At 54.5% G+C, this 51,495-nt stretch carries 29 protein-coding genes; 14 read left to right on the top strand and 15 right to left on the bottom strand.

The window, feature by feature from the left end:
- The first annotated feature begins 172 nt into the window (after positions 1-172).
- Positions 173-991: a transposase gene (locus tag HQL52_09900; GenBank protein ID MBF0369757.1), complete on the top strand. Its 819-nt coding sequence runs from the start codon at positions 173-175 to the stop codon at positions 989-991.
- A 42-nt stretch (positions 992-1,033) separates the two neighbouring features.
- On the opposite strand, the gene HQL52_09905 is transcribed toward HQL52_09900, so the two are convergent.
- The 3 genes from HQL52_09905 to HQL52_09915 all read right to left on the bottom strand — a co-directional run bounded on the left by HQL52_09905 (position 1,034) and on the right by HQL52_09915 (position 4,791).
- Entirely contained in the window at positions 1,034-2,074 is a 1,041-nt protein-coding gene (locus HQL52_09905) for a hypothetical protein (protein ID MBF0369758.1), read from the bottom strand.
- A gap of 76 nt (positions 2,075-2,150) precedes the next feature.
- Positions 2,151-3,692, bottom strand: a complete 1,542-nt coding sequence (locus HQL52_09910; protein ID MBF0369759.1) for a glycosyltransferase family 39 protein — start codon at positions 3,690-3,692, stop codon at positions 2,151-2,153.
- Positions 3,693-3,705: 13 nt separating this feature from the next.
- Positions 3,706-4,791 carry a radical SAM protein gene (locus HQL52_09915; protein MBF0369760.1) on the bottom strand — a complete coding sequence of 362 codons (1,086 nt, stop codon included), beginning with the start codon at positions 4,789-4,791 and terminating at the stop codon, positions 3,706-3,708.
- A gap of 544 nt (positions 4,792-5,335) precedes the next feature.
- Between HQL52_09915 and HQL52_09920 the strand changes: the two genes are divergently transcribed.
- The 3 genes from HQL52_09920 to HQL52_09930 all read left to right on the top strand — a co-directional run bounded on the left by HQL52_09920 (position 5,336) and on the right by HQL52_09930 (position 8,438).
- Positions 5,336-6,187: a hypothetical protein gene (locus HQL52_09920; GenBank protein ID MBF0369761.1), complete on the top strand. Its 852-nt coding sequence runs from the start codon at positions 5,336-5,338 to the stop codon at positions 6,185-6,187.
- A 663-nt stretch (positions 6,188-6,850) separates the two neighbouring features.
- The gene (locus tag HQL52_09925) at positions 6,851-7,072 is read left to right on the top strand and encodes a hypothetical protein (GenBank protein MBF0369762.1); all 222 of its coding nucleotides are present in this window, start codon (positions 6,851-6,853) and stop codon (positions 7,070-7,072) included.
- A 577-nt stretch (positions 7,073-7,649) separates the two neighbouring features.
- Complete coding sequence (locus HQL52_09930; protein ID MBF0369763.1) at positions 7,650-8,438, top strand: FHA domain-containing protein; 789 nt, start codon at positions 7,650-7,652, stop codon at positions 8,436-8,438.
- Positions 8,439-8,498: 60 nt separating this feature from the next.
- Here HQL52_09930 and HQL52_09935 read toward each other — a convergent pair whose 3' ends face one another.
- Complete coding sequence (locus tag HQL52_09935; GenBank protein ID MBF0369764.1) at positions 8,499-8,921, bottom strand: rhodanese-like domain-containing protein; 423 nt, start codon at positions 8,919-8,921, stop codon at positions 8,499-8,501.
- Between the two features lie 417 nt (positions 8,922-9,338).
- Between HQL52_09935 and HQL52_09940 the strand changes: the two genes are divergently transcribed.
- Positions 9,339-9,953, top strand: a complete 615-nt coding sequence (locus tag HQL52_09940; protein ID MBF0369765.1) for a hypothetical protein — start codon at positions 9,339-9,341, stop codon at positions 9,951-9,953.
- 448 nt (positions 9,954-10,401) lie between these two features.
- The gene (locus tag HQL52_09945) at positions 10,402-12,423 is read left to right on the top strand and encodes an SUMF1/EgtB/PvdO family nonheme iron enzyme (protein ID MBF0369766.1); all 2,022 of its coding nucleotides are present in this window, start codon (positions 10,402-10,404) and stop codon (positions 12,421-12,423) included.
- Positions 12,424-12,787: 364 nt separating this feature from the next.
- Here HQL52_09945 and HQL52_09950 read toward each other — a convergent pair whose 3' ends face one another.
- The 6 genes from HQL52_09950 to HQL52_09975 all read right to left on the bottom strand — a co-directional run bounded on the left by HQL52_09950 (position 12,788) and on the right by HQL52_09975 (position 26,353).
- Positions 12,788-13,177 carry a PilZ domain-containing protein gene (locus HQL52_09950; GenBank protein ID MBF0369767.1) on the bottom strand — a complete coding sequence of 130 codons (390 nt, stop codon included), beginning with the start codon at positions 13,175-13,177 and terminating at the stop codon, positions 12,788-12,790.
- A gap of 202 nt (positions 13,178-13,379) precedes the next feature.
- The gene (gene pepN, locus HQL52_09955; protein ID MBF0369768.1) at positions 13,380-16,019 is read right to left on the bottom strand and encodes an aminopeptidase N; all 2,640 of its coding nucleotides are present in this window, start codon (positions 16,017-16,019) and stop codon (positions 13,380-13,382) included.
- A gap of 145 nt (positions 16,020-16,164) precedes the next feature.
- Positions 16,165-17,334, bottom strand: a complete 1,170-nt coding sequence (locus tag HQL52_09960; GenBank protein MBF0369769.1) for a response regulator — start codon at positions 17,332-17,334, stop codon at positions 16,165-16,167.
- A gap of 706 nt (positions 17,335-18,040) precedes the next feature.
- Positions 18,041-19,450 carry a sigma-54-dependent Fis family transcriptional regulator gene (locus HQL52_09965; GenBank protein ID MBF0369770.1) on the bottom strand — a complete coding sequence of 470 codons (1,410 nt, stop codon included), beginning with the start codon at positions 19,448-19,450 and terminating at the stop codon, positions 18,041-18,043.
- Positions 19,451-19,459: 9 nt separating this feature from the next.
- Complete coding sequence (locus HQL52_09970; protein ID MBF0369771.1) at positions 19,460-21,976, bottom strand: PAS domain S-box protein; 2,517 nt, start codon at positions 21,974-21,976, stop codon at positions 19,460-19,462.
- 429 nt (positions 21,977-22,405) lie between these two features.
- Positions 22,406-26,353, bottom strand: coding sequence for a DUF3683 domain-containing protein (locus HQL52_09975; GenBank protein ID MBF0369772.1), 3,948 nt, complete (start codon positions 26,351-26,353; stop codon positions 22,406-22,408).
- Between the two features lie 1,251 nt (positions 26,354-27,604).
- On the opposite strand from HQL52_09975, the gene HQL52_09980 reads away from it, so the two are divergent.
- The 6 genes from HQL52_09980 (at position 27,605) to HQL52_10005 (ending at position 35,087) form a co-directional block, all read left to right on the top strand.
- Positions 27,605-27,880 carry a hypothetical protein gene (locus tag HQL52_09980; GenBank protein MBF0369773.1) on the top strand — a complete coding sequence of 92 codons (276 nt, stop codon included), beginning with the start codon at positions 27,605-27,607 and terminating at the stop codon, positions 27,878-27,880.
- A gap of 90 nt (positions 27,881-27,970) precedes the next feature.
- On the top strand, positions 27,971-29,908 hold the full coding sequence (gene acs, locus HQL52_09985) for an acetate--CoA ligase (protein MBF0369774.1): 1,938 nt from the start codon (positions 27,971-27,973) through the stop codon (positions 29,906-29,908).
- Between the two features lie 213 nt (positions 29,909-30,121).
- Complete coding sequence (locus HQL52_09990; GenBank protein ID MBF0369775.1) at positions 30,122-30,388, top strand: DUF4212 domain-containing protein; 267 nt, start codon at positions 30,122-30,124, stop codon at positions 30,386-30,388.
- Positions 30,389-30,404: 16 nt separating this feature from the next.
- On the top strand, positions 30,405-32,171 hold the full coding sequence (locus HQL52_09995) for a cation acetate symporter (protein ID MBF0369776.1): 1,767 nt from the start codon (positions 30,405-30,407) through the stop codon (positions 32,169-32,171).
- A 335-nt stretch (positions 32,172-32,506) separates the two neighbouring features.
- Positions 32,507-34,375 carry a cyclic nucleotide-binding/CBS domain-containing protein gene (locus HQL52_10000; GenBank protein MBF0369777.1) on the top strand — a complete coding sequence of 623 codons (1,869 nt, stop codon included), beginning with the start codon at positions 32,507-32,509 and terminating at the stop codon, positions 34,373-34,375.
- Positions 34,376-34,394: 19 nt separating this feature from the next.
- A complete protein-coding gene (locus tag HQL52_10005) occupies positions 34,395-35,087 on the top strand; it encodes a 3'-5' exonuclease (GenBank protein MBF0369778.1) in 693 nt (230 codons plus the stop codon).
- 17 nt (positions 35,088-35,104) lie between these two features.
- On the opposite strand, the gene HQL52_10010 is transcribed toward HQL52_10005, so the two are convergent.
- Entirely contained in the window at positions 35,105-37,678 is a 2,574-nt protein-coding gene (locus HQL52_10010) for a diguanylate cyclase (GenBank protein MBF0369779.1), read from the bottom strand.
- 643 nt (positions 37,679-38,321) lie between these two features.
- Between HQL52_10010 and HQL52_10015 the strand changes: the two genes are divergently transcribed.
- Entirely contained in the window at positions 38,322-39,059 is a 738-nt protein-coding gene (locus HQL52_10015; protein MBF0369780.1) for a transporter substrate-binding domain-containing protein, read from the top strand.
- Between the two features lie 36 nt (positions 39,060-39,095).
- Entirely contained in the window at positions 39,096-41,876 is a 2,781-nt protein-coding gene (locus HQL52_10020) for a response regulator (protein ID MBF0369781.1), read from the top strand.
- A gap of 80 nt (positions 41,877-41,956) precedes the next feature.
- On the opposite strand, the gene HQL52_10025 is transcribed toward HQL52_10020, so the two are convergent.
- The 4 genes from HQL52_10025 to HQL52_10040 all read right to left on the bottom strand — a co-directional run.
- Positions 41,957-43,987 (bottom strand): CZB domain-containing protein, encoded by a 2,031-nt coding sequence (locus HQL52_10025; protein MBF0369782.1) that lies wholly within the window; start codon positions 43,985-43,987, stop codon positions 41,957-41,959.
- A 291-nt stretch (positions 43,988-44,278) separates the two neighbouring features.
- Complete coding sequence (locus HQL52_10030) at positions 44,279-46,069, bottom strand: DUF3365 domain-containing protein (protein MBF0369783.1); 1,791 nt, start codon at positions 46,067-46,069, stop codon at positions 44,279-44,281.
- A 325-nt stretch (positions 46,070-46,394) separates the two neighbouring features.
- The gene (locus HQL52_10035; protein MBF0369784.1) at positions 46,395-47,384 is read right to left on the bottom strand and encodes a hypothetical protein; all 990 of its coding nucleotides are present in this window, start codon (positions 47,382-47,384) and stop codon (positions 46,395-46,397) included.
- Positions 47,385-47,390: 6 nt separating this feature from the next.
- Positions 47,391-51,495, bottom strand: a 4,105-nt coding sequence (locus HQL52_10040; GenBank protein MBF0369785.1) for a hypothetical protein, incomplete at its 5' end; no start/stop codon positions are given.

Consider the following 51,495-nt stretch of genomic DNA (forward strand, 5'->3'; position numbering starts at 1 on the left):
GGGCCTACCCATGCTGGCATGGTACAAATCCGCAAACTGACTCTCCGGTATCATCCTCAATACCTGGGTGCGAAAAATGTGCGCCCAACTCCGCTCCAACTCTCCCAGGTGTTTCTCCGGCATCCAAAAGTGCGCCTCATCCATACTGATCTGCGGATCCATCGGTCGAAACATGGCATTCTATCCATTTGATATGATTAGAAAATTTCTGAAAAATCATACCATAAATCCAGGATCCAGGCACGGCATCACGTTTCCAAAAGAGCGACTTTTTGCGGGAGACTCATTCCGGGTCAACAAGAAAAACCACTGGATACATGTCTATTCCGCTGGCGGATTTACGTTGAAGCGATTACATCGAAAACGAGGATTGGAAGCCATCGAAGCGATCAATATCATTCCTCGCTATCAGGGTGCCATTGTCCATGATTGCTGGGCCTCCTATCTTTCGTATGACCATTGTGACCATGGTTTATGCGGTTCGCACCTGCTGAGGGAGCTGACCTTCATCATCGAGTCCAACAACTACCGCTGGGCCAAAAACATGAAACGCTTGCTCAAAGAGATCAGCCGGAAAGTGGCGAAACGTGACGCAAAACGTCTGAACGACGACGAACTGGCCAATCTGCAAAAGCGCTACCGCAACATCATGACACGCGGAGAAAAAGAGCTGCCCCCAATCCCCCAAAAACCCAAAGGAAAACGGGGGAAAATGGCCAAATCGGATGCCCATAACCTCTGGGAGCGCATGAAAAAGAATGAAGCGGCCGTCTTGCTCTTTGCGCGCGACCCCCATGTGGCATTCACAAATAATCGCGCCGAACGTGACCTCAGAATGGCCAAAGTGAAACAGAAAATCTCAGGCTGCTTCCGAACAGAGCAATATGCTCATGCCTATTGTCGGATCTCAAGTTACCTGCAAACCATGAGTCAACAGGGAGTCAACCCATTGATCGCCATTCAAATCGCTTTGGCTGGCAAAATCAAATAGGGGGAGAGCAGTTACCTTTTTTTGAAAGCTTGCCTGGAGGGGTTACTCTCCTTGAATTTTCGGGGAAAGAGAAACTGGAATTTCACTGACACGATTCCCCCCCACAGGCACGCTATCGTAGGCCTCCCGAGCCAGCTCAAACTCCGGATCAAAGTGGATCGCCTTGAAAAAAGCTTCCCTGGCCTCCTCGAAACGATCTTTGCTCAGATATTCCAACCCCAAAGCAAACGCCGCATAGGCGTCCCAATTTTTGGTGTGGATTTTTTTGACCGATTTGGGGAAGGTTTTGATCTCCAGATCGGCCAATATTTCGTAGACAATCTCCTTTTCCAGCTCATAAAATTTAAGCAACCCTCCCACCGCTTCCTGCACCCCACGCACCTCTTCTGCGATGACATCCGCCACCACCGTGTTGATGGCATATTCGCTATCGGTATAGTCGCTGCCGGAAACAAACGTACTCACCTGACCCGTCACCACATGGCCCGCTCCCATGATCCGCCCCACTCTCAAACGGGTGGCCGGATCCGTCAGGCCTGAGCTGGAGAGGGCTAGCTCATCCAGCAAAAATTGCATCTTATCCCGCTCAACGATCTGCAACTCCGGCACCCGGGAAAGATCCGCCATCACGAACGCAGCCAGCGCCTGGTTGAATGGCTTCGGCTTGCTTGCCCCCCCGAACGCAGCAGAAGTAAAAATGTTGCTGAAGGGTAATACGGCAATGACCCGGGCATTGGGTGGGGTGTTGCTGAGGTTTTTTTCCGAGGCGGCGGCTTCCCGGGCGTAGCGTTTGGCCTCTTCCCTTCTGAGGAGGGTCAGCCAACCCCGCAGATGAGGGGCGATGGGGTGGTTGGTGAGTTGTGGCAGTATCTCTTGCCAGGCAGCAATTGTTCCGGGCAAATCCCCTTTGGCAAGCTGCTTTTCCCCTTGTTGATATCGCTCTGAAACCGATGCTGGCAGCGGTGGAATTTTTTCAAGGGGGAGGGGGGGTGGTGCTTCGACGCTTTTGCACGCAACCAGTATGATCGTCAGCAATCCGATCACGCCAACCTGAACGATGGTTTTCATCACGATGGCTTTCATAAAGAGTGCCCTCTATCGGGTTTTGCCGGGTTGGATGAATTTACCCGGAATCATCTTTTCATCCCCTCTCTCCATTTCATTTCTTCCGCCAAACTCTCCTCACCAGACGATATCCCTCATAAAGGGCGACCATCGCCAGAATATGGAGAAGGGGCTTCAAGGGGATGGCGTAGCGGGGCAGGGGGAGGGTCACCATGTGCAGGGCAGTAACATACATCAGTAGCAGGCTCATCAAGCGGGGGGCGATCAACCTTTCTGCCACGTTTTGCTTTTGAACTTCAGTTCCTGCTTGATGCTGATCCTGCATTCCTGCCGGATCCTGAGCTTCTCTCCAAACCATGAAACCCGACGGCAGCCAGACAATCAGGAGCCCCACCCCTCCCAAAATCACCAGGGGCCAATGGAGGAGGTGCATCAGCTGATGGCTGGCCTTGAAAAAAGGCTCGGTAGCATAGGGGGTGCGGGTGACGGGATAGATGAGGGCATCCCCAGCCCCTTGCACCATGTTCCACGACCAGAGCTGAATAGGCTTGCCGATAAAAAACCAGTAACCATGCCGTGCCGGTTCGTTTGAAAAGCGCCGTTGGATCTCCCCAAGCACCGCCCCCATATCCCCTTCCAGGCGGGGATAGTCTGGATCAAAGTGATAGGGATAGCCAAAGGTTTGAGGGTTTTCCTGATACATCATGCCAGGATAGATGCCGTGGGCCATGTGTCGGGTGAGGGCAGCTGCCCGGGAGTGGCCCAAATCATGATATTTATTGCGGGCGATCCAAGGTGCAAAAAGCAAAACAATACCCAACAGCAGGATCAAGCCTCGGCGCTTTCTGGTGCCTGCATCAAAGAGCAACCACACCATACCAACCACAGGAACGCCATAAAGAAGCATCTCCGGGCGCACCAGGGTGGTGAAGCCCAAAAGAAGGCCACTTAAAAAAAACCACCCCCAACCACGGCTGGATTTCAGGCGACTGGCGACCCAAAAAAAGAGCACCAATAAAAAAGTAAACAGCGATTCTGTCAAAAGATAGTGATTGCCGGTCACCAGATGGGGGGAGAGGGCGGTGAGGAGAGCGGCGGCCAGAGCGGGCAGCGGGGGAGTGAAACGCAAGCAGGTAAAATAGACCAGCACCACGGCCAGGGCAGAGAGGAGCGCCTGGGCGAAGGTGATGTGTAAAAGTTGAGAGTTGATGGTGGGCAGGTCCAGAAAGGGATAGAGAAAAAGAGGGTATCCCGGTGAGCGGTGGGCGTCGGGTGGAGGTGGGGAGGCCGGATCGATCACCTCTCCTTCACCAGGGGGTGGAATGCCCAGACGGCGCAGATTGTGACCAGCCAGATATCGACCCAGGGGATCGGCAAAAAATTGATTTAAAAAGGCCTCGCCGCTCTCTGCACTTTTGGGTCGCTGCCCCACCCGACTCGAATAGATATCATGGTATTTGAGATTATAGGCGGAGAGATAATATTGCAGGGCATCCTTACGCAGAGGTGCAGAAACATCGGTTTTGAACACCGCGCCCAGACGCAGATGCAGGCCGATGGCGGTGATGGCAACGAGGGCCAGAATGAGCAACAAGCGGGTTGGGCAGTTTGACCTGGAGGGTGTGGGGTGACTCATGGTGGGCCTCCACTCATTTGGGGCTGTCGCCTTGGGCCTTGAGTTTGAGATAGCGTTTCAGGCCATCCAGGTTGGAGCGAAAACCGAGCCGGGGGGAGAAGCGGATGTTTTCTTCTCCAAAACAATTAAGCCAGCAGCCGGGGCACTCTCCAGCCACCATCTGTTGTCGGGTGTTGCGGGCTGCTTTGGAAAACCAGATCTCATCGATGGATTGTTGAAACACATTACCGTAGGGCTTGGTGTGGTGACAAAAAAAAGTATCGCCGTTGATGGCGATGTTGGCCCGTAAAAATCCCACCCGACAGGGGAGAGGAAAATATTTATCGGTGAGATAATAGTCCGGAATCCGCTTGAGATATTCCACCGAGCTTTTAATGTGGGCATGGCTCTTCTTGAGCTGAATTATCTCCCCGATGCGTTCTTGAAGGATTCCTTCCCGGGCCAGGCGTTGCAATTCGTTTTGAATGGCCTCCTCTTCCTGAAAAAAGGCCTCATAGGCGGTAAAACGGACTTCGACGCCCTGTTCCCGGGTGAAGTGGACCATTTCGGTCAGCTGATCGAGATTGGCTGGCAGGATCACCGCGCCGAGACCGATATTATGGTATCCCGCCTCTTGAAGGTGGGAGATCGCCTTTTTGATTTTGCTGGCCCCTTTGGGCACGCCTCGGATCTCCTGATAGGTTTCGTCCCGGATGGAGTCGATGCCGATGGAGATGGAGAGAGGTTGGATCTCTTGGGCCACGAAGGTGGCCCAGCTGGGATTCGACAGGGCCAAGGCGTTGGTGTTGAGGATGATCTCAAAGCCTTTTTTCTTGGTATAACTCAGGATTTCCCGAATTTCCGGATGGGTGAAGATTTCTCCTGCTGCCACATAGTTGATCAGAGTAACGTTCCAGTTGACCAGATCGTCCAGCAGAGGGCGCAGGCGCTCAAAGGAAAAACGTTCGCCACTGGTTCGCCAGCAGTCACACATGTTGCATTGCGAATTGCAATTTTCGGTCAGATCAATGGAAATCGATACGGGTTTGAAGGGAGACCATCCGGAAGGCCCCAGAAGGGGAACGGAGAGGGTTCGGATGATTTCTTTTAAAATATTCATGGCTTTATAAAAAAACACCCGGGTTTGCGAAAGGGGGGCGATTGTTGGAGGATCCTGGGGTTTTGCATTTTGCCACCTCAGGGTCACGCCACTTTAAATCAACATGCACCATTTCCCGGAGGGAGGCAATCCCGGAGGCGAGAGGGTTTCGGGGTGATTGTGTTGCAATTTATTACAAAATAATCCTTTATGGAAACATCTCTGAAACGTCAGTTCCTTATATTTTTCAGTAACATTTCTCTCTTGATCCCAAGGGGGTTCAATCCCAAGACCCCCGGCGCCAGCGGCTAGCCAACTCTCATCCCCCCCGATGGGCAGCCGCTGGCGTTTTTTTTGCACTTTTCCAGAAAATATGTTGGATTGAATGGCAGGGTCTTGATCCCTGGCAGTTGCGTTGCCCAGACACAATCCGTGCCTCAGCTGGTTGGACCGTTCTCTGGGCAGAGACGGGCCTGGAGGGTATCGTTGGGCTGTTTTCAGCAGGCATGGGTCTGGCCCTGTTGGTTGACAGTGTGTTGAAAAAACTGAAGAAAGATGGATTGATATGAATTTTTTGCGTGGCTGGGAAGAAAAACGCCGCTTGCGCTCTTTGAGTGCCTTTCTCAACATGCCCCTCAAGGAGACCACCTTTGAGGAAGTGTGGATCGACCAACTCGACGGCCCTCGGGTCTATGCCCATCTCCATCGTCCCAAGGAGGCCGGAAACTATCCCGGGGTGATCATGATTCCCGGTGGTGGCAGCGCTGGTACGGATTATGACCGGGGAGCCTTTATCCGGGCCAGTGAGTTGGCGGCTCTTGGGTTTCTCACCCTTCACTATGACCCGTCCGGCCGGGGTCTGACCGGTGGCGAGGAGGGCCATTGGGGGGTTGCCCACCAGCGAGAGTTGAGTCGGATGATTGACCATCTCAGCACTCATCCAGAGCTTTCCCGGGCCGGCATCTCTCTCTTTTCCATCTCCATCGGCATCACCATCGCCACTGGCTGCCTCTCCCGGTTTCCCAACCCTCTGGTAAAATGTCTCTTCGACTGGGAAGGCCCCTCCAACCGCACTATCACCACCAAAAACGACAGTCACCCGCCATTGCAAGATTATCCCTGCAAAAACAATGAATTTTGGGGTGAACGGGAGGCTGTGCGTTATATTGGTGACCTCTCCTGTGGCTATTTCCGCTATCAGGCTGAGCTGGATCATGTGCAGGGGGAATCCAAAGAGCATGCCGTAGAGTTGATCAATGGTGCCCTCGATGGAAAAGCCCTCTGGACCCGCTGCAACGACAACCCCGAAGGGATTCGGTTGGACTCTTCCCGATTGAGCGATTATCGCTGGGTATCCCGGAAAGACAATCATAACGGAATGATTCTTAAGTATTTTCTTGAAGCTCAGGCCAGATGAATGAGGAGGGGAGATTCCTGAGGGGCTTGCAACGGGCGCTTTAGGGATCAAGAGCGCTTAGGTGTTTTACCAAAAAAAACTGTGAGCTGGCCTGCGAATCTGGTCCACGAAAGAGCGTGTTCCACCTATACTCATCAAACGCCTGTTCCGGGCACCTTCCCTGTTTTCCGCCGTATCCCTTCTTTTTTTTCGATAAATCATCACATTTATCCAGTCCGCCTCAGCCAGAGAACGGGGCATCTAGGGGATGGAGCCGCCAAAAGGTCTGTCGTTATCCTCTCTTGTCCAAAAATCCGGCAGGGACCTTCCACAGAGTCAAAAAAAAGGCCATTTTTTCCCGGTTCTGTCAAAAATGGCGGCACCTGACTGATAGGGGGGTAGCTCTGGATGGACCTCTGCTTGACTTCGGTAAAGTTTTTTCTAACGATTGGAAAGTCATGATATCTGTTTGTTTTATAGTGAAAAATTTATAATAAATTCGTTTATTCCGGTCTGCTGAAAAGGAGTTTGGAGTTGTCGTTTTGGTTTTTGGTATGAAACGTGCATTAACTTTAGGCAAGACATTATCGTTGCTTCAAAACAGTGTCCCAACCGGAACCCGAGACTCTCTCTAAGCGAGCGGACAACCGGATCAGGGAAAAAAACGAACTAAGGAGAAACGAGATGGAAGCTCTACATATCGATTTGCTGGAAAACGGTTATAGCCTGTATGACCAGGAAGAAAACGACTACGTTTTTGAGGGCATCAAGGATTTTGATTTGGCCTGGGAGCTCTATGAACTCCTTCTTGGCGAAAAAGAGGCGGACGAACCCATTCATCCTGCTGTGATGTCGCTGGGTGGATTTGGGCAAGGGGTTGAGGTTGCCACGGCCCAGGCCGCCTGATAGCGGATTTGTCATTTATCTCGAACGAACAGGCATTCGGCGACTCCTCCCACGTCTCTCCCTAGCCGAATGCCCCAAGCGCCTCCCCGTGATGGGGAGGCCATGAACACCTCCCTCTGCCCACCGGGTGCTGCATTGGCCTGGATGGGCTTTTTTTTTGGGAGATCGGTGGGAGGGTCATTTTGTTGAATATACGCCGATTGGTAGACCTTTTTTTGGCGAGATGAAAAGAGGGAATTTTGCTCTGACTGGCCCAAAGTGGGTCATTTTTGGTTTTGGCTGTATGAAGTATCAAAAAATCAGTCTATTATAGCGTTTCCGGAAGAAATTATTTTTGGCTTTCGATGGTTTTTGCTGGGGTTGAGGAGAGCTTGACGGGGAGGAGCCGGTATTTTGGAATTGACGGTTTTTCCCGACTGTTATAAATCTTTCCTGTTGACCGCTCCCTCCAGGGTGATGAAACATCTACCCCTTCAGGGTGCGTTCCTCAAGCTTGCAACACAAACTCTCCGAGAAGGGGGGCTTGAGTCCAAGGTTCAACCCTTGTTGACCGATCGAACGAGTAGGGGGGGGGTGGATGGCCAAGGTAATCATCAAATTCAAAGGGGTGATTCGGGGGGAAGTGACCCTCTCGAAAACCGCCACTGCCATTGGACGTACCCAGGAGAACGAAATCACCCTGGAAAATTTGGCAGTTTCCCGCTCCCATGCCATCATCATGCGCAAGGGAGAGCAGTTTGTGTTGGAGGATCTGGAAAGCCGTAACGGCACCTACGTCAACGGCAAACGCATCCATAACCATCCGCTTAATGATGGTGACTCCATCCTGGTCGGCAAACATAATTTGCTGTTTGTCGATAAAAGCCAGGAGGAGTTGGCGAATAGTGATACCACTCCGGCCTCCAACATTCACATCAACACCGCCGACGATGATGTGACCTTCCGGCGGGATATGCCTGAAGATTTTGAGCCCGAGGTCGTCGAGAAATCTCCGGCACCAGCCATGCCGGAATCACCCGAGGAAGATATATCAGCCACCAGCCCCACCCTCATGACCCAAATCGATACCCCTGAAATAGAGGCCTATCTCGCTGTGGTTAAAGGGGATCTCAGTCGTACCAAATATCACCTCACCAACTCGGTCACCTCCATCGGCAAGGACGACAATGCCGAAATTCGATTGACCGGGCTTTTTACGCCTCGACTTGTCGGAGTGATTCATCGGCGCAAAGAGGGATATTTTTTGGCCCCCGTAGGCAGAGGGATCAAACTCAACGACGTGACCATCGCTGGCAAGCAAAAGCTGATGGATGGCAACGTCATCAAGTATAAGGATTTTACGTTCCGTTTTAAGATCAAAGCCTGACAGGGGATCATTCAGGGAGCCTGACAGGCGGAAAATTCAGGCCCACAAGCCTGTGTCAGGTTAACACTGTACCCAGGGTAAGCCCCGAAATCGCCAACCATTGATGCTGGATCGGTGGTGATGTTGGTCCCGGTCTCCTTCAAACCCTTCCAGGACGTTGTACACCTTCTGGAAACCGGCTTCGAGCAAAAAGTTGCCTGCATCAATGGAGCGGTGGCCCGAGCGGCAGATGAGCACAACCGGCTGATCCTTGCGGGCGGCCAGGGAGACCTCCTTGAGAAAATCGGGGTTGAGTTCAAAATCCGGGGCATCCTGCCAGGGAATATTGATAACCCCTGGGGGGTTGCCGACAAAAAAGTGTTCGATCTCAGAACGGATGTCCACAAACACCACATCTTCCCTCTGGACCAGTTTCCATGTCTCTTCAGGGTTGATTTGATGTAGATTGGGATGAATCTGGCTATGGGGGGCCGAGGAGACCATGGAGGTGCCTTTGTTTGGGGTTGAATTAAACCTGGATCCGGCAGTTGGGCATGCACATGATCTGCATTCTCTTGATCCGTCAGGTAAATTTGGGAAAAACCTCACGACCAATCAGGTCGCCACGATTTTCCCCAATTCACGATACGAACCCATATGCGACAGCCGCTGCACAGGCCCAACCCCCGGATCCAGGTTAAACCGAGTGGCTGAATGGTACCCCTGCCAAGAGTGGAGGCCAAGTTTAATTACAGCCTTTGACAAGTGGTTGGCTGGACTTGGAGAAGTGGCTCGTTGTAATAATGGTGGGTGGTGGAGAGGGCAGACGCAATCGGCTGCCTGGTATCCACTGAAAATTCATTCAGGAACAAACCCTCTTCCTGTTTTCCTGCGATGATATTGAAGAAGTCAAAAAAAGGTGTGCGTGCAGTCTCGGGTCCCAAGGTTGGTGAGGGGCGACGCCGTAGCGTCAAGTCTGGCCTCCTGGAAAATCAGAAGATTGCCAAGCGGGTCCGCAAAACACCTCTGGCAACGGCCAAAGCCCCCCGGACCACCACCAACACCAAGGAAGCTCCCCCCGCCGCCAGGCGGGCTGCAGCCCCACGCCCCACAACAGCCCCGACCTCCCGGTTCCCCTGGAACAGAGTGCTGGAAGGGGGCTTTTTCGTGGTGGCCGGGCTTGCCATGGGCGTGCAAAAAATTTTTTCGATTCTGGGGGGCTGGCTACGGGGCGGATATGAAGAGATTGAGGATCTCTGGAAGTCCCGGGGGAACACCTCCATAGAGGAATCCGGGGAACGCATGGAGCCGGAACTGGAGATGGCAGAAGCTGAACGCCTGGAGCCGGATCTGGGGATGGAAGAGGAGGAAGAGTGGGAAGGGGGATTCGAGCCGTTGAAAGAGGATATCGAATCCGCCAAAATGGCTGTTCTGGATGAAGAGGAAGTCGGCCTGCCTCAAGAGGAGCTGGAAGATCAGGCAGCACGGCTGAGGGCCATGCTGACGGATTCACCCGATTCGGATACCCACTCCTGACCCGATTCGGATACCCACTCCTGTAAGGTAGTCAGCCTGACTCCTGAAGGCCTAGGTATGTGATCCAAACTGGGGTGCCAGGGGTTGTGATCCATTGGAGCACTCGGGGTTGTGAGGTGAAACAATGTCAGGACAGGCGTTTCATTGGCCGCGTTACGAGTTGTGTTACGGGGTAGTATCTGCCGGTATACCACCCAAAATTGCCGCCAGGGTATGCTTGTGGATATCAGTAGGCTGTCAAGTAGCGTTGTTTTTTCTGTGCTGACAACGATTATCCGCCCTCCAGCGGTATTTTCCAGGTTGGCATAAAATGTGTTTCTTTTTTTGATATCAGACAAAGGGTATGGCATGGGGTGTTGGGATCTCCTGCCATCTTTTTTTTCCCCAACGAATACTTTGGCGTGGCTGCCTTCTCAGGCAATGGGCGGTACGTAGTTGATGGGATTTCATGGGTTCGAATAAATATCATGAGGCCCTCCCGGCCGGATCCACACTCCTCTGGTACGAGATCCTTGACGTACTGGGAAAAGGGGGGTTTGGTATCACCTACCTGGGCCGGGACACCAACCTGAACCAAAAGGTGGCCATCAAGGAGTATCTTCCTTCCGGAATCGCCAACCGGCAGGGCGGCGCTACCGTGCGCCCAAACTCTCCCTCCAACGCCAAAATGTTCGAATGGGGTCTGGACCGCTTCCTCAAGGAAGCCCAGATTCTGGCCCGCTTCAAACACTCCAGCATCGTCCGGGTACAAAGCTTTTTCCGGGATTCCAATACCGCCTACATGGTGATGGAATATGAAGAGGGAGAAGCGCTGGATACGGTCTTGAAACGACGCAAGACCATGCCCGAAGAGGAAATCAAAAAAATCCTCCCCCAGCTTCTTGACGGCTTGGAAATTCTCCACAATTCCGATTATATCCACCGGGATTTGAAGCCACCGAATATTTTGATCCGTCGTAACGGCAGCGCGGTCATTCTTGATTTTGGCTCTGCCCGGCAAGCGGTGGCTGGTGCTGCTGACCAGATGACCAGTCTTTTGAGTCTCGGCTACTCTCCCTTCGAGCAATATGACTCCTCTGGCAATCGTCAGGGGCCCTGGTCGGACATCTATGCCCTGGGTGGCGTACTCTATCGGGCGGTGACCGGTCAAAAGCCGATGGATGCCGCCATTCGCATTGCCAGCCGACTGCGCAACGAACCAGACCCCATGAAAAGCGCCGAGTCTCTCAGAGAGGGGCGCTATTCCATCGGTTTTTTGCGAGCCATCGACAGAGCCCTCATGGTGTTGGAGACCGAACGGCCCCAATCGGTTGCGGCCTGGCGACCCATGCTTGGGGGAATGGTGAGCATATCACCGTCCAAGCCCAAAGAGAAAAAAGCTCCCCCACCGGCAGAAAAGCAGCCAGAAAAGCCAGCTGAAAAACCGGCAGAAAAACCGGCCAAACCGGTCGCCAGGAAGGCCAAACCAGCAGCCAAAAAGAAGAGCCCTCGGGACAAAAAGAGCAGCTGGCGCAGCTTTATCGCCTCCATCGGAGACTTTGGGCCCCAAGGGGCACCCCCCAAAAAAGCCCAGAAGAGCAAACCCAAGCCACCGCCGAAAAAAGTCCCGGAACCCGAAAAAATACCCGAGGCCAAAGCGGTCGAACCGGCTGCTATCCCGTCAGAGACCAGCCGAAAGCGCTCCCTTCACAAGCAGGCTTCCTCCAAGGATATCCTCAACCCCAAGCTTCTGGACGCTTGGCAGGAGGGTCTGACCAAGATGGAGTTTGTCTGGGTTCCCGGGGGAACCTTCATGATGGGCAGCCCCAAAGGGGAGCCCGGGCGCAAAGCAGACGAAGGCCCCCTTCACGAAGTAACCATAGACGGCTTTTGGATGGGCCGCTATCCCGTTACCTGGAAACAGTGGCGCCGGGTGATGGGAGACTATCCCCCGGGACTCTATGATCCCGCCAAGGATCACCACCCGGTGGAGCGGGTGCTGTGGGATGATACCCAAAAATTTTTACGGCAATATATGCGCCTCCTGGGGCCAAAATATTATTTCCGGCTCCCCACTGAGGCGGAGTGGGAATTTGCGGCACGGGCAGGCTCCAGGGCGGCATTCTTTTTTGGCTCCAGCCTGGAAGAGCTGCCTGATTATGCCTGGGTAAAGGAAAATTCTGATGGCCAAAGCCATCCCGTCGGCATGAAAGAGCCCAACGATTGGGGGCTCTATGATATGATCGGGAACGTTTGGGAGTGGACTGAGGATTGGTATTGTGAGGATTATTATACCCGCAGCCCCAAGGAAAACCCCCGGGGAGCGGCTTACGGAGATGTGAAGGTACGCCGTGGGGGAAGTTGGCGCAGCTATCCGGCTGCCTGCCGTTTGGCCCATCGTAACCGGGTCTCAGCTTCTTCAAACAGTAATGCTCTGGGGTTTCGATTGGTGCGTGCTGTGGAAAAAACCGAAGAAGAGGGCGACGAATAGCGAGTAGATTCAACCAGCTGAAGGAGGTGAGTGTGGATAGTGTCATTCCAATTTAGAAGGGCACACACTCTCTCTGCGATATACCATTTCCCCAGTGAACACGCGTAGAATATGGTGGGATGTGCGAATCGCATCAATCAAGACTTGTTGGGCTGTTTTAATCTGGAACGACTATAGATCCAGCAGCGTAGGGCTTTTTGTAGCGTGGAGGTGATCCAATCCGTTGCAATCAGACTGAACCGAATTTTTAATAAAGTCGACTTTTTGGTGGAGATCTCTGCCTCCCAGCGGTTTATGAGCGTGCAAGCAACTATAAAATTGGCAGATATTCCGGCCCCTACAGGGTCAAGAACTGCCAGCAGCACTACGCCTCCTCATCCAACTCTTCTTCCTCTTCCTCTTCCTCTTCCTCACCCTCATCCATCTCCTCCAAATCAAAATTGAGCCCCAAGCCCGCATCGGTTACCCGTGCGACAAAACAGGGGAAGGAGACGTCAAACTCCTCCTCTTGCTCTTTTTTCTTCAGTTTGATTTGGGCAACCCCCCCATCCCCGGACTGCAGGTTTTGAGGGCGACCGTCGGTGTGGAGAAAAGCTCCCCCCAAACTGACATCCGTGGTGTGACCCTGGTAGATGGTGCCGTTATCCGCGTGGAACTCCAATGCGGTGATATAGGGCATCCGGTCTTCGCTTCGGGTGACATTGAGTTCCGGCTTGGCCATCGTGTTGGAGTCGGAACCGCTCTCCTCGGTCATGGTCCGCTACCTCTGGGTGGTGGGAAGGTGGCTGCACCATCCTCCCGGAAAAAGAAAATTGACGAGATATCTGGAACTCTAAATCTTTTTTGAGTCACCGGCAACTCTGAGAAGGGCCTGTTTGAACGGGTTTTCTTCGAAAGCGGATTTTTTTGAGAAGATTCCGCTTTGCCGGAAGATTTTACCGGATCAGGGGGGCCGCTTACGCCAAGCTTTTTTGGATGATTTCCACGACCCCACGAGAGAGATTCGGCCTTTCAGAAAGCTGTTGCAACGCGGCCCTCATTCCTCGTTGACGTTGGGGTTCAAATTGTCGCCAGTTGCTGATGCTTTTGCACAGAGAGGCCGCTACCTGGGGGTTCAGGGGATCGATGGTGAGTATCTGCTCGGTGAGAAAACGATAGCCGCTACCCGAAGGGGTATGGAAACGTACCGGATTGCCCCCACAAAAGGCCCCGATCAAGGCCCGAACCCGGTTGGGGTTTTTCAGGGTGAAGGCCGGATGGGAAAACAACGCCTGAACCCGTTGCAACGTCCCGGCCTGAGGAGAGGTCGCCTGAATGGTAAACCATTTGTCGAGCACCAGGGGATCTGCTTGCCAGCGGTCGTGGAATACGGCAAGCCCCGCTTCCCCTTCCTGGGTGCCGTGATGCACCAGAGGGGTGAGAGCCCCCAGAGCATCGGTCATGTTATCGGCCTGTTGAAATTGGGTCATGGCCAGTTGACGAAAGGATTCATGCTCCAAAACCAGTAAAAGATCCAGACAGAGATTTTTCAGGCTGCGTTGACCGGTCAAACTGGCATCATAGCGGTAGGGTTGGGGGGTGGTGTTGGCGTGATAGCTTGCCAGCAGAGGATCGGTCAGCTGTTGGGCCAGCTGGCGGCGCACATGGTTGCGGGCCCGATGAATCGCTTCTGGATGGCCGCTACCCTCCGGCATCAGGGAGAGTAGATATTTTTCTGCTGGCAGGGTCAGTGCCAGGGCGATCAGGCTTTTGTCGAGTTGGTCATCGGTCAGGGTTCGGCCAAAGGCTTCGATGAACGCCGAAGGGATGGGGGGGAATGCCTCCCTTTCATGGTCAGAGGCCAACCCCAGCACCATCCGGGTCATGAGTTCCTGTCCCACCTCCCAGCGGTTGAAGGGGTCCGGATCCCGGGACCACAGAAAGGTCAGCTCCTCTTCGCTCAGATCGCTTTTGAGGCGTACCGGTGCGGAAAAGCCCCGTAACAGAGAGGGAACCACCGGGGTGGGAATCCCTTGGAAGGTGAAGGTTTCCCGCTCTTTGCGAAGCTCCAAAACCCGGCTGGTACCGGTCGGTTGCGCCTCTCCTTGCAGCTGTAGGGGCATGGGGGTTCCCTGGCGGTCGAGGAGCCCCATGGCCAGGGGGATGTGAAAGGAGGCCTTCTCTGGCTGGCCCGGGGTGGGGGGGCAGCTTTGATCCACTGTCAGAGTGAGGGTTTGGCTCTTGGCATCGTGCTTGGAAGAGATCTCCAGCTCCGGCGTACCTGCCTGAGAATACCAGCGGCTGAATTGATCGAGATCCCGCCCGGTGGCATCAGCCATCGCTTGCAAAAAGGCCTCCACCGTCACTGCCTGGCCGTCGTGGCGCTCAAAATAGAGATCCATCCCCTTCCGAAATCCCTCCCAACCCAGGAGAGTCCGCACCATCCCCACCACCTCGGCCCCCTTGTTGTAGACGGTCACGGTGTAAAAATTATTGATCTCCATGTAGGCGTCCGGGCGTACCGGATGAGCGGTGGGACCGGCATCTTCGGGAAACTGATGGCTGCGCAGAAGGCGGACATCCTCAATGCGGCCAGCGGGACCGGACGAGAGCTCCTGGGAAAAAATCTGATCCCGAAAGACGGTGAGTCCCTCCTTGAGGCTCAACTGGAACCAATCCCGGCAAGTGATGCGGTTGCCGGTCCAGTTGTGGAGATATTCGTGGGCGATGACGCTTTCGATATATTCATAATCCTTGTCGGTGGCGGTTTGGGGGTGGGCCAGGACATATTTGGCGTTAAAAACATTGAGTCCCTTGTTTTCCATCGCCCCCATGTTGAAATCATTGACCGCCACGATCATGTAGATATCAAGATCATACTCCCGACCAAACCGCTCCTCCTCCCAGGTCATCGATTTTTTCAGGCTTTCCAGGGCGTGGTCACATTTTTGATGGTTTTCAGGATCCACATAGAGGCGCAGATCCACTTGCCGTCCAGAGCGGGTGGTAAATTGATCCCGGGCACAGAAGAGATCCCCGGCTACCAGGGCAAAGAGATAGGCGGGTTTGGGGAAAGGATCTTCCCAGGTGACAAAATGGCGCTCCCCATTCAGCTCACCCTCTTCGATGGGGTTGCCGTTGGAGAGCAGAATGGGGGCGCTTTTTTTGGGAGCGATGACGGTGGTGGTGAAACGGGCCAGTACGTCTGGCCGGTCGGGATAGTAGGTGATTTTGCGAAACCCTTCCGCTTCACACTGGGTGCAGAAGAGGCCGTTGACATAATAGAGCCCCTCCAGGGAGCTGTTGCCGGCTGGGTCAATGCGGGTTTCCAATTCCAGCTCGAAAGCCTCCGGAACCCGTTGGAGGGTGAGTTGATCGGGGGTGGCGGTATAGTCTGATGGTGAAAGCGCCCGGCCATCCATGTGAACGCTTTTCAGGTTCAGCCCACCACCGACCAGCTCCAAGGATTCGCCATCAACCCCATCCGGATTTCGCCTGAGCTTCATGCGTGCCAAAACCCGGGTTTGGCTCGGGTCCAGGTGAAAGGTGAGCGCCACCTCATCCACCAGAAAGGGAGGGGGGGTGTAATCCTTCAGATAGGTGACGGGATGGCCCATTGTCGGCTCCGATCATAAAAAAGGTGATTCCATGGCTATGGGGGTAGGTCATGGTGGCCATGGGATACATGGCGCCTCTGTGAAAATAGGGTATAGCTCAAGAAATACAAGGCTTGCAGAGGGGAATGGTCGTGGGAAAGGCGAGTCAGGTGGCCGGATGGTTGGATTTGCCCAGGAGATTTATAAAGTGGCTGATCCCTTCCACCGGCAGGCTCAAGGCTTGGGGGTGGGCGGTGAGAGCGGCTTTGGGCATGTCGTTGACAAGAGAGGTGGTGGGGGTTTGCACCAGCAGAGGAAAGCCGTTGGCATGAAAGGAGCGGGCAGCATGGGTGCCATCGGAGCCGGAACCGGAGAGCATCACCCCCACTGGGCAACAGGCCTCCATCACCGCAGATTGAAAAAGGGCATCCACTGAAGGGTGGGGGCCGAATCCGGGTTGATATTGAATGTGAAGAGCCAGATGACCACCGATGTTGCGCCGTACGATACCGCTCAGATTATCTGGAATAAAGGTGACTGTGCCCGGTTCCAGCATCATCCCCGGTTCACCCAATCTGATGGATTGGTGGGTCTGTTTTCGGAGATAGTGGACTAAATTTCCAATCCCGCCACCCGTCAGTTTTTGCGCCACAACGATGGGGAAAGGCAATCCTTCAAGCTTTCGGAGCAGCTGGGGCAAAATGCCGAGACCACCATTTTCAGCACCGATGACCACCAGATCCACCGATTCCTCAATGGTATCGATGGCTTTGATCACAGAGTCTGAGGGGTGGGAAGAGCGGTTTTTTGCCAAGTAGGCCTGGGGGTGGGTCAGGCCGCCATTTCCGTGTTTTTTTTCCCCACTGCCAGGAAGTCCCCGCTCAGCCCAAAAGCGGACTTTACCCGCCAACTCTGCATGCATCCCATCGGCGTCCATGGTTTTTTGTGAAAAAGGCCAAGCCAGATAATCTACGGCACCCACCTCCAGGGCTTTCATGGGATCGGTCATATCGTTGCCTGGGAGGCTGTTGATCAACAAAATGGGGCGGGGATACATTTCGAGCAATTCACGGGTGATTCGGACGCCATCCATCTGGGGGGTGTCTATCCCCAAGGCGATGACATCGGGTTCCAACCGGGAAATCTCTTCCAGGGGAATCCTGCCATTGGCTTTCAGACTACTCACCTGGATGTCGGTTTCGAACTTGAGGAGATTGTGGGTAAAGACCCGCATATAACCAGGTCGATCAATGATCAAAAGCTTGATCATGGTTATTGAGAGAGAGGCCGCTTGGAATGTGTGGAGGGGTGTCTCTGCTTGGGGTTCATGGGCCACTCTCCTTCAGGTGATGGGCATTCCCACCGAAATCACCCAGCTTTCCGGGAGGAGAGTTGAGAGAGGGTGTCCGATTCAACCTGTGGTGTTTCCGGCGATAACCCGTCGTGTCGGCAGTTTGAAGTTACGGGCCGGGAGAGAAGGAAGAGGATGGGGGGAGGGGGGGACCATCCCCTTAAGCCATCTGCTCCCAGCCCGGGGCAAATGAATGCCCCGTCAGATAAAATGTAACAACTGCTGTTCGTATCAAACATGCTCCGGTAGGAAGGTATTGGCCAGTCAAAAACCGTTATCTTCACACCGGTTTGGATTTAAGGTACCAAGGGCTGGATGGTAAAAGGGGGGGGGTGCCATGCCAGCCCTTGGTGGGGACCGTAAGGATCTTACGGTCGTCCTTTGGAATATCCTTGAATGTTGTGTTTCTTCCTTGAGACATCCTTGTGTGTTGTTGCTTCAACTCATCCGTGACTTGCCATAACCTATTCCAGGATTCGTGCCAAGTTTGAAGTTGCAAACAAAACCATTTAAATTCAAATAGATGTGGCTTGACAAGGAGAGCGAAGGCTTGGGAAGGGGGTGAAAAAAAATAGTCCGATTTCCCTGGGAAGGAAAGTTTTTTTTACGGAACCATCTGGAAAAACAAATGGATGTATGGGGGGTGGAGAAAATTTTTACACGAATGAAAAATCACCCCCCCCCTCAGGCACTATTTTTCCATTTTGCGCAATTTATAGTTGAGAGCCTGGCGGGATATCCCCAGCAGGGCGGCGGCTACGCTCTTGTTTCCTTTGGAGCGTTTGATCGCTTCTTCCACCAGGAGCCCTTCAGCTTCTTTCAAGGTGGGGAGACGCCCTTGGGAAAAATGGCACAGGGGGGCTTCGGGTTGACTGGGCAGGGATCTTTGGGCGGTGGGTTCGAGAATGGCCTCCCGAAAGGTTTTCAGGGAGAGGCTGCCGGTTTGATGCTGGGCCAGGGCATCGAAGACCAAAGCCCTCAGCTCCCGAATGTTGCCGGGAAAATCATAAACGTTCAAAAGCTGAAACAGCTCTTCAGGGAGGGGCGGGATGGTTTTTTCCATGGTTTGGGCGGCTTCCTGGAAAAAATGATTGACCAGCAGGGGAATATCCTCCTTGCGATCCCGTAGGGGCGGGAGACGAATTTGATGGGCTGAGAGACGAAAAAAGAGATCGGGCCGAAATTGCCCTTCGTTCATCATTTTTTTTAAATCACGATTGGTGGCACAGAGGATCCGGGCATCGGTCTTTAGATAGCCATCGGCCCCAAGGGGGAAATATTTTCGTTCCTGTAAAAGCCGCAGAAGTTTTACCTGGGAGGATTGTTTGAGATCGCCGATCTCATCCAGGAACAGGGAGCCCCCAGCCGCCTGAGCGATCAACCCCTCCCGATTTTCCGTGGCCCCGGTAAAGGCCCCTTTCCGATGGCCGAAGAGGGTGTCGGAAAACATGGTGTCGTCGAGACCAGCGACGTTGAGGGCTACCAGTTTGCCGGAGCGGCCACTCAAGGTGTGGAGGGCTTCCACCATCGACTCCTTGCCCACCCCGGTTTCCCCAAAAACCAATACCGGCTCGTTGGAACCGGCAACCGCTTCAGTATAGCGGAAGAGGGTCTTCATCCCTTGGCTCTGGGTGAGAATATTGGCAAAAGCCTCTTCATGCTCCAAGCGGTCTGAAAAGAGGCAGTCGGTGAGGGCGCCGACCTTTTTTCGCAGGGTGCGCACTTCAAGCCCCCGGGAGATGGCCGAGATAAAACGATTCTCTTCTACCGGTTTGACCAGATAGTCAAAAGCCCCGTCTTTCATGCAGCTGACAGCCATTTCCACTTCATAGGTGGCGGTCATCACGATGACCGGCACTTCCGGAAACCGTTCCACAATCCGGGGCAGGAGTTCCGCACCGTTGATGTGGGGCATCACCAGATCGAGTACGATGGCTCCAACCTCCTTATTTTCCATCATCTCAATCAGATTGCGACCATCCTCCAACGTGATCACCGGCCCGATACCGTTGGCCCGCAATAAGAGTGCGGAGCTGAAAAGCACCTCGGCTTCATCATCTACCAAAATGACCGGGAGAGGTTTGGGTGAGCGGGACGCCATGAAACTCTCCTAGGCCTCTTTGATCATCCGGGGAAGCCGGATGGTGACCGTTGTGCCACGGTTGGGCTCGGATTCAAATTTCATGGTTCCCTCATGATTACGGACAATGGTGTGGGAGATGGAAAGGCCCAGGCCGGTGCCATCGACATCGGCCTTGGTGGTGAAAAATGGATCGGTCACCTTGCGTAAATTTTCCTGGCTGATGCCTTCTCCCTGATCCTGGATGGTGACCAGAGCCATCTCGTGGGAATCATCCATGCTGGCCGTCACCAACACCTGTCGGCTTCTATCGGGCAGGGCTTGCAGGGCATTTAAAATAACATTAATGAAAAGTTGTTCCAGCTGTAGGGCATTCCCCCGTACTTTGATGGGGCTTTCCGGGACAGTCATGACAAATTGATCAGTCCATTTGGTGATTTGATTTTGCAGAATGGAAATCGCTCCCCGGAGAACTTCCGGCAAATCCACCTCCTGATTGAGTTCCCCCTTGTCCTGGCGGCTCATATGCTTGAGGTTGCCGACGATGTGTTTGATCCGTTGGCAGCTTTTGCGGCTGCCGTCATAGAGCCTGGGGATGGTGGTGAGTGCCTCATCAGCCGGGATCCCACCCAGATAAAACATTCCCTCCTCGATCAGGGCTTTTTTCAAGAAGGGGATGACATCGTTCCACATGTCAGACAGCAGGGTCAGATTAAACTGGATGGCGTTGTTGGGGTTGTTGATTTCGTGGGCCACCCCGGCTGCCAGAACGCCCAGGGAGGCCAGGCGGGCGTTGCGCAGGGCTTGGGCCTGAAGGATGCGTTTTTCAGTGACGTTGGTGCAGACCATCATCACTGAATCCACCTCTCCCTGATGGCTGAAGGGCACCAGCCGGGCTTCCCACCAGGCATTCTCTCCAGTGGAAAATTGGAAGGCATCCGGCTGGCCGTTGTCAAAGGCCTTTTGCACCCCCCGTTGGTAACGGCTTTGATGGACCTGTGGAAGCTCTTCCAGGGGGCATTTTTCCGGTGAGCGGTTGCGAAACAGCACCTTACCGGCCCGGTTGACGGTGGTGATGATATCCGGGGAGTGTTCAAAGAGGGTGCGTAGTTTGGCTTCGGAGGCTTTCAGGCCCAATTCGGCCTGTTTGCGTTGGGTGACGTCGTCGTAGATGGCGACGATTTCACCGCTGGGCAGTTTGTAGACGACATTTTCCACCCACATGGCCAGACGTCCGTCCTGATAGTGGGAGGCGGGATGATAGGCGGTGGTACCGGTTTGATAAACTTGTTGAAAGACAGCCAGCAGCCCCAGTTCCCGAATCCCTGGAAAGGCCTCGGTTACCAACCGGCCCACCACCTCATCTTTGGATGTTTGGGTGATTTTCCCCGCAGCGGCGTTAAAATCGATAAAACGAAAGTCAGCACCATCCCCGACTGATTCATAGACCGCCACGCCACTGTTGAGCGCATCGAACAGAGCCCGGTAGCGCCGTTCGTTTTCTATGATCGCCTTTTCAGTTTTTTTCCGTTGGGTGATATCCCGGAAAATGCCCTGAATAAGCACCTGCCCCTGGAAATGGATGGCGCGGCCCTTGATATCTACGGCAATTTGATGGCCATCCTTGTGAATGACAACCCCATCCTGAAGAAACCCCTGACCGGCTTCACAGATGTTTTGAAATTCCGCAGCGGCCCGCTCCAGCTCTTCCCCTTCGGGATGGAGGTGGTGAAAGGTGAGGCTGCTAAATTCTTCCTGGCTGTAGCCCAGGAGTTTTTCAGCCTGATTGTTCGCCTCCAGCAGGTAACCGGATGGATCCGCAAGCAGAATGGCATCGGCGGAGTCGTTCATCAGGATACGATATTTTTTTTCGGACTGTTGCAGCGCCTCTTCTGATTTGAGACGTTCATCCATCTGTCCTTCCAAAATCCGATTGGTTTCGTTCAGGGTCAGGTTGGCTTTTTCGAGAATCGCCCGATTTTCCCGTTCCTGCTGGACCAACATGGGATCCAGGGCCAACTTTTTCACCGTAAACCAGACTGCGGATCCCAAAAGGATGATGAAGATGGCAAAGATCTCTACCAGCCCCCGGGAAAGATAAGAGAGAATCCGCTCGGTGCCGGAAAGATCCAGCTGGAGATAAAGATCCAGGTAGAGCCCGTCATTGAGATGAATGCGCTCCACAAGCCGCAACGTATTGTCAGGCTTTTTTTTCCGGGAATAGTGCATCAGTTCCGCTTGATTCCAGGAAACAGCCCTGAGAGAGGCGATGTGTTGGTTGTGACGGGCGATGTTATTCAAAAAGACCGCAGCGGAGGAAAAATCCCCTTTAATCAGGCTTTCCCGCAGGGAAGAGCTGATCAGGTCGAGTTCGACCTGGTGGTGAAATCGGGCCTGTTTTTTCAGGAGGGATTGCTGCTGGTAATAGACCGCCCAGATGGCCAGCGAGGAGAGAATAAGGAGAATGACAAAGAGGGCCAGGGGGAATCGCCCTTGGGATTTGCTTGAGGATGGGGAAAAGGTCTCCTTTTCGTTTGGTGTGGTCATGAGGCCGCTCTTTTACCCAGGGTAGAAGCCAAACGGTGGCCAAAGTGCTGCCACGGTTGGGGAAGAGTAAAATCAACAGCTGACAGGGGAGAGTGTGGAAGGAGAGGGAGGGACAGCCAGGAAGCTGGGTAGGGGGATTCCATCGAACCGGTGACGGTGGTTCGAAGTGGGCAGCTCAGATGAACGGCTGGTTTCCAGTAGTGCACGCTCCCCCCCTGGCATCCCAATCATTTCCCCTGGCTCTATTTTTAGCACATAACAAGGAATTCGGGAAGCTTCCCACCCAATTGGAATATTTGAGTGATGGGCGGCTTTAGGCCGGGAGCCGGGCGGTTTTTTTGGGAAAGAGAGGGAAATGGCTGGAAAAGAGGCGTGGAAACAGCCGGCCCCGCCGCTTTTGTTTCCACCCAAAGCATCCTTTGATCAGATTTAAAAAAGGATTTTTTCGATGCCTTGCTCTTTGGCCTCGGTGATAAAATTTTTCCGCCAATCGTGACCCAACAACCTTTCTGCGACCTCCACGGCCAAAAAGCGTGCTGTCACCGGCAGATCGTTGCGGTAGCGGTCCAGCCCCTGGAGGCAGGAGGGGCAGGTGGTGATGATCGGGATGGGTTGGTCGGCCTCCCCATCCTGAAGAGAAATCCCAGTCTCTCCTTGGATCTCCCCTTTATTGCCCTTGGGATTTTCGGGATTATTTTCAGCCGCCCCATCAACGGGTTGGGTCATTTCAGCCATGCCCTGCTGGATCAGCTCGGCCTTGCCAAAACGGACCTGGCTGGCGATATCAGGCCGGGCCACGGCAAAGGTGCCCGCTTCACCACAACAGCGGTCGGTCAAAGTGGCCTTGCCCCCGAGAAGAATTTCGGAAATTTTTTCGGGCTCGTGGCTGCGGGAGGGAGAGTGGCAGGGGTCGTGAAACAGGTGTGCCCCGCCTTTGGTGGTGTTTTTCGAAGCTTGGGATCCCATCCCCTTTTCAATCAGATATTCGTGAATATCCATCAGGCGGCAGCCAGGAAAAATTTTATCGAATTCATACTGTTTCAGCTGGCTCAGGCAGGTGCCACAGGAGATCAGGACGGTTTTGATATCCAGATAGTTCAGATGGTTGGCGATACGATGAAACAGCACCCGATTGGCCGTGGAAATCTCCTGGCTCAAAGCTTGATTGCCGGAAGCCGCCTGGGGAAAGCCGCAGCAGAGATAGTTGGGGGGGAGGACGGTTTTGACCCCGGTATGATAGAGCAGGGCCAGGGAGGCCAGGGCAATGTCGCTGAAAAGCCGCTCACAACCGCAACCGGGAAAATAGAAGACCGTCTCCTCTGTTTCATTCTCCTTTTGGGGATCCTGGAGGATGGGAATGCGTTTATCGTCCTCGATTTCAAGCAGGGCTCGGGCTGTTTGTGACGACAGCTTGGCTGGCAGAGGCTTGTCCAGGAGATGAATGACCTGATTTTTGATGGAGGGTCGGCGGCGAGTGGCCCGGGGAGGGGCGTCCTTGCCCGGAAAGGGGAGGGCATGCAGCATTTTGCATCCCAGCCGCTGACCGGCGTAGCCCCAGGGAATAATCGTGCCCCGGGCTGCCCGGATCACCTGGGGGTTTTTGGTGGTGAGAAAAGAGAGGGCCGACCGGCTGCCGAAACTTCCCCCTTTGTGGCCCCGGGATTTGAGAATTTCCCGCATGTGGATGGTGACCTTGCCAAAATCGATATCCACCGGGCAGGGGGTTTTGCACTTGTGACAGACGGTGCAGTGATCCGCCACGTCGGTCATCTGATCAAAATGGTGCAGGGAGAGCCCACGTCCGGTCTGCTCCTCGTAAAGGAATGCCTCAATGATGAGACCGGCTGCGAGAATTTTATTGCGGGGGGAGTAGAGCAGATTGGCCCGGGGTACGTGGGTGGTGCAGACCGGTTTGCACTTACCACAGCGCAGACAGTGGCGGATGGCGTCGTTTAAATCTCCCAGGGCACTGACTTGCAGGATCAGCGTTTCCTGCTGCACCAGGCGCAGGGAAGGGGTGTAGGCTTCGGCCAGACCGGAGCCTGGCAGGAGCTTGCCGCGATTAAAATGGCCGTGGGGATCGATTTTTTCCTTATAGCGAGCAAAATCAGCGATCTTTTCCGGGCTCATGTAGGCAAATTTGGTGAGGCCAATCCCGTGTTCTCCGGAGATATCCCCATCCAGTTCCCGGGCCAGATTCATGATCCGGTCCACCATCTGCTCCGCTTCCCGCAACATGGGATAGTCGTTGGAGTAGACCGGAATATTGGTGTGGACGTTGCCGTCACCGGCATGCATGTGCAGGGCGGCGAAGAGGCGGCTTGCGCGGATCACCCCGTGAATCTGGTCGAGCTTTTGGTGAATATCAGCCCATAAATCACCGCTGAAAAGATTTTTCAGGGGCCGCTCCACCTCCCGTCGGTAGGAGATGCGCAGATCCCGGCGCAGGAGCAGATGGAGAAGGGTGTCACCGCTTTTGCGTTTGGCAAAAACATAGGGTGCAATCAGGGCGCTGTTTTCATCTGCGCCCTGGTCGAGATGGTCGAGAATGTTTTGCCAATAATCCTGAACCTGGCTCAAGAGATCCAGGGCAGCGGTTTTTTTGGCGGCGATGATCTCTTCGCTCTCCTGGCTGGCCGGATAGCCGGGGGGAAGGAGGTGCCGGAATTCCGCTCCTTCGAGAAACTGACGGACCCCGGCGACGATGGCCAGTTTGTTGGAGATGGATTGAATGATGTTGAGCCGCTCGATGCCAGCACTGTATTCAGCGAGGCGCTCCAGGGGAATGACGATATCTTCGTTGATTTTAAAGGCGTTGGTATGGGCTGCGATGGCAGCGGTGCGGCTGCGGTCGGCCCAAAACCGGGCGCGGCCCTTGGGGCTTGTGGCGATAAACCCTTCTCCCCCCCGGGCTCGGGTCCGCTCAACAATAAAAGCGACAGCTTCGGCCACTTCAGCTTCATCTTCCCCAGCCACATCTGCCAGCAACACCATCTTCGGTCGCTCCCCCCGAGGGGATTTGGCATTGTAGCCCACGGCTTTAACGTAACGTTCATCCAGATGTTCAAGCCCCGTGCACCCTACCTTGGGGTGTTGGTCGAGATGTTTTTTGGTCTCGACAATGGCGGGAACCGCTTCGGACAGGTCGGGGTTGAAAAATTCCAGACACACCGTATGGGTGTGTTGAGGCATTCGGTGCAACACGAAAACCGCACTCGTGATGATACCGTCACACCCTTCCTTCTGTACGCCAGGCAGCCCATCCAGATATTTGTTGGTAACATCCTTGCCCAAACCCGGCTTGCGGATGCGTTCGGAGGGAATGGTGAGAATTTCCGGTTCTTTTTGGGGAGATGCACCATTCAGGGGCAGATGTTTCAGTTCAAAGCGAACCTCTTTGAGGTCATGAATTTTCCCCAGATTGTGGTCCAGGCGCGTCACTTCAAGTTCGTGGCCGTCGGGCATCACCATGCGCCAGGAGAGCAGGTTATCCAGGGTGGAGCCCCACATCACCGCCTTTTTACCCCCCGCATTCATGGCAATATTGCCGCCGATGGTGGAGGCATTTTGGGAGGTGGGATCCACAGCAAAAACATAGCCGCTACCCTGGGCGGCTTCAGTCACCCGGCGGGTCACCGCTCCAGCCCCTACGGCCACTGTGGGGACAGGTTCCGATACGCCTGGAATGGTCCGCAGGCGAGGGGTTTCAATGGTGTTGAGCTGTTCGGTGTTGATCACGGCGGTGTCGGCAAAGAGCGGCACCCCCGAGCCGGTATAGCCGGTTCCGCCCCCCCGGGGAATGAGGGTGAGTCCCAGGTCAATGCAGGCCTGGATGATGGGGGCTGTTTCGGCCTCATTTTCCGGTGTGATGACCACAAAGGGGTTTTCCACCCGCCAGTCGGTGGCGTCGGTCACATGGGAGACCCGTCCCAGTCCGGAAAAATCGATATTGTCCTTACGGGTGATGCGGGAAAGTTTTTTCAGCGTCTGCTGTTTTAAGGCATCTTCCCGGGGAAAACGGGCCGCAAAGCGAGCCACTGCCTCCTGGCAGCGCGCTACCAGGGAGAGCACCAGGGCGTGATCCTTGGCTCGGGCAATGATCTGTTCCAGCCGCTGCTCCATCTCTGCGACCAGGCTGTGGAGCCTTTTGGGGTCGGCGAGAAGATTTTCCTGGATGATGGGATTGCGGGAAACCACCCAGAGATCCCCCAAAATTTCGAAAAGCATGCGGGCGGATCGGCCCGTACGTCGTTGGCCTCGCAGCTCTTCCAATACCTGCCACATGTCGTGACCCAAAAAGCGGCCTACGATCTCTCGATCAGAGAAGGAGGTGTAGTTGTAGGGGATTTCGCGGATACGTGGAGAGGCGCTTATCATTGGGATTTATCGAAAATAGGTTGTGCTCGCCGTTTTCAGAGGCGGCATCGAATGGGGCCGGTGGTTGGAGACCGTTGGGTCAGGGGTGAACGGCTCTGCTTGGTTGACGAGCCAATCATCCTAACTGGAAACGGAAGCTCCTTCTGGCCCAAAAGCATGTGGACATTCACCGTCAAGCCTGCTGAAACGATCTTGAGCTGGCAGGAACTCTCTTTAAACCATCTGGAACTCTTTTGGCTTCCCTTGGAACTCTTTTGGCTTGAAGGAACTCTATCGAGCCTGAAAGAGTGTGACAGCCTAGAGCCTGGAGTGGCTGGAAAGCAAGTTACTACCGAATCTCATCGGCTTCCAGAACGATCCCGGGTTTGGGTTGGGTAGGCTTGGGTGGACTTTGGAGCGGCCAGGTGAAGTGGACGAGAGTCAGGAACCACCCATATAGCGCAGAAAATATTCATAATAATTCTCCACTTCCCTTGGTTGAGGTGAGCGTGTCTCGGTTTCTCATGCCGAAATAGAGTGGGGTTTTCCACTGCTGACACCATCCCCTGTTCTGGATTGTTTGATCCCATGTAACGGCATGGCCGATTTGTCAATCAGAATGGTGAAGGGGGAGCCCATTTTTTTCAGGTGACTCCAAAATACCCTGATTTTCAGTCTGAACCGAAATTTTGGTGGCTCATGATTTCATCCCGAAGAAATGTTGTAGAATACATGAGAAAAAAGCTGAAATCAGGTGGATAAACGAATGGAATTTTTGGGAAACGATGGCAAAGTGGTCTTTAAAAGATTGTCTTTCAAAGGAATAAAAATATATATCAGACAGATAAATAGGGGGCATTTTTAACTGAAAGGGCTTTCAAAATGATAATCTATTTTTAAATATAATCCAATTTGAAAGGAGACCTGTTCTATTTGTCAGAGAAATGGAGTCTATTTTTGTGTGATTGTTTGTGACATTTAAAGGGCTGGCAAGATGTCATTGATGTGTTTAGAATGCTTGACAATGATTCAATCTCGTAATATTTAAATCACTCATTGTGACAATAAAGTGGATTTGGAGATGTAACCCATCCTATTGGTAAATTGGCTGGGTCGAGAGCCCAAGGAGGGGAAGCCGGTCTGGCGTCAAATCGTCGTAGCCATAACCGGTTTTTTAAGTGCTTTATCATCGCTTTTCTGGCTACACCACCCCCCTCCAAATCCGGCAGCCGTCCAGGGATTTTTTCCTGACAAGACGGATAAGCGGCTCTGATGATCGCTTCTGATCCGCCGGAAACGATCTATTATCTACCGGCCCTTGGGTTGCATTGTAATATTTCTGTGTTGCATTGCAATGTTTTTGTGTTGCGCTGCAACATTTATATACCGAATCATCTTTTAATTGCTGGGATGGATTCGGAATTTGAGAGCTGTGGTGCTTTGGTTTTAAGCGGCTTGTGGGATCGTTCCAACACGGTCTCACCCTCCCAAGGCAACCACAAAATGGGCTTTTGGGAAAATGAAAGCAAAAACCCGAACCAGCTCTAAATGCCAACCAGCGCGCAACCGTCAGAATCGTATCTGCTTGTGATCACCGAATGATCATGACCCGGCTGCGCAACCGTGGAGTTCATACTAATGAGTGAAGCGAAAATTTATCCCGTACCCGAAGCCACCGCCAAGCGCGCCCTGATTGACAAAACCCAATATGAGGCGATGTATGCCCGGTCGGTTGAGGATCCGGAAGGGTTTTGGGCAGAGCAGGCGAACACCTTTGTCGATTGGTTCAAACCATGGGACAAGGTGATGGACTATGACTACAACAAAGCGAACATTCGGTGGTTTGAAGGGGCCAAGGTCAACGTCGCCCACAACTGCATCGACCGCCACCTGGAAAAAAGGGCCGATCAGGTCGCCATCATCTGGGAGGGGGACGACCCCAACGTCGACAAAAAGATCACCTATCGTGAACTCCACGAGCAGGTTTCCCGATTCGCCAACGCCTTGAAGGCCCGCAACATTAAAAAAGGGGATCGGGTCTGCGTCTATATGCCGATGATTCCCGAGGCCGCCTATGCCATGCTCGCTTGTGCCCGCATCGGTGCGGTCCATTCGGTGGTCTTCGGCGGGTTTTCCCCTGACGCCTTGCGGGATCGCATTCTCGACTCGGACTGTCAGGCGGTGATCACCGCTGACGAAGGGCTGCGAGGCTCCAAGTCGATCCCCCTGCGCAAAAATGTCGATGCCGCTGTGGCGCAATGCCCCAACGTCCATACAGTCTTTACCGTGCGCCACACTGGTGGAAACATCGCCTGGCAGGAGGGGCGGGATGTTTGGTACCACGACGCCATTGCCGCAGCGGATCCAGACTGCCCTTGTGAGGTGATGGATGCCGAAGATCCCCTGTTTATTCTCTACACCTCCGGCTCCACGGGAACCCCCAAGGGGGTGTTGCACACCACCGGCGGTTATCTTCTCTATGCTGCGATCACCCAGAAATATATTTTTGATTGTCAGGATGGGGATATCTACTGGTGTACCGCCGATGTCGGTTGGATTACCGGCCACACCTACATCCTCTATGGACCCCTCGCCAATGGTGCCACCACCATCATGTTCGAAGGGGTGCCCACCTATCCCGATGCCGGTCGTTTTTGGCAGGTGATCGATAAGCACCAGGTCAATATTTTTTACACCGCCCCCACCGCTCTGCGCTCGCTGATGGGGCAGGGGGATGAACTGGTCAAAAAAACCAGCCGCTCCTCCCTGCGCCTGCTGGGGAGTGTGGGTGAGCCCATCAATCCGGAAGCGTGGGAGTGGTATTTCCATGTGGTGGGTGAGGGGCGCTGCCCCATCGTCGATACCTGGTGGCAAACCGAGACCGGGGGCATCCTCATCACCCCGCTCCCCGGAGCCATCCCCACCAAACCAGGCTCTGCCACGCTCCCTTTCTTCGGCATCGTTCCCGAGATTGTCGATGGCGACGGCAAGGTGCTCGAAGGAGAGGCGGAGGGCATCCTCACCCTGACCCGCTCCTGGCCCGGTCAGATGCGGGGGGTCTATGGAGATCCGAAACGTTTTTACGACACCTACTTTTCCCGCTTCCCGGGCTGTTATTTTCCGGGTGACGGCTGCCGTCGGGACAAGGACGGCTACTTTTGGATCACAGGCCGGGTGGATGATGTCATCATCGTCTCCGGCCATAACCTGGGCACCGCTGAAATAGAGAGTGCCCTGGTACTGCACAAAGATGTCGCCGAAGCGGCTGTGGTGGGTTACCCCCATAATATCAAGGGGCAGGGGCTCTATGCCTATGTCACCCTGATGACCGGGGTAGAGGCTACCGAAGCGCTGCGCAAGGAGCTGACTTCCCTGGTGCGCAAGGAGATCGGACCCATCGCCCATGTGGATATCATCCAATGGGCTCCGGGTCTGCCGAAAACCCGTTCCGGCAAAATCATGCGGCGCATTCTGCGCAAAATTGCTGCCAACGAACTGGAAAACATGGGGGACACCTCAACGTTGGCAGATCCATCGGTGGTGACCAATCTGGTTGATAATCGACCAAACAAATAGTCATCACCGCCACTCCAGCCGGGGTGTTTGATGCTCTGCACTCCATTTTCCGACCTGTTTTTTCTGGGTCCATGACAGGGATTTGGAGCGGTTTTAATCCCGGTTTGGATATTTTTGCGAAAACGAGCCTCTTGAACGTTCAGAGGCTGGCTGAAATCAGGCTCACATTCGCCAAAGATATTCAAACCCCACTCGGATAAAGGACTATCAACAATGAGTGACCAATCATCTGGCTCTGGTGAAGCCTATTGGAAGGCCAATCTACGGCTGATGCTCGCCTGTTTGAGCGTCTGGTTTGTGGTTTCCTATGGATTCGGCATTTTGCTGGTGGATGTGCTGAACAACATACGGATTGGCGGGTTTCAGCTCGGGTTCTGGTTTGCCCAGCAGGGTTCCATCTACACATTCGTGGTCCTGATTTTCATTTATGCCATCGGCATGAATCGGATCGACCGCAAATTCAACGTCCACGAAGAGTGATTTGGGAGCTGATATCATGGAACTTCAAACACTGACTTATATTATAGTTGGGCTTAGTTTTGCCCTCTATATCGCCATTGCCCTCTGGTCTCGGGCCAGTACCACCGGTGAATTTTATGTGGCGGGCAAGGGGGTCCACCCCATCGCCAACGGTATGGCTACGGCAGCTGACTGGATGTCTGCGGCCTCATTTATCTCCATGGCCGGTTTGATCGCCTTTCTGGGCTATGGTGGTTCGGTTTATCTCATGGGTTGGACCGGGGGCTATGTGCTGCTGGCAACCCTGCTCGCTCCCTACCTGCGTAAATATGGTAAGTTTACGGTGCCTGAGTTTATCGGTGGCCGTTACTATTCCAAGACCGCGAGCCTGGTGGCGGTGATCTGCCTGATCTTTATCTCCTTCACCTATGTCGCCGGGCAGATGCGCGGTGTGGGTATCGTCTTTTCCCGCTTCCTGGAGGTGGAAATCCTGACCGGTCTTATCGTCGGTATGGGGGTGGTGTTCATCTATGCGGTGCTGGGAGGGATGAAGGGTATCACCTACACCCAGGTGGCCCAATACTGCGTGCTGATTTTTGCCTATACGGTGCCTGCGGTCTTTATCGCTCTGCAGATGACCGGTGAATTTTTGCCCCAGATCGCCTTCGGTTCCACCTTGGTAGATGGCTCCGGCTTCATGCTGGATCGCCTCAATCAAGTGGTGACTGATCTCGGCTTTGCCGAATATACCAAAGGCAACAAGTCCACCATCGACGTCTTTTTCATCACCATGGCCTTGATGGTGGGTACGGCGGGTCTTCCCCACGTGATCGTGAGATTCTTCACGGTGCCCAAGGTGCGTGACGCCCGTAGTTCTGCTGGTTGGGCCCTGCTTTTCATCGCCCTGCTCTACACCTGTGCTCCCGCCGTGGGCGCCATGGCCCGCATGAACCTGGTGGAAACCATCCAGACCGGTCCCGTGGGTGAGGTGACCAGCAACATCGAGTATGAAGCCCGACCCGAGTGGATCAAGCGTTGGGAACCGACGGGTCTGATCAAGTTTGAAGACAAAAATGACGACGGTCGCATTCAGTTTTATAACGACAAGAACCCTGAATTCGTCAAGAAGGCCGATGAGTATGGCTGGAAGGGCAACGAGCTCAAAGTGGACCGGGATATCATGGTGCTGGCCAACCCGGAAATCGCCAATCTGCCCAACTGGGTCATCGCCCTGGTGGCAGCCGGTGGTATCGCTGCTGCTCTCTCCACGGCGGCGGGTCTGTTGCTGGTGATCTCGGCAGCCATCTCCCATGACCTGATGAAGGGGATCTTGACCCCGAATATTTCGGAAAAAGCGGAACTGCTGGCTGGCCGTATCGCCGCAGCCGTGGCCATCGGAATCGCCGGTTATCTGGGTTACCATCCACCCGGCTTTGTGGCCCAGGTGGTGGCCTTTGCGTTCGGTCTAGCCGCTTCCTCTCTCTTCCCCGCCATCCTGATGGGCATTTTCAGCAAGCGCATCAATCGGGAAGGGGCCATTGCCGGTATGCTCACGGGTTTGATTTTCACCATGGGCTACATCATCTACTTCAAGGGCGTTTTCATCGAGCCCATGGCCGCCAACATTCCGGCCAACTGGTTCCTGGGTATCTCCCCTGAGGGGATCGGTGGCGTAGGTATGGTGCTGAACTTTGCCGTAGCCTTTGCCGTTTCCAAAGTGACCCCCCCTGTTCCCCAAGAGGTCCAGGATTTGGTGGACGACATTCGCGTTCCCCGGGGTGCCGGTTCAGCTGTGGATCACTAGGATGTGACAGGATGTCAGGTCAGGTGCTTCCCCTCTGATTTTGAGTAAGCTTTAAGAGGGGGAAGGCCACACCTTCCTCTCATCTTTTTCATGCTGTTTAATGAGCCCCGGCGATTTTTTGTCGGGGCTCATCTGTTTTTATCTCTGTTATTTTGTCGCTGTATTTTGATTCTGTGGCCGTTTCATTTTGAATCATGGCCCGGATTCATTGATTCTGTTTTGCAGGATGCATTCATTTTGAACCCGGGTGCTTTTATTCTCTTTTGGGATTATTCCCAGAGAACCATCGCAGTTCACCCCAGCAGTCACTTTCATTCCCCTCAGGAGTTTTCGGCATGGATATCGAGCTGATTGAAATTCATGATTTTCTTTCATCCTGCCCACCATTCGACATCCTCCCTGCTGAAGTGTTGGAAGGGCTGCCCGGGCAGTTGACCATCCGCTATGTTCGGCGGGAATCTCCCGTCATGGAAGCGGGGCAGGTGTTGGATGCCCTACAGATTATTCGCACGGGTGCGGTGGAGATTTATTTGAAGGATGGCAATCTGCTCACCCGTTTGAACGAGGGAGATATCTTCGGCGCCCAGACCCTTTTGCGGGGTCGGACCATCGTCACCAATGTTCAGGCCATTGAGGATTGCCTGATCTACCAGATGCCGGCTGAGATTTTTTTCGATTTATGCCAACAGTTTGAGGAGTTCAAAGCCTTTTTTGGCCCTGTGGGGGCGGATCGACTGCGGAGTGCTCTGCAGCGGACGGAAAGCGGTTTTAGTCAGCCTTTCGACTTGATGGGTGTTGGCATGGAGGTATTCCTCAGCCGCAAGCCTGTCGCTTTACCGCCGGACGCCACCATCCAGGAGGCGGCCAAGATCATGTGTGATCAACGGGTCTCCTCCCTCCTGGTGATGAAAGGGCATAGGCTGGTGGGGATTGTCACCGATCGGGATCTGCGGGAACGGGTGATCGCCGCAGGTCGGGATACCAGCCAATCCATCAAGAAGATCATGACTGCAAAACCGGTCACGCTGGGGGTTCGTCGCACGGCATTTGATGCCCTGATGACCATGGCCCAGAACAACATCCACCATCTGCCCATCCGAAATCGGGATAAGGTGGTGGGTGTTGTCACACCCCGGGATCTCAATCGTAATCAATGTACCTCCGTGGTCTATCTGGTGCATCAAATTTCCCGCACCAAGGACGTTGGTGACCTACAGGAGACCTCTACCCGGACCTCGGAGCTGTTGGAACAGATGGAGTCCAACGGGGCGACGGCGGATAGCATCACCCACGCTTTGACGGTGGTGGCTGACAGCATCACCCGGCGTCTGCTGAAACAGGCGGAAGCCAAGCTCGGCCCGCCGCCAGTCCCCTATGCCTGGATGTCGGCAGGCTCCCAGGGGCGCAACGAAATGACTGTTCAGTCAGACCAGGATAACTGTCTGCTGATTGATGACCGCTATAAAAAAGGCAAACACGGGGCCTACTTTTCCGCCCTGGCCAACTATGTCTGCGATGGTTTGAAAGCCTGTGATTATGCCTATTGTCCCGGGGATGCCATGGCGGTCAATCAGGTCTGGAGGCAGCCTTTTTCCACTTGGCGCAAGCGTTTTTTCAGTTGGATCCGGGAGCCTGATCGAAACGCCTTGATGCTGGCCAGTATCTTTTTCGACCTCAGCTTTGTGCATGGGGATGAAGCGCTTTTTTGGCAGCTGCGCTATGACGTGATTGAGGAATCCTCGAAAAACCGGATTTTTTTGGCCCATATGGCGTCCAATGCTTTGTCCAGGCAGCCACCGTTGGGTTTTTTCCGAAATTTTGTGCTCATTCGGGGGGGAGAGCATGACGACACCCTGGATCTCAAGAAAAACGGCGTTATTCCCATCGTCGATCTGGCCCGGGTCTATGCTTTGGACAGGGGGATTCAGGCGGTAAACACCCGCAGTCGTCTGGAAGCCGCCCGGGAGGTGGGGGCACTCAGTGCATCGGGCTCCCAGGATTTGCTGGATGCCCTGGCCTTGATCAATGGTACCCGTATCCGCCACCAGGCACGCATGATTCGAGAGGGGAAAAAGCCCGATAATTTTGTCCATCCCGAGGAACTTTCCAACTTTGAACGCCAACATTTGAAAGATGCCTTTTCCATCGTCCAGACCATGCAGTCCTCTCTGGAACAGCGCTATCAGGTTTCTCGATTCATGTGATGGGAATCTCAGCTGATTTATGACCAAATTGCTCCAAAAACCGGCCATTCTCGAAATGCGCAGGCGTTGGTTACTTCGACGGGTGCCACCGGGGGTGTTGCGGGATTATTTATCCATCCCGTTTCCATCGAGTTCTCAAGCGTATGAAAAGATTGATTATTTGGCTTTGGATCTGGAGACCACGGGGCTTGATCCAATCCGGGATGAAATTTTAAGCGTCGGTTTTGTGCCGATTCGGGCGTCGATGTTGCGATTGGCGGAGCGGGGTTATCACCTGGTGCGGCCCAAACAGAGTGTGCCGGAAGCCTCAGCGGTGTTGACCGGCTTGACCGACGATCACTCTGCCAAGGGAGAAGCGTTGTGCCCGGTTTTGGAAGAGGTGATCCAAACCCTCACCGGTAAGGTGCTGGTGGCCCATTTTGCCCGTCTGGAGACCGGTTTTCTCGATGCCGCCTGTCAGATCTGCTACGGCTTTTCCCTGCCGATTCCAGTGGTGGATACCCTGGCCCTGGAACACCGTTCCATGCAGCGACGCAATCAATTCCCCAAAGCCGGAGAGCTGCGTTTGGCGGCTTTGAGAACACACTACGGTCTGCCCCGCTACAAAGCCCACAACGCCCTCTCTGATGCCCTCTCCTGTGGGGAATTGTTCCTGGCGCAAACCGCTCATCGTGCGGGTCGCGGAAAATTGCTGTTAGGTGAGTTGGTATAGGGAAAGATCTGGAATGGTTATTCTGGCACGCTCGCCTCTGCCTGAAAAATTTGAAAATCGTTGCGGCCCCGATTTTTAACCTGATACATGGCCAGATCCGCTTTTTTCAGCAGCTCTTGTGGATTTTCCCCGTGGTCGGGAAAGAGGCTGACACCGATACTGGTACCGATGTGGCAGGCATGCCCTTCCAGGTGAAACGGTGTGGAGAGGGCTTCAATAATTTTGTGGACCACCGGTACCACGGTTTCAAGATCTGAAAAACCGTTCATGATGACGGTAAATTCGTCTCCCCCCAAGCGTGCCACCACATCCGATTCCCGCAGGCACTCCTTGATTCTTTCCGCCACCGCGATGAGCAGAAGATCGCCGATGTCGTGGCCCAGATTGTCGTTGACCGCCTTAAAACGATCCAGATCCATGAAAAGAATCCCGAGCATCTCTTTGCCTCGCTTCGCCTGAGCGATGGAGACGGAAAGATGTTCGATAAACTGCATGCGGTTGGGTAGTCCGGTCAAAGCGTCGTGGCTTGCCATATATTGCAGGCGCTCTTCGGCTTGGCGTTTTTCGGTGATGTCGAGGCCGGTGCCGATGATGTGATGGATGGTACCGTCGCTGTTGAGGGTGGCAGAGTTATACCAGGAGATCAGCCGTGTGGAGCCATCTTTGCGCACCCAGTGATTTTCGTGCACGTGGGGAAAATGGCCAATGGTGAGACTTTGGAATACCTCTTGAACTTGAGCAATCTGGGGGGGGGGCAGGAGGAAATCCCAAACGAAACGCCCCAGCGCTTCTTGTTCTGAATAGCCGGTCAATTGTTGGCAGGCCTCGTTGAAAAGAATGATGTGTCCCTCCTGGTCCAGAACCACCACCAGCGCTGGCGCGGTACGCAGGATGGTGGCGCTGAATTCCTGTTCTGCCCTAAGCTTGGCTTCGGTTTGGCGGAGGTCGATGAGACCGGCCAGGGTGTTGGCGACGGCCGTCAGGAAGGCGTCTTCTTCGGGGTTGTTGGGGTGGCCTTCGGGAAGATAAAGATTGAGCACCCCCCGCACTCGATCCTTGGCCAGGATGGGTACACAATAGTGGCCATGGGGTTGAATGCCGTCATAGTGGATGTCGTGGCGGTGATCCAGGTGGGAAGAGAAGAGAATTTTACGACTTTGAGCGGCGCGACCACACAGGCAATATCCCGGTTTGATACGGGCACAGGAAATGAGGAGTCCAGCTGCCAGGCCTTTGTTGGCGTGCAAAACCAACTCCCCGGACTCTTCATCCATCAAAAAAATGGAGCCCTTGTATTGGACTGAAAGCCAGGGGACGGAGAGGATGATGTCCAGGGCTACTTGAAGTTGTTTTTCCAGGGAGAGGGGTTCCAGGCCGGTTTCGAGAAGGGCGCTGATGGAGACTCGGGATTGCAGCGCCCGGGCTTCTCTTTTTTCCAGTTCGTGAAATTCGGTGATGTCGCTTACAGTTCCGGACATCTGCAGTGGTTTGCCGTTGGCATCACGGTTTACCTGGCCGATTTCGTGTACGACCCGTTGGCTGCCATCCGGGCGGATGATTCGGTGCTGAATGTCATATTTGGTATCGACATCATTCAGACTTTTCTGCACCGCCTCCTGAACCCGTTCACGATCATCTGGATGAACGATTTCAAGAAAACCGGACAAACTGAGAGCATCCACCTCCGGTTCCATCCCGAAAATACGAAAGATCTGTTTGGACCAGATGATTTCATTGCTGGCAATGTCCCAATCCCAGTTGCCCATATGGGCAATTTGCTGGGCATGGGCCAAGCTGTCGGCATTTTTTTTGACTCTGATTTCACTGAGATTCAATTCCCAGTGGTAGCCGATGACGATGCCAAGAATGACCAGTCCGATGGCCAGGGTGAAAAATCCAGCATCCCAGCCTACGGGTGGAGAGTGGGTTCCGGTGAGGGGTACGAAAACCGCTGCAGCCATGGCGGTATAGTGGAGCCCACAGATGCCTCCGCCCATGAAGGCTGCACTCAGATATTTGGTGCTGATTCGAGGAATCTCCGCCTTTTGGCCGATGTGGAAGGTAAGGGAGAGAGCGATGGCAGAGGTGGCGACAGCAACAATGATGGAGAGCAGGAAATAGTCGAGGCGGTAGTGGAGGGAAGCGGGCATGCGCATGGCATCCATACCGATATAGTGCATGGCCCCGATACCGCTCCCCATGAGGATCGAGCCCAGAATCAAATGGCGTCTGGAAAAAGTGGCCGAACTTGCCAGTCGTAGAGCCAGATAGGCACTGAGTATGGCGGCCAGCACGGAGAGCAGGGTGGTGAGGGGTTCGTAGAGCACCGGGGCGGCCATTTTCATAGCCATCATCCCCACAAAATGCATGGCCCAGATGCCACACCCCAGAGAAAAAGCCCCGAGGGTCAACATGCGCCGGGCAGCTGGTGTGCCCCGCACCGAAGCGATACGGCTGGTGAGATCAAGGGCGGTGAGAGAGGCCAAAAAAGCCACCGCCAGGGAAAGAATCACCAACCCCCAGTCGTGACTGGTCGTGAGCGCATTGGCAGGCAGCTCATCAAAAAGAAAAAGGTGGGTGGAAAAGTGCATGGGGCAGCCAATGGCAGTGTCGAAATGATCCGATTAAAAGCACCATTCTATCCAATGCCGCAGAAAAAAACCACTTCGATGGGGTTTCAGGCTCCCTGGGCGTTGCGTTGTTTTCAGCTTTTTCCTTATCCAGGCCCCTGCTGGAAGGCCATTTATATCAGAGATAGAGTCATCTGACTGTAGCGCCTTCCTCCAGCCACAGGTAGGCCTCTGATCGCCATGATGGTGGCCTTTCCTGGATCAAAAATTTCAGGGATCACCTTGGTTCCGGTTGCCATCATTATCGTAGGTTCAGGGTAAAAGCTGGCTTTATCAATGGGCTTATCAACGGGCTGATAAGCGTTCCATCACCAATCACTTGTCAAGATTGGTTTGGATCCCGATAGCTGGATGCTTTTTGTTTTCATGGTGAAAAATCAACGCGCTCATTTGCAAAGAGGGCGTGTGGCAGGTAACGTGAAGGGGTTTATATTGACAGATTACGCAATATCATTTTATCACGGCTCCATTTTATGGTGAAGGAGGTCAGGTGAAACCTTTGACCTATTTGTTTCAGGCCATTTTTTACCCGCTTGTTCCCAAGAATCGAATCAGACCATCCTCCCTTTTGGTGAGTACGTTCCTGGGGATTTTTTGTCTCATCTTGGGGGCTTGTTCTGCCCAGGCCGATGAACTCCAGGAACTCCCCATCGGTACTTTTGAATTTCCCCCCTACAACTATACCGAAAACGGTATGGTGACCGGAGCCGGTACCGAAATTTTTACCGAGGTGCTGCGGCGCATGGGCTACCGCGCCAAAATCACCAGATATCCCTGGAAACGCACCCAGGCGATGGCCGAGCGGGGGGAAATTGCTGGCATGTTTACCTTTACCAGTAATCCCCAGCGGGCCGCCGTCAACCATATCACCGAGCCTTTGGGGGTGATCTACGACGTCTTTTTCAAGCGCCGGGCCGATGCAATCCATTGGGAAAAAATCGATGATCTCAAGGGCCATATCATTGGTGCCACCGATGGCTACAACTATGCCCCGGTTTTTTTGAATCCCTTAAAATCAGGTGAGCTTAAGGTGGATCTCATCGCCTCCCAACACCCTGAATTGGTGCACCTGAAAAAATTGGCTGCAGGGCATATTGATCTGGCCATCTGTGAAATCAGCTTGTGCGGCCACATCATCCGCAAGAGTACGCCCCAATTCGATGCCATCGATTATATCGATCATAAGATCGGTCCAATCCGGACCTTTCATGCCGGTTTTTCCAAAAAGTGGCCTGGCTCCAAAGAGCTGCATGCACGTTTTAATGAAGAGCTTGGCCAATTTGCCCGAGAGGGTGGCCGAAAGAAGATACATCAAAAGTATCACTTGACCGAAATTGATTGAGTTCCATTCCTTATTTTAAACGCGAAGGACCATTTTATGAGGTGGGGATTAACTTCCTTCCGTGCGTATCGCCACAAGCAGCCACTGGCTTACCGCCAGCTGTTTTACATCCTGCTGTTCAGTTCGGCCATCACCCTGCTCAGTACGGCGATTCAGCTGTTTTTGGATTATCGATCCGATGTTGCCACCATCGAACACCGCCTCGATTTGGTACACGATACCCATCTCCACAGTATCATCGGCAGCGTTTGGGATTTGAGCGAAAGCCGCACCCAAACTTTGATGAACGGCATCCGCCAGTTTCCCGATATCGAATATTTGGAGGTCCGGGAGCCCAATGGTGCGCTTTTCGCCAGTGTTGGCCAACCGCCTCACAGCGAGGGGATTTCCAAAGCTTATGCCCTCAATCATACCAATGTATTAGGGGAAAATACCCGCCTGGGTACCCTTACCGTCACGGCGGATCTTTCCGGGGTTTATCAACGCCTACAGGACAAGGTACTGGTCATTCTTACCACCCAGGCCATCAAAACCTTCCTGGTTTCCGGATTCATTCTGTTTATCTTCCAAAGCTTGGTCACCCGTCATCTGGCGACTCTGGCCAACCATGCCCGAACCCTCAACCCCGAACGCCTGGATCCACCCCTGGTGCTGGATCGGCCTCCCTCTCCGGAGGAAAAACGGGATGAGTTGGATCAGGTGGTGGAGGCTTTTAATGAGATGCGCCTGCGACTGAGGGAGGTGCTGGAAAAACGCGCCAACCTGGCGACAGAGCTGCGCCAGATGAATCATGAGCTACGCCTGCACTCGGATAAGTTGGAAATGGGCAACAAGCAGATCAGCGAGCAGGCGGCCCAGTTGGAGCAATATCGGCACATCGTCCAAGCCTCCGGTGATCTGATTTCCCTGCTCAATACCAGCTATACCTATATCTTGGTCAACGATACCTATCTCCACTATCACGCCAAAACCCGGGAAGAGATTGAGGGACATACTGTCGCTGCTCTCCACGGTGAAGAGGCGTTCCAGTATATCCAACGCCAACTGGATCGCTGTCTCACCGGGGAGCAGGTGAACTATCAACGGGAGTTCCCATTTCCCGGGTTGGGTGTCCGCTGGATGGATATCTCCTACCACCCTCTCCAGGACGGTTCCGGCAGGGTGGTGGGGGTGGCGGTGATCGTGCGGGATATCACTGATCGGCGTCGGGCCGAAGAAAATCGTCTGGAAAAGGAGGCTGCCGAAGCCACCAGCCGCGCCAAAAGCGAATTTTTGGCTACCATGAGCCACGAAATTCGTACGCCTATCAATGCGGTTCAAGCATCGATCCGTCTGTTGGAACAGATCGGCGGCCATGGAAAAGAGGCTGAAAAATATTTCGATATCATTACTTCCTCCAACAAAGCACTCCTGGCGCTCATTGATGATGTACTGGATTTTTCCCGTATCGATGGTGGCCACCTGGGCTTGAATAAAGAGGTGTTCCGGCTGGACAAGCTGATCTCTGAGGTGAAGGGGATGATTTCCGAGCTGGCCCAAGCCAAGGGATTGATGCTTGTCTGCCGGGTGGAGGAAGAGTGCCCCAAATTTCTTCGGGGAGACCCGGTTCGGGTGCGGCAGATTATCTGGAATTTGCTGCAAAATGCCATCAAATTTACTGAGCGAGGGGCGGTGCATCTGACGGTGAAGAGGGTCTCCCTCACCGAGAGCCATGTGAGCCTCTCCTTTGAGGTGGCGGACACCGGGATCGGTATCGAACAAGAAAAACTGGTCGGATTATTCGATCCATTCGTCCAGGGGGACTCCTCCTCCTCCCGTCAGTTTCGCGGGGTGGGACTGGGGCTCGCCATCTGTAACAAGCTGGCAGGATTGATGGGGGGAGAGATTACGACGGAAAGTGTCGTTGGGGAGGGCTCTCTTTTCTGTTTTCGTGCCCGGTTCGAACACACCTCTCATCCCGAATTGACTGCCACCGGCTCATCCGTCGTTTCCCTGCTACCGTTGACGATTCTCTATGTGGATGATGAGCCGGTCAATCGACAGGTGGTGCAAGCGGTGCTGGAAGCGGAGGGACACCGGGTGACACCTGCTGAGAGTGGTCCGGTTGCCCTGGAAAAGCTCAATGGGGCCACCTTTGATTTTATTCTCATGGATATTCGCATGCCCGGTATGGATGGCCATGAAACCGCCCGGATCATTCGTCAAAACCCCGAGCACGCCACCATTCCCATTATCGCTTTTACCGCCGATGTCTTGAGGGGGGCTGATGGTCAGGCCAATCAGGTGGGAGAGCTGGATGGCTGGGTAGCCAAACCCCTGGATATGGATGAATTAAATCGAGTGGTGAGTCACGTGTTATCAAAACAAAAAGCCCCAGAGAAGCCCAATGGTGACGGATTAACCAACTCTTTGGGCGCCGCCGTTGAGGAAGTCGGGGTGGGGAAGAGTGAAGGGGTGGGGAAGAGTGAAGGAGAACCACCAGCCCTGTTGGATACCAGGCATCTGCGCTTTTTACAGGAAAAATTGGGCGAAGATACTTTTGCCAAAACTTTGTCCCTCTTCAAAGAGGAGGGGCCAAAGCTGTTGAATGCCCTCCTGAATCATCTCTCTTCCGGTGATCGGGTCGAGCTAAGGGAGAGTGCCCATCGGTTGAAAGGTATGGCCCGCTCCCTGGGTTTTTTCCGCTTGGCTGAAGTGGCGGGCCTGTTACAGGAGCAAGCCGAAACAGGTGAGGCGGCGGCCTTGGCGGGTCTTGTCCGGGTGGCTCAAGCCCATTTCAATCGCTCTTTGGAGGCGCTGTCGGCTTTTTTGGATTGATCGCTTCTCTAACCTCTCCCCTTTTGGGGAGGGAGAGGTTAGAGGATTATCCGTGGTCAAGATCCATCCAGAGCTATGGGTTAAAACCGTTCGAATTCATCATCATTCCCTCCAGCAGCCTGCCAGCCTGGGTCACTGTCTTGATTGACGGCTGGGGAGGGCAGAGCTGCCCTGGAGCGTTGCGTAGGGAGAGCGCTGGCAGGAGGGGCACGCCTTGGAGAGGCACCACCCTGGTCCCGGGTGCGGAAGAAGGTCATCACCTGTTGCAGGGTGTCTGCCTGGGTGGAAAGCTCTTCGGCGGTTGTGGCCATCTCCTCAGCGGCTCCGGCATTTTGTTGAATCACCTGATCCAGCTGGCCCATGGCTTGGTTGATCTGCCCCGCCCCTTGATTTTGTTCCGTATTGGACGCCGCAATCTCCTGGACCAGTTCAGCGGTTTTTTGAATCTCCGGTACCAGATCGTTGATGATGCCCCCGGTTTTTTCTGCCACACCGACACTGGAGGCAGAGAGTTGACTGATCTCTCCAGCAGCGGCCTGACTGCGTTCAGCCAGTTTTCTGACTTCGGCGGCCACAACGGCAAATCCCTTGCCGTGCTCCCCGGCCCGGGCAGCCTCGATAGCGGCATTCAAGGCGAGCAGATTGGTCTGCCGGGCGATCTCCTCGATGATGGAAATCTTACTGGCGATCTCCTTCATGGCTTCCACAGCTTGCACCACCGCCTTCCCGCCATCGGCGGCATCCACCGAGGCTTTTCGGGATATCTTTTCGGTTTGCAGGGCGTTGTCGGCATTTTGCTGGATGTTGGAGGCCATCTCCTCCACGGCTGCGGAGGTCTCCTCAATGGAGGCTGCCTGCTGGGTGGCACCCTGGGACATGCTTTGAGCGGCGCTGGCAAGCTCATTGGAGCCGGACGCGACGGAGTTTGAGGCGGTGCTGACCTGGGAGACCACCTCTTGCAGTTTGGCCACCATCTCATTCAAGGCGGTCACCAGTCGGCCTGTTTCATCCTTTTGATCGATATCGAGGCTATGGGTCAGATCGCCCTTGGACACCTCTTGGGCAAAGGTCAGGCTGCGCAAGATAGGCTGGGTAATGGAGCGGGTGATGAATAGCGCCAGCAGGATTCCCAATATGGCAGCCGCAATGGAAATGCCAGTCACCGCAGAGCGGGTATCAATGGCCCCCTGGATCATCACTTTTTCGCTCATGATGTTGTTGTTGGAGGTATCCACCAGGGCGTGAAGATGGTGTTGCACCTCTTCTAGGTGGAGCTGGGTTTCCGTGGCAAAGATGCGCCCCACCGCCTCTTTGCCAGCCAAGGCATCACTGGCCTGTTTTTGGACCTTTTTCAGATATTTGCGTACCTGGGCCAAGGCGGTTTTGACCGGCCCCTGATAAGCCTCCCGGGCGGCGTCAAACTGCCCTTGCCGCAAGGCATCCCTGACCTGTTCTCCAGAGGCGTGCAGGTGGCGGTGGGCTGGCTCCAGCTCGGCCATGTAGGCTTTTTGTTGGGGATCCATGGCGAGCATTTTTTTGGCCCCTTCGCCATAGATAAATTGGCCCATGGAGCATTTGGTTGGATCCAGCTGTACCGTCAAATCATTCTGGTGAGCAAGAATGGCGCTCTGGACTTTTTCCGACCAAGCCAGGTGATCCGCCTCTTTTTGGGCCAAAAAGGCAGGCAAGGAGGCGTCCGCCGGTTGGTAGGATTTTTGGATTTTGTGAGCGGATGCGTGGAGCTCTTCATGGGGTTTGCCGATGGCATCCAGGATCGGTTTCAGGGCTGGGACCAGTTTTTCAGCTTGCCTGCGACCTTCACCATAATACCATTTGCCAAAGCCACATTTGGTGTGGTCGAGCTGCACTCCAAGTTCATTGATCGTATCATCGCTGATGAAGGCACTTACCTGGTTGGCCCAGTTGAGATGGTCCACCTCCCGTTGCAGGATTTCACTGCGCAGTTGGTTGCCGCTGACCACTTCCAGGCCGTTATCGACGATCTCGGAAATTCCGGTAAAAGCCCAAAAACCGACCACACCCAACAGCAGCAGCACGCTGCCGATACCAGTGAGAATTTTTTTGCCAAGGTTCAGGTCGCGCCATCTCATCAGGCCAATCTCCTTTTTGGAAATTTATATCCACTCATATAATAATGTATATAAATTTCATTCTTCAGGTCACGGATCATTTTGCTTTTTCTCCAGAAGAGGCTTGTTGATTCGGCTAGTCTGGAAGAAACCCTGGAAAGGTTGGGGCAGGGGGGATTTATGGAGAGGGTAAAAAGTGAACCCCCTGTCCCCCCTGTCCCCCCTGTCCCTCCTGCCCTCCCGGAAAAGACAAAGTGGTTTCCGGGGGGACAGGGGTGTTTTAGCTGATCATGCAGAGCGGGAAAAGGGGGGTTAAAATTTTTCGAACTCGGAGTCGGAGCTATCGTTGCCACCCATATCCAAACTCACGCCATTTCCTTGCTGAGGTGCGGGAAGGGCTTGTCTGGCTGATTGCCCCCCTTGAATCTGCCGGGTTGGGGCTGATCTGGGGGGGCTTCGCCGTTGGGAGCTGTCGATCTTGAAGAAAGAGGTGGCCTGGATCAGGTCAGCAGATTCACTGGAAAGATCGTCCGCTGTTGCGGACATCTCTTCGGAAGCACCCGCATTTTGTTGAATCACCTGATCCAGCTCTTGCACGGCGCCGTTGATCTGTTCAGCGCCCTGGTTTTGTTCCCGGGAGCTGGCGGTGATTTCCTCGACCAGTTCAGCGGTTTTTTGAATGTCCGGGACCAGCTTGGTGAGCAGGCTTCCGGCTTTTTCAGCCACCAGCACGCTGGAGGAGGAGAGCTGATTGATCTCCCCTGCGGCTGATTGGCTGCGTTCGGCCAATTTTCTCACCTCTGCGGCCACCACCGCAAATCCCTTGCCGTGTTCTCCAGCCCGGGCTGCTTCGATGGCGGCATTCAGGGCGAGGAGGTTGGTTTGCCGGGCGATCTCCTCGATGATGGAAATTTTATCGGCGATCTCCCGCATGGCGGTGACCGCTTCGGCCACGGCTTTTCCACCCTCCTGGGCGTCGTTGGCAGCTTTGCTGGCGATCTGTTCGGTCTGGACTGCATTGTCGGTATTTTGGGCGATATTGGAGGTCATCTCCTCCATGGCAGAGCTGGTCTCTTCGATGTTGGCTGCCTGACGGGTGGCACCATCGGCAATTTTGGAGGAGCTGGCAGAAAGCTCTTCACTGCCGGTCGCGACGCTTTCAGCGGCGTTGACCACCTGCCCCATCACCTCCCGCAGTTTGGCGGCGGCTGTGTTGAGCGCTTTGCCTGCCTCACCGATTTCATCTGTGGTGACCACCCGAACGTTGGCGGACAGATCCCCTCGGGAAAATTTAAGCAGTCCCCCGAGAATGTCGATTACCGGCCCCTGGACATAGGTCTTGATGACGATAAAGAAGAGGAAGCCACCCACCAGGAGAGAGCCCAGAACCAGTCCCAGCACTTTCATGCCGGCAGCGGTTTTGATCTCGGCCAGTTCCGACAGGGGGGCGGAGAGGGTCAGGATGCCCACTTGATCACCTACCTGCCAATTTTCCAGATCAAAGCCAAAAACATCCTTGCTGTCACCGATGGGATTGGTGCCAGAATGACCATGACAAACCAGGCAACCGCGCTCCGCCTTGATCTCCTTGGCAAAGATGTATTGGCCGGTTTCGGTATCTTTAATGGAGAGTTCGCTCTTACCTTCACGCTGCATCTGATCCATCAAGCGCAACTCGCCAGGGGTGGCCTGGGCCTTGGGGTCTCTGGGACGGCTGCGTTTGGCGGCTCTCAAAACAAACCCGGCCTCTTCAGCCGCTTTTATTCCCGACTTCAGCATCACGATGACTGGAATCACGCCGTGCAGTTCGGTTTGTCGGGCACAGGCGAGTCTGGCGGCGTTGGAGCTCTCCTTGCGGCATCTTTGAGCGGCTTCCCAGATTTTGTCTTTGAAAAACTTGCCTTCCCAGGCATCCCCAACGCTTTTGCGGATGACATCCCCCTGGTTGAGGATGGCTTTGGAGACCAAAGATTTTTCATGTTTGAAATCGTTGACGATCTGAGACATCAGAACGAAGCCGACGATGGTCATGGAAATGGCAAAAACCACCGAAAACATACCGATGATTTTTTTGGAAAAACTCAAGCTCAAGAACCAGTTCATCTTTAGCTTTTTCCTCTTCAGTCCAGTGAATGGCAACAATCCGGTTGTTGAGGGGGGCTACATAAAAATCGGTAGAAGTTTGGTATATCGGCAGCTCTTCCCATTGATGGCGGGAAGTCTACTATATTGAATGCGTCAAGCAAATTTTTTTTGTTTAAGATTGGAGCGATCAGGATTTCCATCAAATGAATGGAATAAATGCTGGTTGGAACGCCAGCTGGAGCCATTTTTCATGCTAAAACCGGAAAAATCAGGGAGGGGGATTTTTTTGGGAGTGGTCTTGCTGCCAAACGGATCAATCGAGATATGGACAAAGAGGTGGGGATCAATTTTTTTCGTCGGTGGCCATGATGAAGCGCAGTTCCACCCGCCTGGAAAAGGCCTCACCCCGTTTGGATGCGGCATAACCCCCGATACGAAAGAGGGAGCGTCCTTCGGGGTTGCGAAAGTGATCCAGGGCGGGTTGGTGGGCCAAGAGATTCAGAAAGGTCTCTCGGGCGCGCTCGGCCGCCAGACGCCAATTGGCTTGAAAGCGCTTGCTTCCCGGCTCCGCAGCGATGGAATGGCCGTCGATCACCACCGTTGCCAAATGGACGGGGCTGTCCGATTTTTCACATCCTGTGGGGCTCCCCACATAGGCCGCAGATGAGACATAACAGGGTAAAATTTTGGCCAGAATATCCGCCAGTTGGCCCAGGACGGCACTCTGTTCGGGATTGAAGGTGGTTGTCCGGGGGGTAAAATCGAACACCCCCGGCAGGTAGAGCACACCGCTTTCCCGATTGGTCCAGGAGCCGATTCCAAGTAGCGCCAGTTCATTACCCAGTTGCGTGAGGAGTCGGTTCAACTGGGCGTCCACCTGCTGGGCCTGGGTTGTCCTGGGAATGTGGGCTTTGGCTACCCTTCGGGGTAGAGGCGTGGGTTGAATGGCCTGGGGTTGGATGGTGGGAGGGGTGGGCCGTTGGCTGACAGGTGGCGGTTTGATGGCCCGGGAGGGCGGTTGAACAGCTGGGCGCGCTGGGGGTTGGGGTGTGATCACGGGTGATGGTTTGGTGGCCACCTTGACTGGCTGCCGGGGGATGGGTTGGTCCGGGGCTTGGGTGACTGGATTTACCACCATCCCAGGCGGTAATGGTGGCTGAACACTGGCTTGGCCGGAGTGGTAGGCCTGGGACACCTCCCACTCCAACTGCTGGGAGGTGTGGTGATTGGAGAGCCCCAGGCCCCATAAAAACAGAAACATGGCCATAAAGAGCAGACCCGCCACTCCAACGACGATCAGAAACACCGGAGAATTGTATTCAATCCGGATCATGATCCTCTACCCATCCTTTTTAGGGGGGAGGCCGGGTCTTCCGTGGGGGAAAAGTTCTCTGATTTTTGAACGCTCCTCCTGACGACGTCTTTCCAAAAAGGCTTCCACCAGTTCCGGCATGGACTTTTCATGGCGTGTCATGGGCCGGGGCGAAGGGGTGGGCTCGGAATCGGACTCGGACTCATCCTTCGGGGGGAAAGTCATCTCCTCCAGCGTGCTGCGCAGGGAGTTGGCTGTTTTCAAAAGCCCCCGGTCCAGTTCCGCCACTTTGGGAACATCCTCTTCATAGGGAACCATCAAGGCACTGATCCCCTCCCCGAAGTCCCAGATCAAGCCCACAACCCGGGGATCAGTCACGGGTGTGCCAGCCTGGAGGTGGGCAATGAGCGTTTGCAGAATATCGTTCAGGGGCGCGGCACGATAGCCGAACTGATCTTCCAGATGCATGAAGATCCGCTTTAACAGCTCCAGCAGCGTACCCCCATCAATTCCTCCCGTTGTTCCGGAAAGTTTCAGCAACATCTGCTCCAGGCTACCGGTATTCGTAGCCTGATGCTCCAGAAGCAGGGGATCTTCTGCGTCCGATACCTCTTTTGTTTCCCCAGAGGGTGTTTGGGGCTCTTCCAGGGGTTCAGTTTCGACCACTGCCGGTGGTGGCTCCACAGGTGATTCAGCCGGCTTGGTAGCCTCGGAAATGGCCGATTTGAGTCTTTCTTCCAGGGAACTCCCCAGCTCTTGGGCGGCATCCTGAAGGGCGGCGGTCACCTGCTCCTTGGAAAGTCCTTCCGGAATCCAGTCGGCCATTTCCGAAAGGGCTGAGTGGATCACCTCCTCCAGATCTTCCGATACCTGATGGGTTTCGGCCTTCACCATGGCACGCACCTGATCTTCAGTGCTCATACCCTGGCGCAGGGATGCCATCAAACGCTCAGTCTCGGTTTTGACCACCTTTTGCACCTGATCTTCGGTGCTCATATCCTGGCGCAGGCTGGTGGCTAAACGTTCTGTTTCCGCTTTGACCGCTTTTTGCACCTGATCTTCGGTGCTCATACCCTGGCGCAGGGTTTCAGCCAGGCGGTCTGTTTCCGCTTTGACCACCTTCTGAACCTGATCTTCGGTACGTATATCCTGGCGCAGGGTTTCCGCCAAACGATCGGTTTCCCCTTTGACGGCTGCCCGCATCTCCTGCTCGGTACCAAACTCAGCTCGCAGGGTATCCACCAGATGTTCAGTCTCCCCTTTCACCACAGCCCGAATTTGCTCCTCGGTGCCGAACTCAGCGCGCAGGGTATCCACCAGGCGCTCTGTTGCGGCGGTGATCAAGGTGTGCATTTCCGGCACGGTAGCGAACTCAGCCCGCAAGGCATCCACCAGATGGCCAGCTTCTGCCCGCACCACCGAACGCATTTGCCCTTCGGTGTTGAGGCCTGCCTTTATTTCAGCACTCAGAGGCCCGGTCTCCGCCCGTAAGGCGTCCACCAGATGGCCAGCTTCCGCCCGCACCACCGAACGTACCTGCTCTTCGGTGTTGAGGCCGGCTTTTATTTCAGCACTCAGAGATCCTGTCTCTGCCCGGAGTGCTCCTCGAACCTGTTCCTCAATGGCGAGCCCCTGAATGACTTTATCCACCAGTCGATCGGTCTCAGCCTTCACCACCGAACGTACCTGCTCTTCCACGGCAGGCCCTCTCCCCAGGGTGGCAATCAGTCGATCGGTTTCAGCCTTCACCACCGAACGCACCTGCTCTTCCACGGCAGGCTTGGTATCCAGGGTGGCAATCAGGCGATCTGTCTCGGATTTCACCACCGAACGCATCTGCTCCTCGGTGTTGAGTCCAGACTGGATTGCAGTGCTGAGTGGAGCGGTTTCTGCCCGCACGGCGCCCCGAACCCGATCCTCAATGGCGAGGTTTTGAACGATCTCATCCACCAGGCGATCGGTCTCGGCTTTCACCACCGAACGCATCTGCTCTTCCATGGCAGGTTCGGTGCCCAGGATGGCGATCAGTCGGTCGGTCTCGGCCTTCACGACCGAACGTACTTGTTCTTCCACACTGTGCTTGGCATCCAGCGCTGCCATCATGCGGTCGGTTTCACCCTTGACCACAGCCACAAACGGCTCGCTGTCCGAGCTTGTCTTCAGGGTTTCAGACACTTCCCCCAAAGCCACTTCCAGGCCCCGGGTGTGGTCCAGCAGACGCTCTCCATGGAACGACAGGGTGTGATTCATTGCATCTGCCGTGGGCAGGGAGGCGAGTCCTTCGGAAATGCGATCTCCCTGGTCCTGCACCACCGAGATCAATTCCTGACGCAGAGGGGCCAGATTGAGCTGTTGGGCCAGACGTTCCCCCTCTTCCCGTACCGCTTCCAGAACCGGCTCCAGTGTCAGCCGGTCATTTAATTCACCGAGCAGACGTTTGGTGCCCGTCTGCATCACCTCTTCGAGCAATCCAGCGATGGGGCGATTCCCCAAACCATCGAACAGCCCATCTGCCTGCTGACGGACCGATTGGACGATCTCCTTGCGGAAGCCTTCCAGATCCAACTCCCGGGTCAGTCGCTCTCCCTCTTCCCGAACAGCACTCAGCACCGGAGCCAGGCTCAACCGCTCGCTCAGCTCCGTCACCACCCGGGTGCTTTCCCGGCGGACGGCTGCGGTCAAGGCAGCCTCTGAGGGACGTTCGGCCAGCTGGTTGCTCAACCGATCGGCTTGTTGCCCAATCAGTCCCTCCACCTCTTTACGGAATGGTCCCAGGTCGAGGGCGTTGGAGAGCCGTTGGTTTTCTCCCTGAATCACTTGGGAGAGGGCTTCCACCGTGGGTTGGTCTTGAAGCTGTTGGCTTAAGCGGTCTGTCTGTTCCCGGAGAGTGGCCACCACCTCTTCCCGGAACGGCCCCAGATCCATCCGCTTGGCCAGATGACGGCTCTCCTCCTTCAAGGCGCTCACGATTGGGTCCAGTGTGAGTTTGCGGCTCAGAGTTTCCCCGAGGGATTCATTTTCAGCCCGCATCAGGGTTTGCAGATGGGTGGTGGTGGGCAGGTTGGCGAGTTTGGTATTCAGACCCTGGCCATGGCGCTCCACGGTATCGATCAACACCTCCCGCAACGAGGACAGGTCAAGGTGTTTGGCCAGGCGTTCGCTTTCGGCTCGCACCATGACCCCGATGGCTTCGCTGGTGGGGCGTTGGGCCAGTTCGGCGTTGATCCGGTCGGAATGGGACTGAACAGCCTGGAGAATAGCCTCACTGGAGGCTGAGGGATCCAAGCGCGCTGCCAGCTGTTCTCCGGCTTCCGATACCACTCGCTTCAGGGTTTGTTCGGAAGGTTGTTGGGCCAGTTTGTCGCTGATCTGCTCAATCTCTCCCCGGACGCCATCGAGCACTTGCTCCTGGAGAGATTCCAGGTCTGCACGATCCAGCTGCAATCGGGCCTCTTCCACCACCTCACGCAAGAGGGTAATGGAGGGCATCTCTTCCAGTTTGCCACCGATCAGGTCGGCCTGATCCTGAACCGCACCGATCATCTCATCGCTGAAAGATTGCAGGCCTTGCCGGGAGAGACGGTCGATCTCCCCACGAATGGTCTGCTCCAGGGCTTCCAGGGAGGGGGGCTGGGAAATTTGGTCAGAGAGACGGTCAATGCGAGCTGAGACCCCTTCGATCACCTCTTTTTGCAGGAGGGCCAAGGATTGATCGGCCAGCTGTCGGCTCTCTTCCCGGACCGCTGAAACCACCGGGGTCAGGTCGATGGCCTCGTTCAGGCGGGTTTTGAGTATTTCGTTTTCAGCCCGCACCACTTCGTTCAGGCTGGCGTCACTTAAGGTGAGGCGCTGGGTGAGGGTTTTGTGGAGCCGGTCGATCTCATTCCTGACGGTACCGATGATCTGATCGTCTGTGGAAATCCGTTGCAGCTCCCGACCCAAGCGTTCACCCGCCCCATCCACCAAATCACGAACCGTGTGGGAGGAGGGCAGTTGGTTTAGTTGTCCGGAGAGGCTTTCAGTCTGCTCTTGTATGGCCCGGTTCAGGCGTTTGCTGGCGGAGTCCACGACCGACTGCACGGCTTCGGGTGTGAGCTGGCGGTCCAGTTTTGTGGAGAGGGTTTGCGCCTGC

It is taken from the genome of Magnetococcales bacterium, assembly GCA_015232395.1.
Taxonomy (GTDB): domain Bacteria; phylum Pseudomonadota; class Magnetococcia; order Magnetococcales; family JADFZT01; genus JADFZT01.

Bases quoted from the DNA above. Each gene is read 5' to 3' on its own strand.
- HQL52_09975 (MBF0369772.1), bottom strand. From the start codon at position 26,353: ATGATAAGCGCCTCTCCACGTATCCGCGAAATCCCCTACAACTACACC.
- HQL52_10030 (MBF0369783.1), bottom strand. From the start codon at position 46,069: ATGAACTGGTTCTTGAGCTTGAGTTTTTCCAAAAAAATCATCGGTATG.
- HQL52_09995 (MBF0369776.1), top strand. From the start codon at position 30,405: ATGGAACTTCAAACACTGACTTATATTATAGTTGGGCTTAGTTTTGCC.
- HQL52_09930 (MBF0369763.1), top strand. From the start codon at position 7,650: ATGGCCAAGGTAATCATCAAATTCAAAGGGGTGATTCGGGGGGAAGTG.
- HQL52_10005 (MBF0369778.1), top strand. From the start codon at position 34,395: ATGACCAAATTGCTCCAAAAACCGGCCATTCTCGAAATGCGCAGGCGT.
- HQL52_09965 (MBF0369770.1), bottom strand. From the start codon at position 19,450: ATGGCGTCCCGCTCACCCAAACCTCTCCCGGTCATTTTGGTAGATGAT.
- HQL52_09950 (MBF0369767.1), bottom strand. From the start codon at position 13,177: ATGACCGAGGAGAGCGGTTCCGACTCCAACACGATGGCCAAGCCGGAA.
- HQL52_09905 (MBF0369758.1), bottom strand. From the start codon at position 2,074: ATGAAAGCCATCGTGATGAAAACCATCGTTCAGGTTGGCGTGATCGGA.
- HQL52_09945 (MBF0369766.1), top strand. From the start codon at position 10,402: ATGGGTTCGAATAAATATCATGAGGCCCTCCCGGCCGGATCCACACTC.
- HQL52_09935 (MBF0369764.1), bottom strand. From the start codon at position 8,921: ATGGTCTCCTCGGCCCCCCATAGCCAGATTCATCCCAATCTACATCAA.
- HQL52_09980 (MBF0369773.1), top strand. From the start codon at position 27,605: ATGATCGCTTCTGATCCGCCGGAAACGATCTATTATCTACCGGCCCTT.
- HQL52_10010 (MBF0369779.1), bottom strand. From the start codon at position 37,678: ATGCACTTTTCCACCCACCTTTTTCTTTTTGATGAGCTGCCTGCCAAT.
- HQL52_09925 (MBF0369762.1), top strand. From the start codon at position 6,851: ATGGAAGCTCTACATATCGATTTGCTGGAAAACGGTTATAGCCTGTAT.
- HQL52_10035 (MBF0369784.1), bottom strand. From the start codon at position 47,384: ATGATCCGGATTGAATACAATTCTCCGGTGTTTCTGATCGTCGTTGGA.
- HQL52_09920 (MBF0369761.1), top strand. From the start codon at position 5,336: ATGAATTTTTTGCGTGGCTGGGAAGAAAAACGCCGCTTGCGCTCTTTG.
- HQL52_10025 (MBF0369782.1), bottom strand. From the start codon at position 43,987: ATGAGATGGCGCGACCTGAACCTTGGCAAAAAAATTCTCACTGGTATC.
- HQL52_10000 (MBF0369777.1), top strand. From the start codon at position 32,507: ATGGATATCGAGCTGATTGAAATTCATGATTTTCTTTCATCCTGCCCA.
- HQL52_09970 (MBF0369771.1), bottom strand. From the start codon at position 21,976: ATGACCACACCAAACGAAAAGGAGACCTTTTCCCCATCCTCAAGCAAA.
- HQL52_09990 (MBF0369775.1), top strand. From the start codon at position 30,122: ATGAGTGACCAATCATCTGGCTCTGGTGAAGCCTATTGGAAGGCCAAT.
- HQL52_10020 (MBF0369781.1), top strand. From the start codon at position 39,096: ATGAGGTGGGGATTAACTTCCTTCCGTGCGTATCGCCACAAGCAGCCA.
- HQL52_09900 (MBF0369757.1), top strand. From the start codon at position 173: ATGGCATTCTATCCATTTGATATGATTAGAAAATTTCTGAAAAATCAT.
- HQL52_09915 (MBF0369760.1), bottom strand. From the start codon at position 4,791: ATGAATATTTTAAAAGAAATCATCCGAACCCTCTCCGTTCCCCTTCTG.
- pepN (MBF0369768.1), bottom strand. From the start codon at position 16,019: ATGGGCCATCCCGTCACCTATCTGAAGGATTACACCCCCCCTCCCTTT.
- HQL52_09910 (MBF0369759.1), bottom strand. From the start codon at position 3,692: ATGAGTCACCCCACACCCTCCAGGTCAAACTGCCCAACCCGCTTGTTG.
- acs (MBF0369774.1), top strand. From the start codon at position 27,971: ATGAGTGAAGCGAAAATTTATCCCGTACCCGAAGCCACCGCCAAGCGC.